The following is a 57,305-nucleotide window of genomic DNA, read 5'->3' as shown; positions in this document are numbered from 1 at the left end:
CGCTGCTCTGGTGCCGGCCGGCGAGTCAAAACGTCGAGCATGATCGCCTGCTGGAAAAACTCGATGGCCTGGGCTGGAACATCCTGCGCATCGCCGTCGGTGGACAGGCCGATGGACTGGCCGGGTTGCGCCGTTGCTATCGACGGGTCGGCGATTTGCTCGCCTATGGCCGCGAAGTACTACCGCACTCACGATTGCTGACCCTCAATCGCTATCGCTTGCCGGTGATGCTCTGGCGTCATCGCAATGATGATGCGCTGGACGAATTGCTCAAACCATTGCGCAAGGTCATCGCCAAGGACAGCAACGGCCAGTTGCTCGCGACTCTGCGCACTTGGTGCGATCACGACGGGCAGAGCCAGGCCTGCGCCGATGCATTGGGCATTCACCGCAACAGCCTGCGTTACCGGATGGAGCGGATTGCCGAGCTGAGCGGGGTCGATCCGTTGAAGCTCGACGGCATGTTGGCGCTGTATCTCGGGGTGCAATTGCTACCGCAGACCGACGATTTGTCGAAATGAACAATAAACGCCTGCGCCACTTGTGCAGCGGACAGGCGTCAACGGGCAAGGCGACTGGCAGCATGAGGGGCATTGGAACTGGAGAATTCGCATGAAAATCGTCATCGCCCCCGATTCGTTCAAGGACAGCCTGAGTGCCCAAGGCGTTGCAGCAGCCATCGCGCTGGGCCTGGCGCAGATCTGGCCGCAGGCGACGCTGGTCAAATGCCCGATGGCCGACGGTGGCGAAGGGACGGTGGAGTCGATTCTCGATGCCTGCGAAGGCGAACTGCGCCGCACTCGTGTGCGTGGCCCGTTGGGCGCGGCGGTCGAAGCCGCGTGGGGGTGGTTGCCGCACAACCACACCGCAATCATCGAAATGGCCGAGGCCAGCGGCCTGCAACTGGTGCCGCCGGGGCAGCGTGACGCGTGTATCAGCAGCACGTTCGGCACCGGAGAATTGATCCGAGCGGCGCTCGATGCCGGCGCACAGCGCGTGATTCTGGCCATCGGCGGCAGCGCCACCAACGACGGCGGCGCCGGCGCGATGCAGGCGCTGGGCTTGAAACTGCTGGATGCTCAAGGGCAATCACTGGTGCCGGGTGGTCTGGCGCTGGCGCAACTCGCACGACTGGACCTCAGCGAACTCGACCCGCGTCTGGCACAGGTGCGTTTCGACATCGCCGCCGACGTCAACAATCCGCTGTGCGGCCCTCATGGCGCCTCGGCGATTTTCGGCCCGCAGAAAGGCGCATCACCGGCGCAGGTGCAGCAACTGGATCAAGCCCTCGGTCACTTTGCCGAACTCTGCGCGCAAGCGTTGGGCAAGGATGTTCGGGACGAGCCGGGCAGCGGTGCGGCGGGTGGACTGGGCTTTGCGGCCAAGGCATTTCTCGGCGCACGGTTCCAGGCCGGGGTTGAAGTGGTCGCCGAATTGGTCGGGCTGGCCGATGCAGTGAAAGGCGCAGATCTGGTGATCACCGGGGAAGGGCGCTTCGATGCCCAGACCCTGCGCGGCAAAACCCCGTTCGGCGTGGCGCGGATCGCCAAGCAATACGGCGTACCGGTGATCGTCATTGCCGGGACTTTGGGCGAGGGCTATCAGGCTCTTTACGATCACGGTATCGATGCAGCATTCGCTGTCACCAGCGGCCCGATGACCCTCGAACAAGCCTGCGCCGAAGCACCACGCCTGTTGCGTGAACGCGCCACCGATATTGCCCGCGTCTGGCGCATGGCGACTCCGGCCTGACCTGTCACCCATCATCCAAAACGCCGGGTGTTTCAATCGCGAAACACTCGCAATCATTTGAAAAATATTTACTCTTGACCTGAAAAAATCCTCAAGCCTGGCCGATATAAGGATCAGGCGCGCACAAGACTTCAACAAACTGTGGCGCCGGACTGTAGCCCGCCCTCGCGGGCCAGTGATTACGGCATGGATGCTCTTAGCTTCGACTTTCCGAGAGCCTTCCTATGTCCTTGCGTAATCTGAATATCGCGCCCCGTGCCTTCCTCGGTTTTGCCTTTATTGCCCTGTTGGTGATCGTGCTCGGCGTGTTCGCCGTCAACCGCATGTCGGTCATCCGCCAAGCGTCCGTCGAAATGCAGACCAACCAGTTGCCCAGCGTCGCTTACCTTGGCGTGGTGACGGAAAACGTCTTGCGTATGCGGATCCTGTCGTTCCGCGTTCTGGTTAACCGTGAGGCGGCCGGTCTGCAAGAGGCGCAAACCCGCATTGGCGTGTTAGTGGACAAGGTGCGCAGTGCTCAGGCCGCCTACGCCGCGTTGCCGGCAGAGAGCGAAGAGCGTGCGCAATATCAAGCGTTCGCCACGACGCTGGACAACTACCTGCAAGCCCAGAACCAGATGATGGAGCTGTCCCGTCAGGACAAGCTCGATGAAATGCGTACCCTGATCAACACAAAGATCAAGGACGGCACCGACCAGATGGGCGAACAGCTCAACAAACTGATTGCGATCAACGCCGCCGGTGCAAAGGAAGCCTCCATTCAGGCCGGTGAACATTACGACAGCGCCATCACCGGCGTCGTCATCGTGTCGATCATCGCTGCGGTGGCCACGGTGCTGCTGGCCTTGATGCTGACCCGCAGCATCGTTACCCCGTTGAATCGCGCCGTGACAGCGGCACAAACCATTGCCGGCGGCAATCTGACCAAAACCATCGAAGTCGACGGCAAGGACGAACCGGCGCGCCTGCTCGAAGCGCTGGCCGAGATGCAGGCCAACCTGCGCAAGACCATCGAACAGATTGCCGGCTCCGCCACGCAACTGGGCGCCGCCGCCGAAGAACTCAGCGCCGTGACCGAAGAAGCGTCCCGTGGCCTGCAACAACAGAACGATGAAATCGAACAGGCCGCCACCGCCGTCAACGAAATGACCGCTGCGGTGGAAGAGGTGGCACGCAATGCGGTGTCGACCTCCGAAGCTTCGAACCAGTCGTCCCACGCCGCCCGAGAAGGTCGCGACCAAGTGGTGAAAACCGTTGACGCGATCCAGACCATGACCCACGACGTGCAGAACACCGCGCAAATGATCGAAGGCCTGGCTGCTCAGGGCCGTGACATCGGCAAGGTGCTGGACGTGATTCGCGCCATCGCCGAACAGACCAACCTGCTGGCGCTCAACGCCGCCATCGAAGCGGCCCGTGCCGGTGAAGCCGGGCGTGGTTTCGCCGTGGTGGCGGACGAAGTTCGTGCCCTGGCACATCGCACCGCGCAATCGACCCAGGAAATCGAAAAAATGGTTGCCGGTATTCAGAACGGTACTGGCGAAGCGGTGGAGTCGATGCAGCAAAGCAACCAGCGCACCCACACAACGCTGGAAATGGCCCGTGCCGCCGGCATCGCGCTGGAGCAAATCACGCAATCGATTCACCAGATCAACGAGCGCAATCTGGTGATTGCCAGCGCATCTGAAGAGCAGGCGCAGGTGTCTCGTGAGGTGGATCGTAATCTGGTGAACATCCGCGATCTGGCCACACAATCGGCCGCCGGCGCCAACCAGACCAGCGCCGCGACTCACGAACTGTCGCGTCTGGCGGTGGATTTGAATGCGATGGTGGCGCGGTTTGTGATTTGACCTAGGGTGAAGGCTGGAGACCGCGCAATCAGGAGACGTACATGCGCTATTCAGCCTTGACCCAACGAATCGCCGGGGAGGGAGCAGCGGCCTGGCGGATTCACGACCGAGCGCTGGAGTTACGCGCCGAGGGCATTGATGTCTTGCTGCTGTCCGTGGGTGATCCTGATTTCGATACGCCGCTGCCGATCATCCACGGCGCCATCGACAGCCTGCTGGCGGGCGATACCCATTATTCCGAAGTGCGCGGCCGGCTGGAGCTGCGCAAAGGGATCGCCGAGCGCCATCGGCGAAAAAGCGGCCAGGACGTGGACGCTGACCATGTGATTGTTCTGCCCGGCGCGCAATGCGCCGTGTATTCGGTGGCGCAATGTCTGCTGGATCCGGGCGATGAAGTCATCGTCGCCGAGCCGATGTACGTGACTTATGAAGGCGTGTTCGGTGCTTGCGGCGCAACCGTGGTGCCGGTGCCGGTTCGCCCGGAAAACGGTTTTCGTGTCGACCCGGCAGATGTCGCAGCGCGAATCACCCCGAAGACCCGGGCCATGCTGCTCAACAGCCCCAACAATCCTTCCGGCGCCAGTCTGTCGCTGCTGATCTGGCAGGAGCTGGCGGCGTTGTGCATCCGTCATGACCTGTGGCTGATCAGCGATGAGGTCTACAGCGAATTGTTATACGAAGGCGAGCATGTCAGCCCGGCCAGCCTGCCGGGCATGGCCGAACGTACCGCGACTATCAACAGCCTGTCCAAATCCCACGCCATGACCGGTTGGCGAATCGGCTGGATGATCGGGCCCAAACCCTTGGCCGAACATTTGGTGAACCTGTCGCTGAGCATGTTGTTCGGCCTGCCGGATTTTGTGCAGAAAGCCGCGCAGGTGGCGCTGGAGAAGGATTTGCCGGAAGTGACGCAGATGCGCGAGGAATACCGTTTGCGCCGGGATCTGGTGTGCGAGCGGTTGCGCAGCTGTCCGGGGTTGTACCCGATCAAGCCGGATGGCGGGATGTTCGTGATGGTCGATGTGCGTCAGACCGGGATCGGCGCGCAGGACTTTGCCGAGCGGCTGCTGGAAGGGTATGGGGTTTCGGTGCTGGCCGGTGAGGCGTTCGGGCCCAGTGCGGCGGGGCATATTCGCATCGGACTGGTGCTGGATCGGGTGAAACTGGCTGATGCGTGTTCAAGGATCGCGTTGTGCGCTGCGCAGCTTTTGCAAGTGCGCAGCGCCTGACCTCGATCAGCGTGGGGGATTTACCAGGTTGGCGGGCCTTTCACCAGCCAACGCCGCCAACAGATTCTCCACCGCACACCGCGCCATCGCTTCGCGCGTTTCATGGGTTGCCGAGCCCATGTGCGGCGTCGCCACGACGTTATTCAACTGCAGCAACGGCGAATCGTGATTCAGCGGCTCGCGCTCGAACACATCCAGCCCCGCCGCGCGAATCCGGTTATGGCGCAAGGTTTCGATCATTGCCGCTTCGTCTACTACTTTGCCTCGGGAAATGTTGATGAAGATGCTTTCCGGGCGCATCAACGCGAACTGTTCTGCGCCGATCAAACCTTCAGTCTGTGCGGTCAGCGGCAGGGTCAGGCAGACGAAGTCCGCCTGCTGCAACAAATCCTCAAGGCTGCGGTACTGCGCATCGAAACGTTCTTCGACCACAGGTTTGCGCGATTGGCTGTGATAGATCACCGGCATCCCGAACCCGAAATGCCCGCGCTGCGCCAGCGCCTCGCCGATCCGACCCATGCCGATGATGCCCAACGTCTTGCCGTGCACATCGGTGCCGAAATGCGCCGGGCCGATGCTGCGATGCCAGTGGCCGCCGCGCACCATGTTCGCCAGTTCAACCACGCGCCGGGCGGTGGCCAGAATCAGCGCGAATCCGGTGTCGGCCGTGGTTTCGGTGAGCACGTCCGGAGTGTTGGTCAGCAGGATCCGGCGCCGGGTCAGGTAGTCGATGTCATAGTTGTCGACGCCCACCGAGACGCTGGAAATCGCTTCGAGTTTCGGCGCCAGATCGAGCAGCGCCGCGTCCAGTTTCAGACTCGCGCCGAGCAATCCGTGGGCACTTGGCAAAGCGTCGCGCAGTTTCATCAGACCGTCGGCGTCGAGACTGTCGATCAGCGTTACGTCGACCTTTTCCTCAAGTCGCGCCATCAACGCCGGCGAAAGCTTTTTGTACAACACAACCTGCTTTTTCATCGCAGTCATCTCTCTATCAATTCAGGAATGAGCCGGCAGCGGAGGCGGTGCGACACGCTTGGCCGTCACCCGGTCGCTCGCGCCGGGCTTGAGAAAAATCGTCAGCACCACCGAGAGCATCAGTGCGCCGCTCATCAACAGGTACGAAGCGCCGGGCGAACCGGTTGAGCTGTTCAGGTAACCGACCAGATACGAACCACCGAAAGAACCGAGGGCGCCCATGCTGTTGATCAGAGCCATGGCGCCACCGGCAACGTTGGCCGGCAGGATCTCCGGCACGATGGCGAAGAACGGGCCGTAAGGTGCGTACATGCAGGCGCCGGCGATCACCAGCAACGTGTACGACCACCAGAAGTGTTCCGCGCCCAAGGCGTAGGAGCCATAGAAAGCCACCGAAGCAATCAACAGCGGCGGCCAGACGAAGCGTTTGCGCTTTTGCAGTTTGTCCGAGCCCCAGGACACCAGCAGCATGCCGATCACTGCCGCGAGATAAGGCAACGCCGACAGCCAGCCGGCCTCGATCATGTCCATTTGCGCGCCGGCCTTGAGGATCGACGGCAGCCACAGCACGAAGCCGTAGACGCCGATGCTCCAGCAGAAGAATTGCAGCGCCAGAATGATCACCTTCGGCGAACGGAAGGCTTCGGCGTAGTTCTTCACCGCTTTGATCCCGACCTGTTCGGCGGCGAGAACGCTCTCAAGATCATGCTTTTCCTGGTCGCTGAGCCACTTGGCCTGGGCCGGACGATCATCGGCGAGCTTCCACCAGATGAATGCCCAGAGCACCGCCGGCAAGCCTTCGATGATGAACATCCAGCGCCAGCTGAAATGCTGCACCAGATAACCCGAAACCACCGACATCCAGAGCATGGTCACCGGGTTGCCGAGGATCAGAAACGTGTTGGCCCTTGAGCGTTCGGCGCGTGTGAACCAGTGGCACAGGTACACCAGCATCGCCGGCATTACCGCCGCTTCGACCACGCCGAGCATGAAGCGGATCACGATCAGCCAATAGGCGTTGGAGACCACACCGGTCAGCGTGGCGAGCCCGCCCCAGAGGATCAGGCTGACGAAGATCAGTTTCTTCACGCTGTGCTTTTGCGCGTAGATCGCTCCGGGCACCTGGAAGAAAAAGTACCCGAGGAAGAACAGCGCGCCGAGCAGCGAGGACAGGCCCGGCGTGATCATCAGGTCTGCGGCCATTCCGGAGGCGGCGGCGAAACCGTAATTGGCGCGGTCCAGGTACGCCAGGCTGTAGGTGATGAACACGATCGGCATGATGTACCACCAGCGGCGGGTGGCGAGGGTTGCGGTTTTCATGGTCTTGCTCCTGAGCTTGTTGTTTTTGTCGCAGCAGGTTCAATGAATCGGTTGTTGCGTGTGCTCACGCGGCAGCGTGGGATGAATCAGCAGAAAGTTCGGATCGGGTCGGCAAACCCTCCATGTCACCACGGCTCTGCACCGCCCGGCTGCCGATCCAGTTGGCGCGTCTGACCGCCTCGGGAAAACTCTGATGCTCCAGCAGGGCGCTGATCATCCCCACCGCAAATCCATCGCCGGCGCCGACCGTATCGACCACGGTTTCGACCGGCACCCCGGCGACAAAACCCTGATCCAGATGTGTGCGGTAATACGCGCCTTGCGGCCCGAGCTTGATCGCCACGGCTTCGGCACCCTGATCGAGATAGAACGCAGCGATATCCGCCGGGTCTTCAAACCCGGTCAGCAAGCGGCCTTCGCTCAACCCCGGCAACACCCAGTGGGCGAGGGCGGCGAGGCGGTTGATCTCGGTGATCATCTCCCGCTCGCTGGCCCACAGGCTCGGGCGCAGGTTCGGGTCGAACGACACGCTGCGCCCGGCGTTGCGCATGCGGGTCATCAGTTCACGGGACATTTCCCGGGCCGATGCGGACAGCGCCGGGGGAATGCCGGTGGCGTGCAGATGTCGGGCGCTGAGCAGCGTCGGGGTGATCGACTGCGGCGACAGGTGACTCGCCGCCGAGCCGCGACGGAAATACTCGACCGTCGGGTCGCTGCCGTCATCGTTGCGCGACTTGAGCTGGAAACCGGTCGGGTGCGCGTTGTCGACTTCGACATGGCTGCAGTCCAGTCCTTCGCGAACCAGGGTCTCGACTACAAATTGTCCCAGCGAATCGGCACCGACCCGACTCAGCCACGCAACGTTGAAACCCAACCGGGACAAACCGATGGCGACATTGCTGTCCGCCCCGGCAATGCGCCTGTGGAACTGATCGACGAAGGCCAGATCACCGCTCTGTTCGGCGACAAACATGGCCATGGTTTCGCCGAACGACAGAATATCGATCTCAGACATGGGCAGGCTCCAGACGGGATTGGCCGAGGCGGGCGAGGGCGGCGACGTGTTCGGTGGTCAACTGCACCAGGTCCTCGCCCTGCAACGGGTATTCGGCGGCGCGCATAACGCCTTGGGCCATGTGCCGCAGCAGTTGTTCCCACAGATGCAGGTCGGTTGCGGCGGGCGGCACCGCTACCAGTTTGCCGTCGGCGCGACGGGCCACGGCTTTGCAATGCACGTAGCCGACATGCCGGCCCAGCAAGCGTGCGGCACTGGTGGCGGACTGGTCTTGCCACTGCCAGTTGCCGATGTCGAAGGTCATCTTGATCGGCAGGTTGTGCTGCTCGACGGCGGCGAAGAAGCGCTGGAACGGCTCGATGCGACCGCCGTGCAGGGTCTGGTCGTTTTCTACCAAAAGCTGAACAGGACTTTGTGCAAGGATTTGCGCCAAGGCTTGCAGATCACCGTTGTCGGTGAAGAATCCAAGGGAAACCTTCAGCCACTTCGAACCGAACGCTTCGGCGTTTTGCAGCGCGGTGATGAGTTCGGGATTGGGCCGCGACTGACCGGCCAGCCACAGCTCGGTGGGCGAGGAATAGATGCTTTGCAGGCCTTGAGCGTGGGCGGCGGCAGCAAGTTGTGCGGGTACTTCGTTGGTCAGCAGTTCTTCGCGCCATTCGATGCGATTGGCGCCGGCGGCGGCCAGCACTTCGATGAATGAGCCTTGGCCGCGACGACGAACAAGGTCGGCGCCGTAGCTGGAGAGGCTGATGGAAATGGCAGGTTTATTCATTGTTATCTACCTCTGAAACCGGTTTCATTTTTGTTCAAAAAAATTTTTGGGTGGCCCCGTAGGGCCTTATTCCGCCTTATTGCGCGTTGAGCCGCGCTCGATCAGCACCGGCGCAAAATCCAGCGTCCGCGTCACCTCGGTATCCCCACGCAACCGCTTGAGCAAACACTCAAACGCCCGCGCCCCAATCTCCTCTGTAGGCTGTGCAAGGGCAGTAATCCCGCTGCCCACCAATGGATACCAATCCAGGTCATCCAGCGCGATCAACCCGACATCCTCGAACAACCGGCAGCCAATCTCACGTAAAGCCAGGGTGCAGGCCAGCGCCGCCACGCCATTGGCGCAGAACAGGGCCTTCGGGCCGTTTTCAGGTGTGTTCAAAAAGGTTTGAAGATCGTTCGCAAGACTCGAGCCGGTTGCCAACACTGCGCCACGCATGTCTTCTCGCTGGCCAATCTGCTGCTGAAAGCTGCTGACCCGCTCGATCCGCGAACTGGTCCCGTCATAGGGTTCAGTCACCAGCAGCACATCGCGATAGCCGCGCTGCTGAAGATGTTCCAGCGCCATCTCGATGGCTTGCGGGTTGTTCAATCCGACCATGTCGCTGTCCAGCCCGTCGACCTTGCGATCCACCAGCACCAGCGGCATTTCCCGCTTCAACTCATCCAGTTCATCCCGGTGATGGCCGAGGGTGTTCACGATCAGCCCTTCGATGTTGTACGAGCGCAGCAGCGCCAGATGCTGGCGTTCCTGTTCGTCATCGCGGTCGGTGTTGCACACCACCAGGCTGTAGCCGTGCCGGCGGCAGGCAGTTTCCACCCCGTGCATCACGGCAATCGAATAAGGGTTGCGGATATCGGCCAGCAGCATGCCGATCAGGCGCGTGCGGCCGCGTTTCAAACCACGGGCCATCTGATTGGGGCGATAGCCGAGTTCGGCGATCGCCTGCTCGATGCGTTGGGCGATGGCATCGGAGAGCAGGGCGCGGTCGTCGCCGATGAAGCGCGAGACGCTGGCCTTGGACACGCCCGCGTGTTCGGCGACGTCGAGCATAGTCACGCGGCTGCGCTGGGCGGCGGAGAAGTCGTTCACGGTCTGAAACCTTGTTATTGGATTTGTCAGGTCAGATCGCTGTATCTGGATCTGAAACCGGTTTCAGGAAACACCAGAAGAGAATCGATCGTCAAGAGAATGATCGGGAGAAATTCGTAAGTCGCCGACAAATGGCGTTTCGCAGGGAGCCGCTGACGTCAGCCGAACAACCCGGCGGCGATGTTGATCGAAAACCCGAGGATGGCGGTGTTGAATACAAACCCGATCAACGACTGCGCCAGCACAATCTTGCGTATCTCACGAGTCGCAACGCCCACATCCGCCGTCTGCACAGCCACGCCGATGGTGAACGAGAAGTACAGAAAGTCCCAGTAGTTGGGTGTCGTCAGGCCTTCGGCAAAACGCAGTGCCGGTTCCTTGCCATCCCAGGTGTAAAACAGCCGGGCGTAGTGGACGCAGAAAATCACCCCGATCAGCAGCCACGAACCGATGACGGTCAGTGCGGTAAAACCGTAGTGCAAGAGTTTGCGGGTGGTTTCCAGGTCCTTGCTGCCAGCCAGCTCGACGGTAATGGTCGCCAGGCTCGCCAACGCCGCGATGCAGACGACAAACAGCACCAGCCCGGCATTTTCATCCTCGACTTCGGCAATGCGTTTGACGTCCGGCGCTTTGGCGCGGATGGTCAGCCAAAGCATCAGGATCAGGTAAGTCCAGACCCCGGCATTCCAGCCGATGAGGATCTTGCTGATGACGGAATCGACGGGTGCCAGCAGGCCGACGGCAAGGCCGAACAGGGCGGCGGCGGAGAGGCGAGGATGGGTGCGAGCGAGGAAACGCATGGGAACTCGATGGGCCAGGGTATGCAGACACCTTAGCCCAGCGCGGCGACCCGTGGCCACCGCGCCGAAAGCGGTCAATCAATCAGGCTTGGCAAACCTGCGCACAAGCTTGATCACGACAACGAAAAACACCGGCACAAAGATCACCGCGAGCGTCGCCGTAATCATCCCGCCAATCACCCCGGTACCAATCGCCTGCTGACTCGCCGAACTCGCGCCCGTGGCAATCGCCAGCGGTACCACGCCCAGAATGAACGCTAGCGAAGTCATGACAATCGGCCGCAACCGCAGACGCGCAGCTTGCAGTGTGGCGTCAATCAGATCGTGACCTTCGTCATACAGGCTCTTGGCAAACTCGATGATCAGGATCGCGTTTTTCGCCGACAATCCGATGATGGTGATCAGGCCGACCTTGAAGAACACGTCGTTGGGCATCCCACGCAAGGTCACTGCCAGCACTGCACCGAGTACACCCAGCGGCACAACGAGCAGCACCGAAGTCGGAATCGACCAGCTCTCGTACAAAGCCGCCAGACACAGGAACACGATCAACAGCGACAACCCGAGCAGGATTGGCGCCTGACTGCCGGACAAACGCTCCTGCAACGACAGCCCTGTCCATTCCTGACCCAGCCCTTTCGGCCCTTGGGCCACCAGCCGTTCGATCTCCGCCATGGCTTCGCCGGTGCTGTGACCGGGTTTCGGTTCGCCGGAAATCGAGATCGCCGGATAGCCGTTGTAGCGGGTCAGTTGTGCCGGGCCCTGAGTCCAGGTGGCTCTCACAAAAGCCGACAGCGGCACCATTTTTCCGGCGTCATTGCGCACGTGCATTTTCAGCAAGTCATCGACCTGACTGCGACGGTCGCCCTCAGCCTGTACAACCACCCGTTGCATCCGACCCTGATTGGGGAAGTCGTTGACGTACGAGGAGCCGATGGCGGTGGACAGCACGTTACCGACGTCGGCGAACGAAACTCCCAGGGCGTTGGCCTGCTTGCGGTCCACTTCCAGTTGCACTTGCGGTGCTTCGGCCAGGGCGCTTTCACGCACGTTCATCAGGATCGGGCTTTTTTCGGCGGCTTCCAGAAGTTGGGTGCGTGCCTCCATCAAAGTCGCATGACCGAGGCCACCGCGATCCTGCAGGCGGAACTCGAAACCGCTGGACGTACCGAGACCGTCCACCGGCGGCGGCAGCACGGCGAAAGCCACGGCATCCTTGATCTGACTCAGGGCGATGTTCGCACGGTCGGCAATCGAGCTCGCTGAATCGTCGCCGCCACGTTGCGACCAATCCTTGAGTGTGGTGAAGGCCAGCGCAGCGTTCTGCCCGCTGCCGGAGAAGCTGAAGCCGAGTATCACGGTGCTGTCGCCCACACCCGGTTCGCCGGCGTTGTGCGCTTCGATCTGCTCGACCACCTGCACCGTACGGTTCTTGCTCGCACCGGGTGGCAATTGAATGTCGGTGATGGTGTAACCCTGATCCTCGACCGGCAGGAACGAAGAGGGCAGGCGCGCGAAGCACAGGCCCAGACCCACCAGCAACACAACGTAGATCAGCAGATAACGACCGGTGCGTTTCAGCGCATAGCCGACCCAGTCCTGATAGCGATTCGTCAGCCGCTCGAAGCGGCGGTTGAACCAGCCGAAGAACCCGTTTTTCTCGTGATGCTCACCTTTGGCGATTGGCTTGAGCAGCGTTGCGCACAACGCCGGGGTCAGGGTCAGGGCGAGGAACGCCGAGAACAGGATCGAAGTCGCCATCGACAGCGAGAACTGGCGATAGATGACGCCCACCGAGCCCTGCATGAATGCCATCGGAATGAACACGGCCACCAGCACCAGCGTGATGCCGATGATCGCGCCGGTAATCTGCCGCATCGCTTTGCGAGTCGCCTCTTTGGGCGACAGGCCTTCGGTGGCCATGATCCGTTCGACGTTCTCCACCACCACAATGGCGTCGTCCACCAGAATGCCGATGGCCAATACCATGCCGAACATGGTCAGCACGTTGATCGAGAACCCCAGCGCGAGCATGGTCGCGAAGGTGCCCATCAACGCCACCGGCACCACCAGCGTCGGGATCAGTGTGTAGCGGATGTTCTGCAGGAACAGGAACATCACCGCGAACACCAGCAACATGGCTTCGCCGAGGGTGTAGACCACTTTGGTGATCGAGACCTTCACGAATGGCGAAGTGTCGTAGGGAATCTTGTATTCCACGCCCGCCGGGAAATAACGCGACAGCTCATCCATCTTCGCCCGGATCAAAGTCGCGGTACTGAGGGCATTGGCGCCCGGTGCCAGTTGCACGCCGACGGCGGTGGACGGCTTGCCGTTCAGACGGGTGCCGAACTGGTATTCCTGGCTGCCGATCTCGACCCGCGCCACATCCTTGATGCGCACGGTGGAGCCGTCCGGGTTGGCCTTGAGCACGATGTCGGCGAACTCTTCCGGCGTCGACAGTTGTCCCTTGACCAGTATCGTCGCGGTGATTTCCTGAGTGTTCGGGCTCGGCAGGTCACCAATGCTGCCTGCGGAAACCTGAGCGTTCTGCGCAACGATGGCGGCGTTGACGTCGGCCGGTGTGAGGTTGAAACCGATCAGCTTCTGCGGATCGATCCAGATCCGCATCGCCCGCTCGGCGCCATACAGCTGAGCCTTGCCGACGCCGTCGATGCGCTTGATCTCGTTCATCACGTTACGCGCCAGGTAATCGCTGAGCGCCACGTCGTCGAGCTTGCCGTCGCTGGAGGTCAGGGTGATCAGCAACAGGAAACCGGCGGAGACTTTCTCCACCTGCAAGCCTTGCTGATTGACCGCTTGCGGCAGGCGCGACTCGACCACTTTCAAGCGGTTTTGCACGTCAACCTGCGCCAGTTCCGGGTTGGTGCCGGGCTGGAACGTCGCCTTGATCGTGGCGCTGCCGAGGCTGCTCTGCGATTCGAAATACAGCAGGTGATCGGCGCCGTTGAGCTCTTCCTCGATCAGGCTGACCACGCTCTCGTCGACGGTCTGCGCCGAGGCACCCGGGTACACGGCATAGATTTCGATCTGCGGCGGTGCGACATCGGGGTATTGCGCCACCGGCAATTGCGGGATGGCCAGCGCACCGGCCAACAGGATGAACAACGCGACGACCCAGGCGAACACCGGGCGGTCGATAAAGAACTGCGGCATAGAAGAGCGTCCTGCTTACTGACCAGAGGTCTGGGCAAGTGGAAGAGGGGTGTCGTCGATCTGCACCACTTCGCCCGGACGGGCGTGCTGCAGGCCTTCGATGACAATGCGGTCGCCGGGCTTGAGACCGCCGGTGACGATCCAGCGGTCGTTCTGCACTGCGCCGAGTTGCACTGGCTGCTGGGCGACGCGCATCTGATCGTCGACGGTCAGCACCTGCGCCACACCGGCGCTGTCACGCTGTACCGCGCGTTGCGGCACGGTCAGACCGTGCTGGATCACGCCTTGCTCCAGACGCACGCGAACGTAGCTGCCGGGCAGCAGATCGAGATCCGGGTTGGGGAATTCGCTGCGCAGAATGATCTGCCCGGTGCCCGGATCGACCGTGATGTCGCTGAACAGCAATTTGCCCGGCAGCGGATAGAGGCTGCCGTCGTCCTGGATCAACGTGGCCTTGACCTGATCCTGGCCGACTTGTTGCAACTGGCCGGAACGGAAGGCCCGGCGCAGCTCATTCAGTTCACGGGTCGACTGGCTGAGGTCGGCATGGATCGGGTTCAGTTGCTGGATCAGCGCCATGGGCGTGGTTTCGTTCTGGCCGACCAGCGCGCCTTCGGTGACCAGCGCACGGCCGACTCGCCCGGAAATCGGCGCAGTGACGGTTGCGTAACCTAAGTTCAGTTTCGCCCGTTCGACGGCAGCCTTGTTGGCGGCGACGTCGGCGGCGGTCTGCCGGGCGTTGGCGCGGGCGTTGTCGTAGTCCTGAGCGCTGATGGCCTTGTCATCGATCAACTGGGCGTAGCGCTGTTCCTGCAGTTTTGCCTGGAACGCGTTGGCTTCGGCCTTGCGCAGGGCGGCTTCGGCGCTGTCCAGGTCAGCCTTGAACGGTGCCGGATCAATGCGGAACAACACGTCGCCCTTTTTCACGTCGCTGCCTTCGCGATAGGTGCGTTGCAGCACCACGCCGGCGACCCGGGCGCGGACTTCGGCGATGCGCGGTGCGGCAATGCGCCCGCTCAGCTCGCTGCTGATCGACAGGGGACGCGCCTCAAGGGTTTCGACCCGCACGGTGGCCGGTGGCGCCTGTTCCTCAGTGCTCGAGGATTTACCACAGGCACTCAGCGTCAGCGCCAATGCGATCAGGCCGAGCCCGGCCAGCAGATTCTTCGACATGTACGACCCCCAATATTGATGTGCGCATCCTACGGACAGGCACCGAAGGTAGCGGTGAAGCTTTGTAGGTGCTGTGTGAAATTGTGTAAGGGTTTTGCTCTGGGACGAGTGAGGGCGTATATCCTTTACGCCTTGAAATTTATTGCGACATGACTGTCGCCACCGCTCGCTCTGGATCACCTCAATGCCCAACATCCTCCTGGTCGAAGACGACACCGCTCTCGCCGAACTGATTTCCAGCTATCTGGAACGCAACGGTTACTCCGTCAGCGTGATCGGTCGTGGCGACCATGTGCGCGAACGGGCGCGTCTAAACCCGCCGGACCTGGTGATTCTCGACCTGATGCTGCCGGGCCTCGACGGATTGCAGGTGTGTCGCCTGTTGCGCGCCGACTCGGCGACGCTGCCGATCCTGATGCTCACTGCCCGTGATGACAGCCACGATCAGGTGCTGGGCCTGGAAATGGGCGCCGACGATTACGTCACCAAACCTTGCGAGCCGCGAGTCCTGCTGGCGCGGGTGCGCACCTTGCTGCGGCGCAGCAGCCTCGGCGAGCCGATGACTGCCAACGACCGCATCCTGATGGGCAATCTGTGCATCGACCTGTCGGAACGCACTGTGACCTGGCGCGAACAACCGGTCGAGCTGTCCAGTGGCGAATACAACCTGCTGGTGGTGTTGGCCCGTCATGCCGGTGAAGTGTTGAGCCGCGACCAGATCCTGCAACGCCTGCGCGGTATAGAGTTCAATGGCACCGACCGTTCGGTGGATGTGGCGATTTCCAAACTGCGACGCAAGTTCGACGACCACGCGGGCGAAGCGCGCAAGATCAAGACCGTGTGGGGCAAGGGTTATCTGTTCAGCCGTTCCGAGTGGGAATGCTGAGTCGATGTTCAGAATCCTGTTTCGCCTGTATCTGGTGACGATCGTTTCCTACAGTGCGGCGATCTATCTGGTGCCGGATCTGGTGGTGATGGCGTTCAGGGATCGGTTCGTCACCTACAACCTCGATTATTCCCGTGGCCTGCAATCGCTGATCACCAAGCAGTTTCGCGCGGTGCCGCAGGATCAATGGCCGGCGGTTGCGGCGTCGATGGACAAGGATTTTCAGCCGCTGCACATCGTCCTCGCCCGCATCGATAACGCCGACTTCACCCCGATCGAACAAGAGCGCCTGCGTCGCGGCGAAAACGTGGTACGCATCGGTGACTGGGGCTGGCGCACGCTGGCGGTGACGCCGCTGAACGACCAGGTGGCCGTACAAATGGTGGTGCCACCGGATCCGATGGACGTGAATTTGCTGTACTGGAGCATCAACGTCCTGATCGGTGCGAGTTTGCTGGCGTGCCTGCTGCTCTGGCTGCGGCCGCACTGGCGTGATCTTGAGCGCCTGAAAGGCACCGCCGAGCGCTTCGGCAAAGGCCATTTGAGCGAACGTACGCAAATCGGCTCGAGTTCGAACATCGGCAGTCTGGCCACTGTGTTCGACACCATGGCCGGCGACATTGAAAACCTGCTCAATCAGCAGCGTGATCTGCTCAACGCGGTGTCCCACGAACTGCGTACGCCACTGACCCGACTGGATTTCGGCCTGGCGCTGGCGCTGTCCGATGATCTGCCGCAAACCAGTCGTGAACGCCTGCAAGGTCTGGTGGCGCACATTCGTGAACTGGATGAGCTGGTGCTGGAGTTGCTGTCCTACAGCCGCCTGCAAAATCCGGCGCGTTTGCCGGAACAGGTAGAAGTGTCGCTGGACGAGTTCATCGACAGTATTCTGGGCAGCGTCGACGAAGAGCTGGAATCCCCGGAAATCGTCATCGATGTATTGCTGCACAACCAACTGGAACGCTTCTCGCTGGACCCGCGCCTGACGGCCCGCGCAATTCAGAACCTGTTACGCAACGCCATGCGCTACTGTGAAAGGCGCATTCAGATCGGCGTGCAGGTTTGCCCGAAGGGCTGCGAGATCTGGGTGGATGACGATGGCATCGGTATTCCGGAAGATGAGCGGGAGCGGATTTTCGAACCGTTCTATCGACTGGACCGCAGCCGCGATCGGGCTACGGGCGGGTTTGGCCTGGGGCTGGCGATCAGTCGTCGTGCGCTGGAGGCGCAGGGCGGGACGTTGACCGTGGAAGGTTCGCCGCTGGGCGGGGCACGATTCAGACTCTGGCTACCAACCCCGACCTGATGATCGCTGAGTTCCCACCCAGAGCGCTGAGCTCTGATCGTTCCCACGCGGAGCGTGGGAACGATCATCAAGTCGGTCAGAGCAGCTCAGTCGACTGGATCAGTCCAACCCTGGCCACCTGCATCCGCTCGATAGCCGCCGCCAGCGAGCCATTCAAGTCAATCGCCCGGCAAGCATCCAGCACCACAAACGCATTGAACCCCGCCGCCCGTGCATCCAGCGCGGAGAACATCACGCAGAAATCCAGCGCCAGACCAACCATGTACACCGTGTCGATCCCGCGTTCCTTCAGATAACCGGCCAGTCCTGTGGTCGTGACGCGATCCGCTTCCAGAAACGCCGAATAGCTGTCGATGTCTGGGTTGCAGCCCTTGCGGATGATCAATTGTGCGTGGGGCAGATCGAGTCCCGAGTGAAACTCGGCACCGCGTGAACCCTGAATGCAATGGTCCGGCCACAGAGTCTGCTCGCCATACGGCAGTTGAATCACGTCATAAGGCTGACGGCCGGGATGGCTGGAGGCAAACGAAGCATGCCCCGCCGGGTGCCAGTCCTGGGCGATGACCACTTGCTTGAACTGCCCGGCGAGCCGGTTGATCGACGGAACGATCAGGTCACCTTCGGGCACAGCCAGTTGGCCGCCGGGAATGAAATCGTTCTGTACGTCGATGACCAGCAAAGCAGTACGGATTGAGCTCGGCATTAGAGTCCCTCTTTGGAAAATCACCAACCCAGCATAGTGCAGCGCGTTTTCAGAGATTAAACGGCGGTTCAACAATTTCGCTTCGTCATCAGAGTGTCGGGAATTCGGATGGACGGTAGCAATCCCTGTCAGATATGACAGTTGTGGCCTTCAGTGCTCGGGGGTTTGATATCAAGAAAGTGATGCTGGCTTTTTAATTCGATAAAAAACACCTGCCAAGGGCTGACGACGATGACTGCTCCGACACTCGCATCACCTCGCATTCCCGGGATGAAACAACCGGTATCTGCGCCGCACCCTGTCGATGCGGGTTTACCGCTGGCACTGACCCATCTCCATCCCGACGGCGTCAAGGTTTTCATTGAACCTCCGTCGGGTATGGCCGTGGACGATACGCTTGTCCTGCGCCTGAACAATGACCTGGTTGCCAGGAAATTGATTGCTAACGGCGAGGAAGACCAGCGGGCGGTCCTGTATGTGCAGGCAAAGCCTTGGAGCGATGGGCTCAATGTGTTGGAGTACAGCCAGGAACGGGCCGGGATCGATATCGAAACCTCACTCCCGCTGCGTGTCTGGTTCCACAGCAAGCGTCCAGGACTATTGGACCGATTTCCTGAGCAGGAGGGGCATTCGGAGCTGGAACTGAAGGTCGAGCAAACGGTGCTCGATGAAGGCGTGAGCCCAGAGTGGGCGCGCAAAGGCGTTGATGTCCGTCTGTTTTATCCACTGATGAGAGTGTTCGACACCATCCTGCTCGATTGCAATGGCGTAGTCCTCCGTCATCTCGTGAGTCAGACCGAGGTGGATAGCGGACAACCTGTGGTGATGACGATTGTTGAGGCAACTTTTATTGCGGCGGGTGATGCCGCAAGCTTTCCGCTCAGGTTCACGGTGCTCGATTGCCTTGACAATAGCCCGGATACCAACAGTCCTTATTCGGCACACCTGTCTCTTTACGTAAACCTTCGCGGTGAATGGTACGACCCGCCGATTGTCAGTGAAGACCCCAATGACGCGGAGGATGACCCCGATACGATCGACCTTGAAAAACTTTCGGGCGAGCCTGCGACCGCGCAGGTGTATGTATCGGGCAGTTGGTCAAGAGATGACGAAATTCATTTGCTCTGCCGGTTCCGTGATGCGAATGACCACGAAGAGTCTTTGCTGCTCATTGAAACGGTCAAGAACAAGCCGTTCCTGTATTCGTTCCCCCTGGCGAACAAGTATTTCGCTTCTGCCGCAGGCGGCAAAGCGTCATTTCAGTACACGCGAGTCAGTAATGGCGTCTCGTTGGATCGTTCGGAAACGTTGAGAGTCAGCATCATTGGCACCCCCGCCAGCGACCTGCTGCCACCGACGCTGGTTGGCAGTGGCAGAAATATCGATCCGCTGGGCTTCCCCGAGGGGCTGACTGCTCGTGTCGAGTTTAAGGAGGCTCGCGAGGGCGACCGGGCGCGTCTGGTCATTGAAGGCGCCCCCCGACTCGGTTCGCCGGAGTTTGCACCGATCGGCTTCAACAAAAACAACCGTGCCAACTTTGTCCTCGAGCCCAAAGTGCTGGCTGCCAATCACGGTAAAACAATAAAGTTGTCTTGGAACCTGCTTCGCGATGGAAGTAGCCGGTCGTCGGGCGTAAACGAGATTATTGTTCAACGAATCGAGAGCACCGACCGGCGTTTGCCGATACCGCAAGTACCTCAGGCGCTTGATGAAGTGCTCGATATGGGCGCGTTCCACGGTCCCGGCCAGGTCACATGTGCACCGTGGCCGGCAATCGGCGTGGGGCAACTGCGCTGGTTCCATATGCGCGGTGTCGGACACGACGACAAGGCCTATGAGATCACGATTGCCGTAGGCGCTCCGGTGACGGGACCGGAAACAACTGCTGGCCTCGACAATGCACTGATGCGTGACCTGCTATTGAAATTCAAGCCGGGAACCACGGCGACGCTGAAACTCACAGTGTCCTTTGACGGGAGCAACGATGAACTGAACGCCGTGGCTTTCCAGACCCGCGAGTATCAAATCCTGAATTTGCCTGCCACGCTTCTGGAGGACTTCACACAGACACCTGCACAAACGGTGAAAAAGGGTGGTGTGATGGAGTCCTCCCATCTGAAATTCACCTTCCTGTCGGGTTCCGGCGAGTGCGCTTTCATGCCGCGTGCCGACATTGGACAGTCGTTCCCCGGACGGGTTGACGGTCAGGTGTTGAGCATCGGTCGCGACAGTTCTCCTCCGGAACCCGTGGTGGTCGAGCTGGAACTGAAGAAAGCCTGTACCCGGTGCAGTTTCTGGCACATCAGCAGCAACTACAACGATGCTAAGGTGGAGTATTTGTCTGCTGACAGAACATTGCTTGGAAGCGAGACGATCGGAATGTCCTACAGCACGCCACAAAGCGTACTGCACGCAGCGGCCGGGATAAAAATACTCAGGATCACTTGCCCGAAGGCTGACTGGTTCTCTCTGGACCGGATCAAAGTTGATTACTGATCAGCGTCTTGGCGAGGTGTTGAAGGTCGGATGGAGGGTTATAACCGATCAACATCCAGGCGTGTTCGCGTTCGGTCCAGTACACCACGTTCATCCCATGCCGGCGTTCATGGGCCAGCGGTTGGCTGCCGCTGTTGGTGCGCGTGACGCACAGTGCCAGCGGGCCGTGGGTGGCGTCGAGCCAGGTCATCTGGGCGATGGGCACGCCGTCATATTCAAGTAACTGCGCGCGTTTGAACTGCGAGCCGGGCAGTTTCAGTTTCGCCGGCGACAGGCTCACGCCCAGCCGCGCATCAACGGTTCGCAACTGCGCCATTTGCGAGGCCTCGTCGGTGGGCAGATGTTCGAGGGTCTGCGGCACATACAGCGCCATGTAGTCGCCCACCCGCGCGCGCCAGTTGTGCGCTTGCTGGGTCTGCCAAGTCAGGAACAACCGGTCTGCCGCCACCCCGGCGAGCGCCGCGCCGGCAGCGGCTGCACCGAGGAACCAGCGTCGGCTGAAACCGGGCTTCTGCGGTGATGGCGCGGCATCGAGCCGGGCCTGCAAGCGATCGAGCGGTGCCTGTTGCGCCAGTTCGTCGTAGGCAGCCTTGAACGGCAGGTTGCTGCGGCTCAGCCATTGCACCCGCAAACTCAGTAGCGGATCGTCGGCGATGAGGCTATCGAGCTGGCTGCTTTGTTCGCGGTCCAGTTCATCGTCCAGATACGCCACCAGTTGCTCGTCGGAAGGCGTATTCATTGCCGGTCTCCTGCAGGGGTGTTCGGTACCGCTTGCAGCGGTGGGTATTCGGCCAGTTTCAGGCGCGCGGTGGCGAGGCGACTCATGACCGTGCCGATCGGCACTTGCAGGATCTCGGCCACTTCGCGATAGGACAGGCCTTCGACATAGGCGAGGTACACCGTTTCGCGCTGGGTTTCCGGCAGTGCATCGACGCGCCGGATCACCTGCGCCGCCATAACGTGGGTCTGCGCGGCGTATTCACCGTCGAACGTCAGTTGGCTGTCGGCGTCCACCACGCCCTGGCCCTGGCGCACCCGGCGGGCGCGCACTTCATTGAGCCAGATCGAATGCAGAATGCTCAGCAGCCAGCGATCCATGCGCGTGCCGGCCACGTACTGGCTCGAACGTTCAAGCGCCCGCACGCAAGTGGCTTGCACCAGATCCTCGGCCACATGCCGATTGCGCGACAGCAGCAGGCCGTAGCGCCACAGGCGCGCCAGATGTTGTCCTAGTTCGGCTCTGAAGGCCTGATCGCTGAAAATGTTCGCCTCCGCGTGTCGTGTCAGGTTTTCGATGAATCGTTGATGGCTTCGGCCAGGTCCCGGTATTCCTCGCAGGTCGTGCCGCAAATCTTCTGGATGTACTGCAACTGCTCCTGCGCCAGATCCACGCGACCCTTGATGACATAAGCTTCGCCCAGGTATTCGCGGACTTGCGCGTACTGCGGATCAAGCTTCACCGATTGCAGGTAATAACCGATGCCTTCGTCGGTGCGCCCCAGTTTGCGCGTGGCATAACCGCGATAGTTGAGGGCCTTGGCGGTGTTCGGCTGTTTCAGGGTGTCGAGCAAGGCGAGGGCTTCTTCATAGCGACCGTCCTTGGCCAGGCGATAGGCGTAGTCGGTACGGTCGGCATCCGGCACCAGACTGCTGGTCTGCCGAACACATTTCTGCGACTTGCTGTCTAGCACCTGACCTTTCGGGCAGTTGGGTTTCTGCACCGGCTCGTCTTCATCGCCGTGAGCCAGGGCCAAAGGGCTGGAAAACATTGCGGCCATCAGCAATGGGGCGGCGAACATAACGGAACGGAAAGTCATGGGCAAGGCTCCATAGTGGGTCATGTCTGATGTTGAACACCGCAAGGTGAAGTTTTATTCATTGCTTTGTCAGGTGCCATTCAAGGAAAGCTCAAACACGAGAGCTATGCTCGTGGCGTCTGTCGTCAATCCGCCGTTCTACCCTGGGAGTTGCGCCATGAAAGATCAGGTTCACCACTCCGCTGCCGCCGGTTACAAGACCGCTGCCGAAACCTACGTCAAAGGACGGCCGGACTATCCGCCGGCGGTGACCGAATGGCTGACGACAACCCTGGAGCTGAACGCCCGCAAGACCGTTATCGACCTCGGAGCCGGCACCGGCAAGTTCACCGGACGATTGGTGGCGACCGGTGCCCAGGTGATTGCCGTGGAGCCGGTGGCGCAGATGCTGGAGAAACTGTCTGCCAACTGGCCCGATGTCTTGGCCGTCAGCGCCATGGCGACGGATCTGCCGCTGCCCGACGCCTCGGTTGATGCGGTGGTCTGCGCTCAGGCCTTTCACTGGTTCGCCAGCACCGAGGCGCTGGACGAAATCGCCCGGGTGCTCAAGCCCGGCGGCAAACTCGGGCTGATCTGGAACCTGCGCGATACCAAGGTTGGCTGGGTGCCCAAGCTCGATGCGATCGTCAACGCTCTGGAAGGCGATACGCCGCGTTACTACACAGGCGCGTGGCGCAAGGTGTTCCCGCACCCGGCGTTCGGGCCGTTGCAGGCCGAGCATTTTTATCACGGCCATACGGGCTCGCCGGAAGATGTGATTTTCAATCGGGTGCGTTCCACCAGTTTCATCGCAGCGCTGCCAGATGCAGAGCGTGCACGGGTCGATGAACAGTTGCGGGCTTTGATCGCGTCCGATCCCGAACTGCGAGGCCGGGATGTGATGACCGTGCCCTACGAGACTGCCGCGTTTGTGGCGGTGAAGGGCGGCTAGAGTCCTGCATTTGGCCGAACCGCCGTTCTGAGGCCTTGATATAGTTCAGGCCTCATTTTCAGACCGGTAAAGGATTTCTGCCATGACTCAATACACCGCCTTCAGCGTCGAACTGGCCGACAACATCGCCCATGTGCAGATCAATCGTCCGGAAAAGATCAACTCGATGAACGCCGCGTTCTGGAGCGAAATTGTCGAGGTGTTCCAGTGGATCGACGAGACCGACGAAGTTCGGGTGGTGGTGCTCAGCGGTGCCGGCAAACACTTTTCCTCGGGTATCGACCTGATGATGCTGGCCGGCGTGGCCAATGAGCTGGGCAAGGACGTCGGCCGCAATGCGCGCCTGCTGCGCAAAAAGATTCTGACCCTGCAAGCCTCTTTCAATGCCGTCGACAATTGCCGCAAACCGGTGCTCGCCGCGATTCAGGGTTATTGCCTGGGCGGTGCCATCGACCTGATCGCCGCCTGCGACATGCGCTACGCTGCGGAGGATGCGCAATTCTCCATTAAAGAAATCGATATTGGCATGGCGGCTGACGTAGGCACTTTGCAACGGTTGCCACGGATCATCGGTGACGGCATGCTGCGGGAACTGGCTTACACCGGTCGTACCTTTGGCGCCGACGAAGCCCGCAGCATTGGGCTGGTCAACCGCGTCTACAGCGACAAGGACAGCCTGATCGAAGGTGTGATGGACATTGCCCGGGACATCGCCGGCAAGTCGCCGATCGCGGTCACCGGCACCAAGGAAATGATCAGCTACATGCGCGACCACCGTATCGACGATGGTCTGGAGTACGTTGCCACCTGGAACGCCGCCATGTTGCAATCCACCGACTTGCGTGTGGCCATGGCCGCCCATATGAGCAAACAGAAACCCGAATTTCTGGATTGAGAAACCATGACATCTCGCTGGACCACCGCAGTACTGGACACCGATCAACCGGGCGGCTGGGCCGTCGCGCGCAGCCCCGAAGGTTTTCTGTTCGATGACAACGGCGCGCTGTTCCCCCGGGAATGGCTCAAGCGCCAGGACTTGTCGATTCTCGCTGAACACGGCATTGGTCATCTTGATGGCGAGCCGGTCTACCTGTTGGAACTGCGCAGTACCAGCGAGGTGCCGGGTTGCAACTGGAAAGGTCTGCGGGCGTTCATGCTCGATGGCGATCACACCGTCTACAAAGTGCTGGGGTACGCTGCACAAATCGGCACCTGGGCCCGTGAACATCGGTTCTGCGGCAACTGCGGTCAGGCCATGACCCAGGTGCCACGGGAGCGGGCGATGTATTGCCAGCCGTGCGACTTGCGCAGTTATCCGCGGATTTCGCCAAGCATGATCGTGCTGGTGACCCGTGGAGATGAAGTGCTGCTGGCGCGCTCACCGCGTTTCGTCACTGGGGTCTACAGCACACTGGCCGGGTTTGCCGAGCCTGGAGAGTCGGCCGAGGATTGCCTGATTCGCGAAGTGCGCGAAGAAGTCAGCATCGAAGTGAAGAACATCCAGTACATGGGCAGCCAGTGCTGGCCGTTCCCGCACTCGATGATGCTGGGTTTTCATGCCGAATACGCCGGTGGCGAGATTGTCTGTCAGGAGGACGAGATCGAAGACGCCCAGTGGTTCAACGTGCACGATCTGCCGCCCTTGCCGGCGTCCAAATCGATTGCACGTTACCTGATCGACGTCTACGTGGCGCGGCGCTTAGGCCACGCTGAACCAGTGCTGCCAGGCTAGACGCACGGTCAACCCCAGCACCACGGTGATGAACACCGGACGAATGAACTTGGCGCCGCCGCTGATCGCGGTGCGCGCCCCGAAGAAGGCGCCGACCATCACCGACAGGCCCATGCTCAGGCCGATGATCCAGTCCACCTGCCCGGAAAACACGAACACCGACAGCGCCGCAATGTTGCTGACGAAGTTCATGCTGCGCGCTACGCCGCTGGCCTTTACCAGATCGATCGGGTAGAGCAGCAGGCTGCTGACGGTCCAGAACGCGCCAGTGCCCGGGCCTGCCACACCGTCATAGAAACCGAGGCCGAAGCCCTGGGTCGATTGCCACTTCTTCTTGATCGGTGCGTCGCTGTCCAACGGGGCCTTCGGCGTGCCGCCAAACAACAGGTACAAGCCACAGGCGAAGACGATCACCGGCAGCATCTTGTTCAGCCACTCGGCTGGCAGATAGTGGGCGACGATGGCGCCGGTCAGCGCGCCGACCAGCGTGCCGACGATGGCGTGCATCCACTGCCTGGGATGAAACAGCTTGCGCCGGTAGAAGGTGAAGCTGGCGGTGGCCGAACCGAAGGTCGAACTCAACTTGTTGGTGCCCAGCACCAGATGCGGCGGCAAACCGGCGGTGAGCAGCGCAGGCGTGGTCAACAGACCGCCACCGCCGGCGATGGCATCGATGAATCCGGCAATGAAAGCGACAAGGGCCAGAACGGCCAGGGTGGTGAGGTCAACGCTGAGTTCGAAAGGCATGGAATCGGCTTATTCGGCAGGTTGCAGAGCTGGGCTGCGGGGAGGGCAGTCATGTTACTCATTTCCAGGCGTTGCGGCGACCCATAAGGCCCGGCCACCGACTGCCCAACTGTTGCCCAGCCAACACGCACCCAACAAATCACCCTCGCACTGTGCATCCCGATTACCTGAAACCCTAATAAAACCGGGCTTCAGAGGCTGGCACGCTTGCTGCTCTAGCTCTCTCACCTTCATCAACTGTCCCGAGGACACGCCAATGAGTCAGCAAGCCGTGAAATTTGCCTACTGGGTGCCGAACGTCAGCGGTGGGCTGGTGGTCAGCAAGATCGAGCAACGCACCGACTGGGGCATCGACTACAACCGCAAACTGGCACAACTGGCCGAGGCGGCGGGCTTCGAATACGCCCTGACCCAGATCCGCTTCACCGCCGGCTACGGTGCCGAGTTCCAGCATGAGTCGGTTGCCTTCAGCCACGCGCTGCTCGCCGCCACCAGCAAACTCAAAGTCATTGCCGCCATTCTGCCCGGCCCGTGGCAACCGGCGCTGGCGGCCAAACAGTTGGCGACCATCGATCAACTCACCAACGGCCGGATCGCGGTGAACATCGTCAGCGGCTGGTTCAAGGGTGAATTCCAGGCCATCGGCGAACATTGGCTGGAGCACGACGAGCGCTATCGTCGCTCGGAAGAGTTCATCCGTTCGCTGCGAGGGATCTGGAGTCAGGACAACTTTACCTTCCGGGGCGATTTTTATCGTTTCGACAACTACAGCCTCAAGCCGAAACCGCTGGGCCGCCCGGAAATCTTCCAGGGCGGCAGCTCCCGTGCGGCGCGGGACATGGCGGCACGGGTGTCGGACTGGTATTTCACCAATGGCAACAGCGTCGAAGGCATCAAGGCCCAGGTCGATGACATTCGCGCCAAAGCGGCGGCGAACCATCATTCGGTGAAAATCGGGGTGAATGCGTTTGTCATTGCCCGTGATACCGAAGAGGAAGCCAAAGCGGTGCTGGCGCAGATCATCGATCAGGCTGACCCCGAGGCAGTGAACGCTTTTGGGGATGCGGCGAAACAGGCGGGCAGGGCATCGCCGGAGGGCGAGGGCAACTGGGCGAAATCGACCTTTGAAGATCTGGTGCAGTACAACGATGGCTTCAAGACCAATCTGATCGGCACGCCGCAGCAGATTGCAGAGCGGATCGTGGCGTTGAAAGCGGTGGGTGTGGATCTGGTGTTGGCGGGGTTCCTGCACTTTCAGGAAGAGGTGGAGTATTTCGGCAAGCGAGTGTTGCCGTTGGTGCGGGAGCTGGAAGCCAAAACGCAATTGGTCCCGACTGCCGAAGTTGCCTGAGAATCCCTCCTGCACTTTGTGCAGGAGGGATCGGTTGAATTACAGACCCAGTTCAGACAACCCCGGATGATCATCCGGGCGCCGGCCCAGCGGCCAGTGGAACTTGCGTTCGCTCTCCTTGATCGGCATGTCGTTGATGCAGGCATAACGCTGGAACATCAGGCCATGCTCGTCGAACTCCCAGTTTTCGTTGCCGTAGGAACGGAACCAGTTGCCCGAGTCGTCGTGCCATTCGTAGGCGTAGCGCACGGCGATGCGGGTGTCGGAGTAAGCCCAGAGTTCCTTGATCAGACGGTAATCCAGTTCCTTGGCCCATTTGCGGGTCAGGAAGGCCTTGGCTTCCTCGCGGTTGTTAGCGAATTCGGCGCGGTTGCGCCATTTAGTGTCCAGGGTGTAGGCCAGCGACACGCGCTGCGGGTCGCGAGAGTTCCAGCCATCCTCGGCCAGGCGAACTTTTTCAATCGCCGATTCACGGTTGAAGGGTGGCAATGGCGGACGCACTTCGGCTGCAGTAGACATGTTTGTCTCCCGATCAAATTAACGATTTAACAACTTGTCGCTTATTGAGGCTTTACAGGTCCAATAACTTTCGCGCCATGCATTGCGCATTATCGGCGGCACTGTGATCACCCATCACAAGCGCTACGGTAATGGCGCCGTCAATCAGGATCAGCAACTGTCTGGCCAGCAGTTGCGGGTCCTCGGCACCATGTTCGGTACACAGCTCGCACACGTAGTCGAGCAGCTTCTGTTTGTGGTCTTTGGCGACCTGGCGCACCGGATCCTGCGGATCGCCGGTCTCGCCGCTGGTATTGATGAAGGCACAGCCCCGGAAGCCTTCCGAGGCGAACCAGCCCTTGAGCACGGTAAACAGATTGAGCAGGCGATCAGCCGGGGTTTCGGCCTGATCGACGGCGCTTCTGTACCAGTGCATCCAGCGCACGTCGCGGCGTTGCAGGGCGGCGACGGTCAATTCCTCCTTGCTGGCGAAGTAGCGGTAGATACTCTTTCTGGAAACACCGGCGGTTTTCACCAGAAGATCCATCCCGGTGGCAGCGATGCCACTTTTGTAGATCAACTTTTCGGTGACATCCAGAATGATGTCGCGGGTCGTGTCGTTGCTAGTGATTTCGTTCATGTGGCAAACAGTAGAACGATCGTTCTCCTTGGTCAAGCACTTATTTTGAAATGGCTTTCGCGAGCATGCTCGCTCCCACATTTGTAAGGCGATCCACTGTGAGAGCGACCCTGGGGGCGATGAAGTTATTACAGACACTCACAAGACCCGAAGGAGTTGATGGTGTAAGCTCTCGGGTTCTTCGGATTCGACCCATTGCGAGCCCTATGCCGTTGCTTTTCAAACGCTCTCTGCTGCCCAAGTTGCGCAGCTTTCCGCTGACCGCCGAGGCCGTGACCATTCTGTCCGGCGCCGCCGAGTTCCGTCGTTGCCTGCTGGAGAAAATCGCCCAGGCGACCCAGCGCATCTACCTCGTCGCGCTCTATCTGCAAAACGACGAAGCCGGTCAGGAAATCCTCGATGCCTTGCACGCCGCCAAGCTCAAGCGCCCGGAGCTTGAAATCGTTGTGGTCGTCGACTGGTTGCGCGCCCAGCGCGGTTTGATCGGTGCCGGCAAGCAACCGGGCAACGCCGCCTGGTATCAGGAAATGACCCGCACCCACCAGAGCGTGGTGCCGGTCTACGGCGTGCCGGTGCAGACCCGTGAGCTGTTTGGTGTGCTGCACCTGAAAGGCTTCGTAATCGACGATTGCGTGGTCTACAGCGGCGCCAGCCTGAACAACGTCTACCTGCACAAGTTCGACAAGTACCGTTTCGACCGTTATCACGTGTTGCAGAGCCGTGAACTGGCGGACTCGATGCACCATCTGGTCAAGCACGGCCTGATCGAATCCAAAGCGGTACATCGCCTCGACCTGCCGAACCTGCCGACCACCCGCAGCCTGCGCAACGACATCGGCGATCTGCGCAGCCGTCTCAAATACGCGGCGTATGACACCAGCGCCGGCAGCACGGCGCATACCGGCCTGTCGGTCAGCCCGTTGCTCGGCGTGGGCAAGAACAATCCGCTGAACCGGGTGATTCTGGAGCTGATCGCCAGCGCCCAGAAGCAACTGACCATCTGCACGCCGTACTTCAACCTGCCGCTGGGGGTGATCCGCGAGATCAACCGAGCGCTGGCACGCGGCGTGAAGATCGACATAGTGGTCGGCGACAAGACCGCCAACGACTTCTACATTCCGCCGACCGAGCCGTTCAAGGTAATCGCCGCGCTGCCGTACCTGTACGAGATCAGCCTGCGCCGTTTCGCCAAGCGGCATCAGCGCAATATCGACAGCGGTCAGTTGAACCTGCACCTGTGGCGTGAAGGCGACAACAGCTATCACCTCAAGGGCATGTGGATCGACCAGCGCTACACCTTGCTGACCGGCAACAACCTTAATCCGCGGGCGTTCCGTCTCGATCTGGAAAACGCCCTGCTGATCGACGACCCGAAAGGCGAGTGGCTGGAGCCGCGTCGTCTGGAGCTGGAAAACATCTTCGAACACACCACGCGGATCGGGCGATTCCAGGACTTGGAAGCCTTGCCGGATTACCCGGCCGGGGTGGCCAAGTTCCTCAAGCGCGTGAGCCGGGTGCGGGTCGAAAGGTTGCTGTACCGGATTCTGTAACGGCGGAAAACAAATATCCCCCGAACGCGCCAAACGCGTCCGGGGGATTTTTATGCGCAGAACTCAGTTCAGGCCGAGCTTGCCACGCAAGGTCGACAGGTCTTCTGCCAGTGTATTGACTGGCCCAACCAGCGCCTTGCGGTCGTTTTCCTTCACTTTGTCATAGGTCTCGAAACCACCGTCCTTGGTCTTGTACTTGGCCAGGATCTTGTCCACGGTGGCGAAGTTCTTGTCGACTTTGGCAACGAAGGCCTTGTCCTGCTTCTCGATCTGCGGACGGAACAGGTCGACGATTTTCTTCGCGCCATCGATGTTGCCCTGGAAGTCATAGAGATCGGTGTGGCTGTAGCGGTCTTCTTCACCGGAAATCTTGGTGGCGGCGACTTCTTCCAGCAGTGCGGCAGCACCGCCCACGACTTTCTCGGGCGGGAAGGTCAGGCCGGCGACGCGGGTCTGCAGGTCCTGCACGTCTTTATCCAGTTTGTCGGCCAGATCGTTCAGACCCTGGGTGCTCTTCTCCGAGAACAGCGAGTACTCGAGGCGGTGGAAACCGGTGAAGTCTTCAGCCTTCACGCCTTTTTCGTGGTCGTCGACGCGGGAGTCGATGGACGCATCGAGGTCACTGAACAGCTCGGCAATCGGCTCGATCGACTCGTAGTAGACGCGGGTTGGTGCATAGAGCTTCTGCGCGGTCGACAGGTCGCCTTTTTTCACGGCGTCGGTGAATTGTTTGGTGTGGGTGCCCAGTTGGTCCAGTTGCTCGGTGACGTAGATCTTGTAGTCCGAAACCGGCCCGACCAGATCCAGCGGTGCAGTCGCCGCGAACGCCGACAGCGGGGTGTTGAGTAGACCAAGGGTCAGCAATAACGCGATGGGCGTCTTTTTCATGGGGGCGGCTCCTGTTGAATGCTATGCAGTTGTTTTTGGTTGGGTAGCGTTGAGCAGCGAGCGACCGATGAAATCCTTGTCGCCCGTAACACCCGGCAGGGTGAAGAAGTAACCGCCGCCGACCGGCTTGAGGTATTCCTCCAGCGGCTCGCCATTGAGGCGGGTTTGCACGGTGATGAAGCCTTTTTCCAGGTCGGCCTGGTAGCAGATGAACAGCAGGCCCATGTCGAGTTGGCCGTTCTTGTTCACGCCGTTGGAATAGTTGAACGGCCGGCGCAGGATCAAGTTGGCCTGGCTTTCAGCGGTGCGCGGGTTGGCCAGGCGGATGTGCGCGTCGAGCTTGGTCAGCTTGCCTTCCGGGTCCTTGCTGTAGTCCGGGACTTCGGTCTCATGGCTGGCGCCCATCGGTGCGCCGGTGGTTTTGACCCGGCCGATGATGCTCTCCTGTTCCTGCAATGGCGTGCGGTCCCAGCGTTCGACGAAGTTGCGGATGATCCGCACCGCCTGATAGCTGCCGTGTGCCGCCCAGGCCGGCTCGTCGCTGCCCGGTTGCACCCAGACGATGCGATCCATGGCTTTGCCGTCGTTGGAATCCGGGTTGGCCGATCCGTCACGGAAACCCAGGAAGTTACGCGCCGATTGCGCCGGCACACCGGGTTTGGCCGGGGCTTGCGGCGGCACGCTGCCTTCCTGCTTCCAGCGCACCAGCAGCAGGTCCGGCAGGTTCTTCACGATATCGCGCAGGGCGTGGATGTTGGTGTCGGCGGTGTTGGAGCAGAACTGCAGGCTCAAGTCGCCGTGGCAGCAGTCGGCTTCCAGCGCATCGTTGGGGAAGCCGACCATGCGGATCAGGCGCTTGGGCTTGGCGGCGGCGAGGCCGAAGCGCTCGTCGAACAGCGACTCGCCCACGGACACCGTGATAGTGAGGTTGTCCGGGGTGACCACCGGGCCGAGGATGCCGGAATCCGGCGGTGGCAATTTCGGGTCGATCTGCGCCACCGGGCCGCCCTTCATCAGGAACGCGATGCGCTCGTTGAGGGTGCGGAACAGGCGTTCGAGATCTTCACGATCGCTGGCCAGCACATCGAACGACACCAGCATGCCGGACGCCGGGCGCGGGGTGACGATGCCGGTCTGGTGCACACCATGAAAATCATGGTGATCCTGGGTCTTGTCACTGCTCGGCGCTTCGGTCACCTGCGCAGGGGCGGCTGCCATGGCCGGGCAGCTCAGGGCGGTACCGGCCAGAGCGACGCCGGCGGCGCCCATGCCCATCAGTACGCGACGGCGTTGCAGGTTGAAGTGTTCGGAATCGTTCATCGGTATTCGTCTTCTACTTACAGGCCGGAGAGGCCGAGGGCGGGATCGATGGCGTCGAGGGCATCGGCCAGAGCCTTGGCCTTGTCGGCGATCTGTTTGCGTGGTTCACCGCTGACGGTGTCGTAACTCGCGTAGCCGTCCTTGACCTTGAAACCGTTCAGCGTGGTATCGAAATCAGTCAGCGTGCTGTCGATTTTCGGCAGCAGGTCGGCGGCGGATTTCGTCAGCAGTGGCCGCAGCAGCTCGACGACTTTGTGCGTCGTCTCCAGGTTCGCCGCAAAACCGTTGAGGTCGCCGTGGCTGTAGCGTTCCTCTTCGCCGCTGGCAGCGCGCACGTCGGCCAGGGTGTTGAGGTTGCGCACGAGGATTTCCACCAGTTGCTCCGGCGGCAGCGATTGGGCCAGCAACTGTTGTTTCAGCGTGGTGACGTCGCCCAGCAGGCGTTCGGCAATCGGCGACAAACCGTCGAGATTGCGTTGCTGGAACAGCGCGTACTCGATGCGATGGAAGCCGACGAAGGCCGGGTCCTGTTCGCGTTTTTCAAAGTAATCGGCGCGGGCGTTGATGCTGTTGTCCAGTTCCGCCAGGCGTTGTGCGGCCGGGGCCAGACGCTGATACGCCGCGCGGGCCGGCAGGTACGCCGCTTGGGCCTGAGCCAGATCACCGCTGGTGATTGCCTGATTCAGCGCCGTGACGGCTCTGATCAGCGCGCTGCTCTGGGTGGCCAGATACACGCGGAATTCCGACAGCGGCCCGACGAAAGCGACCATCGATGGCTTGGCCTTGGCGGCGGCATCCGAGGCAGCGGTTGGCGTTACATGCAGCACGCCGCGCGGGTTGCTCAGCAGGCCGCAGGTGATGGCGTAGTCGCCGGGTTGCAGGTTGGCGTTGATTACCTGGCTAAGGCCCGGCGCGATGTTTTCGCGTTCTTCGATCACCAGCACGCCGTCGAGAATTTCCCATTCAACCGCCCGGTCGGAGCGGTTGACGATGCGGAAACTGGCGCGGCCCGCAGGTACGCTCAGCTCGTTCGGTTCGCAACTGCCGGGGTGGATGTTGACCACCACTTCGTCATGGTTGTGCTGACGCTTGGCCGCAGCCATTTTCGAGGCGTAGTAGAACAGGCCACCGGCGGCGATCATCACGACCACCGAACCGGCCACCGCCCAGCGCAAGGCGCGGGGAGGGGAGGCCTGAGGGATATTAGGCTTTGACATGGAGGCCCTTATTGGCTGGAAACGGAATTCGAGGCGGCGGCTTTGGGCGCCGGGGCGGAGGACGGATAGAAGAACATCACCAGCGCCACCACCAGATAGATCAGGTACGCGCCGAGGGTGCTGACGGTCGGTGCATCCTGATAACCGAACATGCCGGCCAGCACCGAGCCCAGCGGGCCGTCCATCGGCAGCGTCGCGCTGAAGTCGAAGAGCACGGTTTGCAGGTGATTCCAGACGCCGGCTTCATGCAGTGCCTGCACCGAGTTGGAGAGGATGCCGGCGGCGACCACTAGGATGAACAGCCCGGTCCAGCGGAAGAACGCCGACAGATTCAGGCGCATGCTGCCGCTGTAGATCAGGAAGCCGACGACGATGGCCAGGATCAGGCCGAGCAGGGCGCCGATCGGCGCGCCCGGTCCTTCGCTTTGCTGGAACACGGCGAGCAGGAAGAACACCGTTTCCAGGCCTTCCCGGGCAACGGCGAAAAACACCATGGCGATCAGTGCGATGACCTGATGCTTCGATGCGGTCAGCGCATGATCGAGGGACGCCTGCAGCGAATGCTTGATTGAACGCGCGACCTTGCGCATCCAGAACACCATGGAACTGAGAATCCCCACGGCCACAAGGCCGACCACGCCTTCGAACAGTTCCTGCTGTTTCTGCGGGAATTCGGCGCTGACCAGTTCCAGGCCACCACCGACCAGCAACGCCAGCGCAGCAGCGAGAAACACGCCGATCCACACGGCCGGCATCCATTGGCCACGGCCGGTCTGTTGCAGGTAGCTGGCGATAATGCCAACGATCAGCGCGGCTTCAATGCCTTCACGCAGCATGATCAGAAAGGGAACGAGCATTCGGCATCCACTGTGTAACGAAATGAGGTTACAAGTTGTAACATAATGAAAGTCATTCTCACATGCTACTCATTGACATTTACCTGAACGGTAGCTGAACAGGCTTGAAGATCAACCATTCTCAAATACGCAACGGACATTCCTGGATGGAGCGAGCCGTGCCAGGGCAGCTGCGTTAAGATGCCTGCCACCCGAACAACAACAGGATTTGCCTCGATCCATGTCGGAAAAAGACACCATCGCCATTCAACTGGTGCGTGAAGCACTGCAGCAAAGTTGTGCCCCGGGCGTGGCCACGGAAGAAGTCTTGAACAAGGTCGGCATCGATCCGGTGCTGCTGCTCACCGATGACGCCCGCGTCCCGGCCGGCCAGTACGCACGGTTGTGGCGACTGCTGGCGCGGCGCGGCGATGACGAGTTCTTTGGCATGGACCCGCGCAAGCTGAAGTCCGGCAGCCTGGAATTCCTCTGCCGCAGTGCGATGGCCCAGCCGAATCTGGCGGCGGGGCTGAGCGCGGGGTTGAGTTTCCTGTCGTTGATGCTCGAACGCATGCCGGCGCAACTGGTGCACCAGCAGAGTCTGGCGGAGATCGTGCTTCTGGAAGAAGATCCGGAACCGCGCCGCGCCTTCACCTATTTCACTTACTGGATGATCGTCCACGGCGTGGCGTGCTGGCTGGCGGGGCGGCGGATTCCGATTCTCGCCATCGAACTGCGCTGCCCGGCGCCGGACTTCTGTGATGACTATCGGGTGATGTTTTCGGAGAACCTGCGCTTCGACCGGCCGCGTACGCGGATGATCTTCGCCGCCGATGTGCTGGATCTGCCGATCAAGCGCAGCGCCGAGGAGCTGAAACGCTTTCTGGCCCATGCGCCGGCCAACATTCTGGTGAAGTACCGCGATCCGGAAAGCCTCGCCAGCCGGATCAAGCAGGATCTGCGTCAGTTGCCCGCCGATCAATGGCCGGAAACCGAAGCCCTGGCCCAGCAACTGTGCATGTCGGCCTCGACCCTGCGCCGGCGTCTGTCCGAAGAAGGGCAGACCTATCAGGGTTTGAAGGACAGCGTACGCAAGGAACTGGCGATCACCTGGCTGGCGGAACCCTCGATCAGCTTCGTCGAGATCGCCACGCGCCTGGGATTTGCCGATGCGAGCTCGTTCTACAAGGCGTTTCGCAAGTGGTCCGGGACCAATCCGGGGCATTACCGCAGCCTGATCCTCAACGAAGCGGTCTGATCCTCGATTCGACGCAAACCTTGGCCAAACCAGTCATCCATCTTGATGGCTTTGACCATTGCCCCGCACCCCGCATGGCGCGAGTATTCCTCTGTTGTTTACGGTTCCCCAACCTAATAAAAACGCAGAGGGATTCTGGCAATGCGCGATTACTTGTCTGCCACCCAGCAGTTTGATTATCAGCATACCGTGGACGCCGCACTCAGCGGCTCGCTCGAGGCGCTCAACGCTTGCGTCGAATGTTGTGACCGTCACGCCTTGCCGGGGCGCATCGCGCTGTTCTGGGAGGGGCGCGATGGCGCCAGTGCGACTTACACCTTCAGTGATCTGCAGGACAAGGCCGCGCGTTTCGCCAATTTCCTGCTTGCCCAAGGCGTGAATAGGGGCGACAAAGTCGCCGGCCTGTTGCCGCGCAATATCGAATTGCTCATCACCGTATTCGCCACTTGGCGCATCGGTGCGGTGTATCAACCACTGTTCACCGCGTTCGGCCCCAAAGCCCTCGAACATCGCCTGAACAGCTCCGGTGCCAAAGTCGTGGTGACCGACGCTGTCAACCGGCCGAAGCTCAGCGAAGTCGCCGATTGCCCGACACTGGTTACCGTCGGTGGCCCGAAAGGCCAGGGCATCGTCCGTGGCGACTTCAGTTTCTGGGCCGAGCTACCCAACCATTCCAATGTCTGCGAACCGGTGATGCTGACCGGCGAAGACCCGTTCCTGCTGATGTTCACCTCGGGCACCACCGGCCCGTCGAAAGCGCTGTCGGTGCCGCTCAAGGCAGTCGTGGCGTTTCAGAGCTACACCCGTGATGCCGTGGATCTGCGCCCGGAAGATGCGTTCTGGAACGTCGCCGATCCAGGCTGGGCCTACGGCATTTATTTCGGTGTCACCGGCCCGTTGTCGATGGGCCACCCGATCACCTTCTACGATGGCCCGTTCACCCTCGAAAGCACGTGCCGGGTGATCAACAAGTACGGCATCACCAACCTCACCGGTTCGCCCACGGCGTATCGCCTGCTGATTGCCGGCGGCGACGAGTTCGCCAAGTCGATCAAGGGCAAGCTGCGGATCGTCAGCAGCGCCGGCGAGCCGTTGAACCCGGAAGTGATCCGTTGGTTCGCCGACAACCTCGACGTGGTCATTCACGATCACTACGGCCAGACCGAACTGGGTATGGTCCTGTGCAACCACCACGGCCTCGAACACCCGATCCACCTCGGCGCCGCCGGGTTTGCTTCGCCGGGCCATCGCATCGTGGTGCTCGACGATCAGTACAACGAACTCGGCGTCGGTCAGCCCGGCATCCTCGCCATCGACCGCACACAGTCGCCGATGTGCTGGTTCGCCGGTTACGAAGGCGCGCCGACCAAGGCCTTCGTCGGCGATTACTACCTGAGCGGCGACACCGTCGAGTGGAACCCGGACGGCAGCATCAGCTTCGTCGGTCGCAGCGATGATGTCATCACCACGTCCGGCTACCGGGTCGGCCCGTTCGACGTGGAAAGCGCCTTGATCGAACACCCGGCAGTGGTCGAAGCGGCGGTTGTCGGCAAACCCGATCCTGAGCGCACCGAATTGGTCAAAGCCTTCGTCGTGCTCAACCCGCAATACCGCGCCGAGCCGGCGTTGGCCGAAGAACTGCGCCAACACGTGCGCAAGCGTCTGGCCGCGCATTCGTACCCCCGTGAAATCGAATTTGTCAGCGAGTTGCCGAAAACCCCGAGCGGCAAATTGCAGCGCTTTATCTTGCGCAACCAGGAAATCGCCAAGGCTCAAGAGGCCGCGGCGCACAACGTTTCAGCTTGAATCCAAGGAAACAGTCATGCAGATCGAGAACAAGGTTTTTATCGTCACCGGCGGCGCATCCGGCCTGGGAGCCGCCACCGCTGAGTTGCTGGTGAGCGCCGGCGCCAAAGTGATGCTGGTGGACATGAACGCCGAAGCGGTTGCCGCCCAGGCCCAGCGCCTTGGCGCGCAGAGTGTGGTGGCCGACATCAGCAACGAAGCTGCCGCTGAAGCCGCCGTGCAGGCGACCGTTAAAGCCTTTGGCAGCCTCAACGGGCTGGTGAACTGTGCCGGAATCGTTCGCGGCGAGAAGATCCTCGGCAAAAACGGCCCGCACACCTTGTCCAGTTTCGCTCAGGTGATCAACGTCAACCTGATCGGCAGCTTCAACATGCTGCGCCTCGCAGCGGCAGCGATTGCCGAAAGCGAGGCCAACGCTGACGGCGAGCGTGGCGTGATTATCAACACTGCATCGGTCGCTGCGTTCGACGGCCAGATCGGCCAGGCCGCGTATTCCGCGTCCAAAGGGGCCATCGCCAGCCTGACTCTGCCTGCCGCCCGGGAACTGGCGCGCTTCGGCATCCGCGTGATGACCATTGCCCCGGGCATTTTCGAAACCCCGATGATGGCCGGCATGACCCCGGAAGTGCGCGATTCGCTGGCCGCCGGTGTACCGTTCCCGCCGCGTCTGGGCAAGCCTGCCGAGTACGCTGCGCTGGTGCGGCATATCATTGAAAACAGCATGCTTAACGGCGAGGTGATCCGTCTCGACGGCGCCTTGCGCATGGCCGCCAAGTAAGGAGGATTTCTCATGACCATCTCCAACGATCCGATTGTCATCGTCAGCGCCGTCCGCACCCCGATGGGCGGTTTTCAGGGCGAACTGAAAAGCCTGACCGCGCCGCAACTAGGTGCCGCTGCAATCAAGGCTGCGGTCGAACGCGCCGGTGTCGCCTCCGATGCAGTCGATGAAGTGTTGTTCGGCTGCGTGCTGCCGGCCGGTCTCGGCCAGGCGCCTGCGCGTCAGGCCGCACTGGGCGCCGGGCTGGACAAATCCACTCGCTGCACCACCGTCAACAAGATGTGCGGCTCGGGCATGGAAACCACCATCCTGGCCCACGACATGCTGCTGGCCGGCAGCGCCGATGTGGTGATCGCCGGCGGCATGGAAAGCATGTCCAATGCGCCGTACCTGCTGGACCGCGCCCGCGCCGGTTACCGCATGGGCCACGGCCGGGTGCTGGACTCTATGTTCCTCGACGGCCTCGAAGACGCTTACGACAAAGGCCGGCTGATGGGCACCTTCGCCGAGGATTGCGCTGAAACCAACGACTTCAGTCGTGAGGCTCAAGACGCTTTCGCCATCGCCTCGACCACCCGCGCCCAACAGGCGATCAAGGACGGCAGCTTCAAGGACGAAATCATTCCGCTGACCGTGACCGTCGGCAAAGAACAAGTGGTCATCAGCAACGACGAGCAGCCGCCAAAAGCCAAACTGGACAAGATCGCTTCGCTGAAACCGGCGTTCCGCGACGGCGGCACCGTAACCGCAGCCAACTCCAGCTCGATCTCCGACGGCGCCGCCGCGCTAGTGCTGATGCGCCAGTCGCAAGCGCAGAAACAGGGTCTGAAACCGCTGGCGGTGATTCATGGTCACGCGGCCTTCGCTGACACCCCGGGCCTGTTCCCGGTGGCACCGATTGGCGCGATCAAGAAACTGATGAAGAAAACCGGCTGGTCGCTGGATCAGGTCGACTTGTTCGAAGTCAACGAAGCCTTCGCCGTGGTCGGCATGGCGGCGATGAAGCACCTGGACATTCCACACGACAAACTCAACATCCACGGCGGTGCCTGCGCCCTGGGCCACCCGATCGGGGCCTCCGGCGCACGGATTCTCGTGACCTTGCTCTCGGCCCTGCGCCAGAAAGGCCTGAAGCGCGGCGTCGCGGCGATCTGCATCGGCGGCGGCGAAGCCACGGCGATGGCTGTCGAGTGCGTCTGAACCCGAGTTAAGGATTTGCCATGATTCCCAATGACGACCAACAACAAATCCGCGACATGGCTCGGCAATTTGCCGAGGAACGGCTGAAACCGTTCGCCGCCGAGTGGGATCGCGAACACCGCTTTCCGAAAGAAGCCATCGGCGAAATGGCCGGGCTGGGCTTCTTCGGCATGCTGGTGCCGGAGCAGTGGGGCGGTTGCGACACCGGTTACCTGGCCTACGCCATGGCCCTGGAAGAGATCGCCGCCGGCGACGGCGCCTGCTCGACGATCATGAGCGTGCACAACTCGGTGGGTTGTGTGCCGATCCTCAAGTTTGGCAACGACGACCAGCGCGAACGTTTCCTCAAACCACTGGCCAGCGGCGAGATGCTCGGTGCATTTGCCCTGACCGAACCGCAGGCCGGTTCCGACGCCAGCAGCCTGAAAACCCGCGCACGCCTTGAAGGCGATCACTACGTGCTCAACGGCTGCAAACAGTTCATCACCTCCGGGCAGAACGCCGGAATCGTGATCGTGTTTGCGGTCACCGATCCAAGTGCCGGCAAGCGCGGGATCAGCGCGTTCATCGTGCCGACCGACTCGCCGGGCTACAAAGTCGCCCGGGTTGAAGACAAGCTCGGCCAGCACGCTTCGGACACCTGTCAGATTCTGTTCGAAGACGTGAAAGTGCCAGTGGCCAACCGTTTGGGCGAGGAGGGCGAGGGTTACAAGATCGCCCTGGCCAACCTTGAAGGCGGCCGTGTCGGCATCGCTTCGCAATCGGTGGGCATGGCCCGTGCCGCGTTCGAAGCAGCTCGTGATTACGCCCGTGAACGTGACACCTTCGGCAAGCCGATCATCGAGCATCAGGCCGTGGCTTTCCGCCTCGCGGACATGGCCACTCAGATCGCCGTGGCGCGGCAGATGGTGCATTACGCCGCCGCTCTGCGCGACAGCGGCCAGCCGGCGCTGGTCGAGGCGTCGATGGCCAAATTGTTCGCCTCGGAAATGGCCGAGAAGGTCTGCTCCATGGCCTTGCAAACCCTCGGCGGTTACGGTTACCTCAACGACTTCCCGCTGGAGCGCATCTACCGCGACGTGCGGGTCTGCCAGATCTACGAAGGCACCAGCGACATTCAGCGCATGGTCATTTCGCGCAATCTTTGAGAAGGAATCTGCACATGAGTTACGAAACGATTTTGCTGGAAACCCATGGCCGCGTCGGCGTCATCACCTTGAACCGTCCGCAGGCGCTGAATGCCCTCAACGCGCAACTGGTCAGCGAAGTGAACCGCGCCCTCGACGGCCTGGAAGCCGACGCGAACATCGGCTGCATCGTCATCACCGGTTCCAAGAAAGCCTTCGCCGCCGGCGCTGACATCAAGGAAATGGCTGATCTGACCTACCCGCAGATCTACATGGACGACCTGTTCAGCGACAGCGACCGCGTGGCCAACCGCCGCAAGCCGATCATCGCTGCCGTCAACGGCTTTGCCCTCGGCGGCGGCTGTGAACTGGCGCTGATGTGCGACTTCATCCTGGCCGGTGACAACGCCAAATTCGGCCAACCGGAAATCAACCTTGGCGTGCTGCCGGGCATGGGCGGCACCCAGCGCCTGACCCGCGCCGTGGGCAAGGCCAAGGCCATGGAAATGTGCCTGAGCGGGCGTTTGATCGACGCGGTGGAGGCCGAGCGTTGTGGCATCGTTGCGCGGATCGTGCCGAGCGACGAGTTGCTGGATGAGGCGCTGAAAGTCGCGGCGGTGATCGCCAGCAAGTCGCTGCCGATTGCGATGATGGTCAAGGAAAGCGTCAATCGCGCGTTCGAAGTGAACCTGACTGAAGGCGTGCGTTTCGAGCGCCGGGTGTTCCATGCGGCGTTTGCGACGCAGGATCAGAAGGAAGGGATGGCAGCGTTTGTGGCCAAGCGTTCGCCGGAGTTCCAAGGCAAGTAATGGCGTTCGCCCCCACGCATTGCGTGGGGGCGCCCAATCAGAGTTGGTAGTTCTTCAACTCCCGAGCAATCACCATCCGCTGTATCTCGCTCGACCCCTCATAGATCTGGGTAATCCGCGCATCCCGGTAGTATTTCTCCACCGGGTAATCCTCCAGATACCCATACCCGCCATGAATCTGAATCGCTGACGAGCACACCTTTTCAGCCATCTCCGAAGCAAACAGCTTGGCCTGCGAAGCCTCCGACAGACACGGTTTGCCCGCCGTGCGAAGCCGCGCCGCATGCAGGATCATCAGGCGCGCGGCGTTGATCTGCATCTGCATGTCGGCCAGCAGGTTGGCGATGCTCTGGTGCTCGACAATCGCCTTGCCGAACTGCACCCGATCACGGGCATAACCCAGCGCTGCTTCAAACGCCGCACGGGCGATGCCCAATGCTTGCGCCGCGATGCCGATGCGTCCGCCTTCAAGGTTGGAAAGGGCAATCGCCAAACCTTTACCGCGTTCACCCAACAGATTCGCTTCAGGAATGCTGCAATTGTTCAGCGTCACCGCGCAGGTGTCGGAGGCGCGAATGCCCATCTTGTGTTCGGTGCGGTCGACGATGAAACCCGGCGTATCGGTCGGCACCAGAAACGCCGAGATGCCGCGCTTGCCGAGATCCGGATCAGTCACCGCAAACACAATCGCCAGTTTCGCCCGCTTGCCGTTGCTGACAAATTGCTTGGCGCCGTTGATTACCCATTGCCCGTCGCGCAGTTCGGCGCGGGTGCGCAAGTTGTGCGCTTCGGAGCCGGCCTGGGGCTCGGTCAGGCAGAAGCAGCCGATCACCGCGCCACTGGCCAGATCCGCCAACCAGGTCTGTTTCTGTTCTTCGTTGCCGTAGTTGAGCACCGGCCCGCAGCCCACCGAGTTGTGGATGCTCATGAACGCGCCGGTAGCGCCGTCACCGGCGGAAATCTCTTCCACCGCCAGCGCATAGGCCACGTAGTCGACGTAAGTGCCACCCCATTCTTCCGGCACCACCATGCCCAGCAGGCCGAGTTCGCCCATTTTCGCCACCAGACCGTCATCAATCCAGCCGGCCTTTTCCCAGGCCTGGGCGTGAGGGGCGATTTCGCCACGGGCAAAATCCCGGGCCATGTCGCGGATCATTACCTGGTCTTCAGTCAATTCGAGATCGTGCATGGCTCAGCTCCCGCTCTCTGCGAAACCGTGGAAGAAACTCGCGACGTGCTCGGCGTGCAACGCGGCAAGGGTCGGCGGGTTCCAGCGTGGTGATTTGTCTTTGTCGATCAGCAGGGCGCGCACGCCTTCGATCAGGTCGCCGCGTTCGAACCACTGGCGATCCAGATGCAGTTCGAGGGCGAAGCACTGTTCCAGGCTCAGGTGCCGGCCGCGACGCAGCATTTCCAGGGTCACGCCCATGGCCAGCGGCGAACGGGTTTCCAGCAGGTCGGCAGTGGTGGTTGCCCATTCATGGCTCTCGGCGACGGTCACGGCGCGCAGTTGCTCGACGATGCTCGGCACGTCAGGCAAGGCGAAGAAGTGGTCGATGGCCGGGCGCAAGGCTTCAAGCGGCGCATCCGGCAGGGTTTGCACGGCGTGGCGGGCCAGCAGGTTTTGCAGATCCTTCAACGGCGTATCGTGCCACTCCAGGTGATCGAGCTGTTCGTCGAGGATGCCGAGTTTGCTGCTGTCCAGATACCAGTCGGCGAGGCCGCAATACAGCGCATCCGCCGCACGGATCTGCACGCCGCTGACACCCAGGTAAATGCCCAGTTCGCCGGGAATGCGCGGAAGGAAATAACTGCCGCCGACATCCGGGAAATAGCCGATCGCCACTTCCGGCATCGCCAGACGACTCTTCTCGGTGACTACCCGCAGATCGGCGCCTTGTACCAGGCCCATGCCGCCGCCGAGGACAAAACCGTCCATCAGCGCCAGCACGGGTTTGCGGTAGTGGTGGATCGTCAGGTCGAGGGCGTATTCCTCGACGAAGAAATCTTCGTGCAGCGTGTCGCCGCTTTTGTGGCTGTCGTACAGGGATCGAATGTCGCCACCGGCACAGAAGGCTTTTTCGCCGGCACCGCGCAGTACCACGGCGTGAACATGGGCGTCGGAGGCCCAGGCATCCAGGTGTTGCTGGAGCTGGCGCACCATGTCGAGGGTCAGGGCATTGAGGCCGGCGGGGCGGTTGAGGGTGAGGTGACCGATGTGATTGCGAACCTCGGCCAGCACTTCGTTTTGTGTGGCATCCATGGACGAAGTCCGCGGGGATGAAGCCTGAGCAGTCATCACTAACTCCCTGCTTTTATTGTCTTTATTCGAGAAGCCCGCGCGCGGGCGTTAGCGGATCGTAACAGTGCAAATTTGCCGTGTACAACGGGGATATGTGCATGGGGTGTCTGCATTTTTGCCTTGGGCTGAATGCATGGGATCGCGGCTTCTTTTCAATCGACAACGCTGACAGGGAGTGGCTCTGGACTCAGCGGAACACCTGGCCAATGCTCCGCCGCCGGGCGTGCAATTCACTGGCGTGAATCAACTGTTCCAGATCCTCCGGCGTCACATCGATGAACGCCTCCATATCGACCAGCGCCAATTTCAGATCCTCGGCCGTGATGGCCTGAGAGTCGACCGGCGCCACGGCCGGCGCAGGTTCGGCGGGGCGCTTCGGGTAGCGGATGCGGGTCAGGTTGTTGTAGGCCAAAGCGGCCAGCAGCATGCACGCGGCGCTGAGCATCACCGGTTCCAGGGCTTTCCAGTCCATGGCGATGGTCATCGGATCGGCCAGCACCATCGTCAATGCCACCGCGCCGGCCGGTGGATGCAGGCAGCGCAGCCAGCACATCAGGATCAGCGCCATGCCTGCCGCGAGGCACGCGCTGCCCAAGGTTCGTCCGAGGACGTGGGCCACCAGCAACGCGACGACGCCCGCACACAGGTAGCCGCCGATGATCGACCACGGCTGGGCGAGGGCGCCGGAGGACACCGCGAACAACAGCACCGCCGAAGCACCCAGCGGACCGATCAGGTGGTAGGCCACTTCAATGCCGAACACCTGACTGCATGCCCACACACTGAACAACGTGCCCAGGGCCATGCCGATCGCGGCGCGGCTCCATTCGGTGGGGCGGGTGTTGATGGCAGCGGGCAACCAGCGAGCGAGCATGAAGAACCGATCCTCTTGGGGAAACCGAAGGCAAAAAAAAGGACTTGTCCGTCAACCCGGAAAGTCCTTCGAAGCGTTCCAACTATTGGGGGAGGAACGTGCACAGTGTGCCAAGCAATCACGATGCTGACAAATTCATATAAATGCATCTTCAGTGCATTATTTGTGAAGTAAAGCCACCCGCTGCCCGCTCATGAAGCACAGAAACCCGCCCATCGCGGTCAGCGCGCTGAGCGCGTAGAACATGGTAGGCGCCGGCGTGTGCATCAACAGGAAGCCGCAAATCACCGGGCTCAACGCGCCGCCAAGCGCTGCGAGGTTCTGCGCGCCGTAATAGCTACCACGCAGTTCTTCCGGGGCCAGGGTGTCGACGAACAGGAACTCCGACGGATAAATGATCATTTCGCCAAGGGTGAAGATGAACATCGCGATGCACCATGTCACCAGGCTGTCGGCCAGGCTGAAGCCGATCAAGCCGAGGATGAACAGACTGGTGCCGGCGGCGATCCAGTAGCGCAGTTTTTCCCGGTTGAGAAAGCGGCCGATCTGGTATTGCAACAGGATTACCGCGATGGCGTTGCAGGCGAGCAGGGCGGCCATGGTTTGCAACGCGCGTTGCGAGTCTTCGACCACCAGCAGGTATTGCGACAGGTACAGCGTGAAACGCCCGTGAACCACGGTGCTGAGCAAACAACCGAAGGTGAACATGATCAGCGTGCGGTCGTTTTTCAGGGTAATCAGGGTTTTCAGGAAGCTTTGCGGCTGGCTGATGGCGGCAACCGGGCCGGCGTCCCTGGGAATACCGATCATCAGGAAGATGCTGCCGAAGGCTATGCCGGCGGCAATCAGGAACGGCGCAATCGGGTATACACCGGCGATCACCACACCCAGCATCGGGCCGGTGGCGTAGCCGATGTTGGTCAGGGTGTAGCGCAGGGAAAACGCCTTGGCCCGCTGACCCATGGGCAGGTTTTCACTGAGGATCGCCTTGGACCCGATCAGGAACAGCGCCGAAGCGGTTTCGGTGATGACCAGGGTGGCGGTCGTCAGGTACAGGTCTTTGGCGAAGGTCAGCAGCACGAAGCCGATGGCGCTGGAGAGCATCGCCAGAATCAGCAACCGACGCTTCTCGAGTCGGTCGATGATGTAGCCGCCGTACAGCGCAAGCAGGGTGGCGATGAACACCGCGATGCCCAACAACAACCCGACGTCCTGTTGGTTGAGGCCGAGCTTGTTGCTCAAAAACAGCGTGAGCAAAGGGCTGGTGATGGCACGGCTGACGACGATGGTCAACGAAACGATCATCAGACGGCGGATAACGAGCGAGTAGGTGGCCACGGAAAATCAAATGTCCTTATTCGGTTAACAGGTGCTCGAGATCGCGCACGGAATCCAGCGTTTGCAGTTGCCACAGCTGCGCCAAAAGCGGTTCGGCCTTGACCGGTGAAATCACTCGCAACGCCAGACTGAAAAACTTTTCCTCCAGCGCCGCCTCGCTCAGCGGATTGCCCGGCGCACCCAGCGGCACCTCGACGCACAGGCTCGCCTCACGCCCGTCGCGGGTTCGAACAATGACCACCGGCTCGCCATCCTCCGACAGTCGCTCATCCACTTCAAGGCGAATGCGCGTCAGCCATTGAGCAATGCGCGGATCGTTGCGCGGCTGCTCATCGTAAGCCTCGAGTCGACAGTGCCCGTGCACCAGTCGCGCAGCGAGGGCGTAGGGCAGACTCATCTGCGCGGCGGCCAGGCTGCGGGTATCGCGACCGCCGCACATGTCGAGCAGAAACCCGCACAGGTTCACCTGGACGTCTTCCACCTGATCGGCGCCGATCTGCAATTGCTCCAACATCAAACCGAGCGCATCGATCGCCGAATGGGTGCCACGGCAGGCGGCGTAGGGTTTGATCGAACAGCGCGCGAGTTTCCATGCCTGTCCCAACTCGGCGTCCAATGCATCCGGTTGCGCGCTACCCGGCGCGAGAGTCTTGAGAAATCCCCCCCAGACATCATCGAACAACACCGACGGCCCGCTGACGCCTTCGCGAGCAAAACGCGCCGCGAGCAGACCACCTTCGGCAGCGCGTCCGCTGTGCAGTTTCTTGCTTTGCGAACCGTCGTGGATGAACGCCCACAACCCGCCGCTGAAACTGCCGGCGATGCCCAGCGCCGACACCGTTTGCCCGACATCCAGCGCAAAGATCCGCGCACAGGCCGCGGCCGCGCCGAACACGCCGCAGGTGGCGGTGGAGTGCCAACCGGCGCTGTTGTGCGCCGCATAACTGCCGCAGGCTTCCAGCACTCGCCGGCCGATTTCATAGCCGATCACCACAGCAGTGATGAACTCGCGACCGTCCACCGGGCGATCCACCAGTGACAGCGCCGCCATCACCGCCGGCAGCACCACCGCGCCGGAATGATCGCAACCGCCGGTGTCGTCCAGTTCCAGCGCATGGGCGGCGATACCGTTGAGCAATGCGGCGTGCCCCGCACCGACGCCCAGTGTTGTACCCCAGACCAGTGCGGTGCCCGGTTCGGCGCCGAACACCTGCCGAGCCTGGAGCGCCACCGCACTGTCGGCCCCGGCCAGCGCTGCGCCGAAGGTGTCGAGAATGTGTCGCTTGGCCTGTTCCACCAACGCTGGGGGCAGATCTTCAAACCGGGTCTCGGCGCAAAACTGTGCCAGCCGCTGCATGCGTTCGGTCATACGAGGTAGTCCCGATAGTGGCGTTCATACACTGACGCTGGGTGATCCTGCGCGACCGGCGCCGCCGTTTGCGCCCACCACTGCGCGACTTCGGCGCCGGTGGCGATCCACACGTCGTCATGCTGCTGAATGCCTTGCAGCAATTCGCGCAGCACGCCGATGCGCCCCGGCGTGGCAATGATTTCCGGGTGCAGGCGCAGCACGTAGCACAGTCCGAAGCGGTGAAATCCGGCGAAGTCCATTTGCAGGTTGCCCAGGGTGTGGCTGTAGGAGGCGATCCGCGATTGCGCCGGCGGCACGGCCGGGCTCAGGTTGAAGGCGAAATAGGGTTCGTCTTCCAGTTCGTAATGCAGCGGCAACTCGACGACTTCAGGCGCGGTTGGATGAAGGAACGGCAGGTCATCGCCGCGCCATGAGGACGACCAGTGGATGCCGTGATCCTTCAAGGCTTCGATGAATCCCGGTGCGCCGTTACCCGCAGGAATCCGGAAACCGGTCGGACGCACGCCGGTCATTGCTTTCAGCGCTGCGCAGCCTTTGGCGATTTCCGCGCTTTGGGCTGCCAGATCCAGCGTGTCGTAATCCTGATGGCGGTAGCCGGCGCAGGCGATTTCATGGCCGTCAGCCTGGATCGCGGCCATATGCTGCGGGTTTTCCTCGGCGACGATGCCGGGCACGAACCAGCTGCTGCGCACCCCGAGTTCCCTGAACAGGCCGAGCAATCGCTCTACACCCCGTTGTGTGCCGTAGCGCCACACCGACAACGTCTTGTCGCGCCCGGCAACTTCCGGGGCCTGGGTGAGAATGCCGTGGATGTCGTTGTAATCGACGGTCAGCACCACCGCGCAGCGTTTGCGGGCGGGCCAGAGATTGTCAGCGTCAGCCATGGTGATGCTCCTTCAGCCACCAGCGTGCTACGTCGCGACAGGTGGCGAACCACACGTCATCGCGCTGGCGCATGTGTTCGAAGAGTTTCTCCAACAACAGGATGCGTCCCGGTTTGCCGGTGATTTTCGGGTGGAACAGGGTGGTCAGGCACAGGCCTTCGTCCATCGCGCCGTCGTACTCGCGCTGCCAGTTGTCGAGGGTCAGCTCGTAGCTGGCGGTGCGGTCGAGCCCGGAAGGAAAGTTCGGTGCGCGGGTGTAGGCGAGGGAGGCGTAGTCGTCCATTTCCCAGCGGCCGGGGATTTCCACCAAGGGCGTGTCGTGGCCGGGGACGTTGACCAGATACGGGCGATCATCGCCGCGCATGCTGCTGGAATAGATGACGCCGTTGTCCGCCAGCATCGCTGGCGTCTCGGCACGCCAGTCGCCGGACGGAGTGCGAAAGCCCTCGGCGCGGATGTGCAGGTATTGCCAGAAGACGTCGCGGGACTTGTTCATCACGGCCTGCTGCTGGTCCAGCGTCAGGGCGTAGAAGGATTCGTGTTTGTAGCCGTGGTAGGCGACCTCATGGCCGCGCTCGACGATGGCCTGGCACTGTTTCGGCCAGTTTTCCACGACCCACGCGGGGACGAAGAAGGTGGTCGGGATCTTGAAGGTGTCGAGCAGATCCAGCAGGCGTGGCAATGCGCGGTAGGGTCCGTAGCCGCCGAAGCCGAAATACTCGGGTTTGTGCCAGATCGAGTTGTTGAGCATGGCATCGCCGGTCGGGCCGTCGAGGTCGAAGGCCAGGGCCAGGCAGGCTTTGTGCTGGTCGGGCCAGGTGGGTTGCAGGGAGGACATCAAAGGCGCTCCGGCTGTTCATGAAAAAGGCGCCGACCGGTTGGGTCGGCGCAGACCGGTTTACTTGCCGGCGTTAATGGTCACTTCCTTGATCGCACCCAGTTCCAGATCCCACTTTTTCAGGATCGCGTTATAGCTGCCGTCATCCACCATGCTCTGCAGCGCGACTTTCACGGCTTCACTCAGCTCAGGCTTCTTCTTGCTCACACCCAGCCCGGTGAACTGCACGGAGATCGGCTGGCCGACCGTTTTGTACATGTCCTTTTCCTGGGTCTTGAGGTACGACAGGGTTTCGCTGCCCTGCATCGCCGCATCGATCCGGCTCTGACGCAGTTGGGCGCGGGCGTCGGCCGAGCCTTCGGTGCCAATCACGTTGATCGCAGGTTTGCCTGCGGCCTCACAGTGTTCCTTGCTCCACGCGGCGATTTCTGCCGGGAACGTGGTGCGGCGGCTGGTGCCGACTTTCTTGCCGCACAGGTCGATGATCTCGTTGGTCGCGGTGTTTTTCTGCAAGGTGTAGAACTGCGGGCCGCTGGTGAAGTAGTCGACGAAGGTCACGCTGGCCTGACGCTCGGCGGTGTCGGTCATGCCCGACAGGACCATGTCCACGCGGTCGGTGGTCAGGGCGTTGATCATTTGCTCGAAGCCGGTTTCCTGCCACTTGATCTTGATCCCGAGGCGCTCTGCCAGGGCGTTGCCCAGGTCGTAGTCCAGACCGGTGAGCTTGTTGGTGGCCGGGTCCTTGAAATCCATCGGCGGGTAGTTGGGCATGATCGCGACGACGATCTCGCCTTTCTCCTTGATGCTGGCCGGCAAGTCGGCGGCCACGGCGAAACCGCAAGACATGAGGGAGGTGAGTACTGCTGGGATAACGAAGTTCTTCATGGACGTTCTCTTATGAGTGTTGTGAAGGCCAAAGGGGCCTCAGGTTCGAACGGCAGAAATGAAGCTTTGGGTGCGCGGGTTTTGCGGACTTATTAGTATTTCTTCGGGGCTTCCAGCCTCCACGATCTGCCCGCCGTCCATGAACACCATGCGGTTGGAAACCTCACGGGCGAAGCCCAGTTCATGGGTGACGACGATCATGGTCATGCCGGTCTGCGCCAGGTCGCGCATCACCGACAGCACCTCACCGACCAGTTCCGGGTCGAGTGCCGAAGTGGGTTCATCGAACAGCATCAGCTTGGGTCGCATAGCCAGGGCGCGGGCAATCGCCACCCGTTGCTGCTGACCGCCCGACAGTTCAATCGGGTAGCTGTCGCGTTTGTCGGCCAGGCCGACCCGGGCCAGCAGTTCCAGGGCTTCTTCGTGCGCCTCCTTGGGCGAACGCTTGAGGACCTGACACGGGCCTTCGATGATGTTTTGCAGCACGGTCATGTGCGGAAACAGGTTGAAACGCTGGAACACCATGCCGGTGGCCAGGCGCTGGCGGGCGATCTGCGACTCGTTGAGTTCGTGCAGCTTGTGCCCGACGACGCGGTAGCCGACCAGTTCGCCGTCGACCCAGAGGCCGCCCTTGTCGATCTTTTCCAGCTGATTGACGCAGCGCAGCAGGGTGCTCTTGCCCGAGCCGGACGGGCCTATGATGCACAGCACTTCGCCTTGCTCGACCTCGATGTTGATGTCCTTGAGCGCGTGGTACTGGTCGTAATATTTGTTCAGGCTCACGGCCTTGACGATGCTTCTCATGACGGATTCCTCAAGAACGCTTGCCGGCGCCGCGAGCGAAACGACGCTCCAGACGGCTTTGACCAAAGGACAGGACGGTGACGGTGGCCAGGTACCAGATACCGGCGACGATCAGCAACTCCATGACTCGGGCGTTGGCGTAGTAGATGTTCTGGGCGTTGTAGAGCAGTTCCGAGTACTGGATGACGCTCGCCAGCGAGGTCATTTTCACCATGCCGATGAATTCGTTGCCGACCGGCGGAATGATGATCCGCATGGCCTGGGGCAAGATGATCCGGCGCAGCGCTTGCAGGCGCGGCATGCCGATCGACTTGGCCGCTTCGTACTGACCGGTGTCCACCGACAGCAGACCGGCACGCACCACTTCTGCGGTGTAGGCACCCTGGTTGATGCTCAAGCCGAGCAGGGCGGCCACGAAGGGCGTCATCAGGCTCACCGTGTCGAGTTGGAACAGGCCGGGAATGCCGATGGTGGGGAAGATCAGCGCCAGGTTGAACCACAACAGCAGTTGCAGAATCAGCGGCGTACCGCGAAACAGCCAGGTGTAGGTCAGCGCCACGTAGCGCAGGATCGGGTTGGCCGACATGCGCATGATCGCGGTGATGACCCCGAACACGATGCCCAGCGCCATGGCCAGCACAGCCATGATGATCGTGTTGAACAGGCCCCACATGATTGCTTCGGAGGTGAGGAACTGGCCGATGTACGACCATTCGATCTTGCCTTCGGCGAAGGCCCGCACCAGGCCGATGATGGCGATGACGATCACGGTGGCGAAGAAAATCCGCCCGTAATAGCGCCGTGGCACGTGCTGGTACTGGGTAATGTCGAACTGGTTTTCCGCCAGTTTACGCTCCGCCTGGAGTCGTTCTGCCTGAGTCTGGCTCATGGTGTTTCTCCGTACACTGTACTTTTCGATCACCCCCCTCCCGGTGGGAGGGGGACCCGGCTCAGAGGCGGAAGCCCTGGTAGTTTTCGGTCCACTGTTGCTGTGCGGCGAGGGCGGTTTTCAAGCGGCCGATCTGCTCGCGCACCTGTTGTGGCGCGGTGCCGCCCCAACCGCTGCGGGCAGCGATGGCGGCTTCCAGGGTCAGGCTGTCACGCACGTCTGCCGTGAGGCGCGGGTCGATCTCGGCCAGCAATGCCGGCGAGGCTTCCCACAATTCGAGGTCGTGTTTTTCGCAGGCTTGCACCAGCGCTCCGGTGATTTCGTGGGCTTCCTTGAACGGCACACCGCGCACCGCCAGCCAGTCGGCGACTTCGGTGGCGAGGGTGAAACCCAGCGGCGCCTGACGCCGCAGTTCCTCGACGTTGACGGTCATGGTCGCAACCATTCCGGCCATGGCCGGCAGCACCAGCAGCAGGGTGTCGACGCTGTCGAGCACGCCGTTCTTGTCTTCGCTCAGGTCGCGGTTGTACGACAGCGGCAGGGATTTGAGCGTCGAGAGCAGGCCGGTCAGGTTGCCGATCAGGCGGCCAGCCTTGCCCCGCGCCAGTTCGGCGATGTCGGGGTTTTTCTTCTGCGGCATGATCGAACTGCCGGTAGCGTAGGCGTCGTCGAGATCCACCCAGCGGAACTGGCGCGACGACCACAGGCAGAACTCTTCGGCCAGACGCGAGATGTTGATCCCGAGCATGCTGGCGATAAACAGGAACTCGGCGACGTGATCACGGCTGGCCACGGCGTCGATGGAGTTTTCGCAAACCCCGGCGTAGCCCATTTCCTTGGCCGATTGCTGCGGCTGGCGAGCGATGGCGGAACCGGCCATGGCCGCAGCACCGAGGGGCGACAGCGAAGTGCGAGCGTCCCAGTCCACCAGGCGCTGCACGTCGCGCAACATCGATTGCGCGTGGGCCAGCAGGTGATGGGCGAACACGATCGGTTGCGCCTGCTGCAAGTGGGTGAAGCCCGGGCAGATGCTTTCGACGTGCTGCTCGGCCTGATCCACCAGCGCCGTTTGCAGGGCCAGCACTTCCACAGCCAGGGTGCGCACGTGATCGCGCAGGAACAGGCGCAGGTCGTTGGCGGTCTGGTCGTTGCGCGAGCGGCCGGCGCGCAGCTTGCCACCCAGTGCGCCGAGGCGCTCGGTCAGCAGGCGCTCGATGAAGGTGTGAACGTCTTCGTCGTCCATCGTCGGGGCGATGCGCCCGGCAGCGAAATCGGCACCGATGCCGTCCAGGGCTTCGATCATCGTGCGGGTTTCCTGCTCATCGAGCAGGCCGGCACGTTGCAGTTCCCCGGCGTGGGCTTTGGAACCGGCCAGGTCGTACGGCGTCAGGCGGAAATAGCGCTCGGGGCAACGGGACAGGGCCGCCAGGGCTGCGGAAGGGCCGCTTTTGAAACGGGCACCCCAGAGACGGTCGGTGGTTTGAGACATTTGTTGTTTTCCTCGTCGGTAACGCGAACTGAAATCGGTGTGCTGGGCCCTGAAAATCGCGCTGACTATTTAGCGGACAGCAGCGGACAGAATCAGGCCAAAGCAGTTTTCAAGAGGGCAGTTGCAAAGAGACAAGAGCTGATCGAAGTGTCAGCTTTTAATGTTTTGCGATCAGTGAGTTGGCACTGATGTTCGGGATTTTTTGGCGGTTGCCAAGGCCTGTTTTCTGTGGTCATTATTATTAGTCGGCGATGTTTTTGTTGTTGGACACAGATTGTTGAACATTGCGCCAGAGGTAAATCAGCATTATGGAAACCCCACTTTCCAATTCCGGAAACCCGCCGCTGAAAACGGCTCACCGAGCGCCACTGGCCCTCAGCGGACTGGATTTCAAACTGCTCAAGGTGTTCAAGGCCGTGGTCGAGGCGGGAGGCTTCAGCGCCGCGCAAAACGAGCTGAACGTGGGCCTTGCGGCCATCAGCAAGCAGATCTCCGACCTGGAAATCCGCATCGGCATGCGCCTGTGTACCCGGGGGCGCGAGGGGTTTCACCTGACCGAGGAAGGGCGTCTGGTGTATCAGGCGTCGATTGATCTTTTCGCGTCGGTTGACAACTTTCGGGATCGGCTTAGTTCAGCGCAGAATGAACTTATCGGTGACCTTGGAGTGGGCGTTATTGATAATACGATCAGCGACCTTAATTCGCCGTTAGTTGCTGCGCTTAAAAAGATAAATGAAGAATCTCCGAAAGTAAGATTTCAACTTCAGGCCACCCAGCTGGATGAAGTGGAAAGAGGTGTGGTAGAAGGGCGCCTGGTAGCGGGAATAGTGCCGGTCTATCAAAAGCGCGAAGAGTTTGATTATTACCCGTTATATGAAGAACGTTCGGAGGTTTACTGCGCTGTGGGCCATCCGTTGTTCGACATGCCGGAAGCACAAATGAACAGCGACGTGCTGCAGGATTACGAGTGCATCAACCACCGCTACGCAATCCATCGCGACAAGCTCAACTTTGCCCGCTACGACAGCTTTTCCGCCTCGGCGACCCAGGTCGAAGCTGTGGCGCTGCTGATCAAGACTGGGCGCTTCGTAGGTTTCCTGCCCCAGCATTACGCAGCCACACTGGTGGCGGCGGGGCAGTTTCGTGCGGTGCTGCCGGAGCGAATCAACATCGCCACGCCGTTCAATCTGATCCTGCGTCACAACACCGTGCGCAGTCCGTTGGTGAAGGCATTCGCTCAGGCGTTGGGCGTTGATCTGAAGGCGCCGCTGTAATTCAGCCGAGCATCAATCGCATCGCGCAACGTCGCTCACCGGGCAAACCGTAGGCGATTTCGTCGTTGAGTACTTCGATCAAACGCGGTCCGGCGTCCACTTCGTTCAATGGGATAAAACCCATGCGTTGATAGAACGGCGCATTCCACGGCAGGTCGCGGAAAGTGGTCAGGGTGATTGCCTCAAGTTGCTGCCATCGCGCACGTTCAATCACGCCCAACAGCAACTTGCGACCGATGCCCCGGCCCTGAAAGTCTTGACTGACGGACAGTTCCTCGACGTGTAACTGGTTGTCGATTTCGACTGCCCTTAAAAAACCTGCAAGTTGTCCGACAGTAGTGTCTGCAACCCATACATGTCCCTGCTCGATGGCCTGTAAATGCTGCGCGGCGTCGGGTACATCGCTGTCGGCCAGCCAGGCCAGGTTCGGGTCGAGACGAAACAGTTCGGCGGCCGAACGTTCGATGGCGGGGAGGGCGGCCGCGTCAGCGGGCCGGGCGAGGCGAATAATGAATGTCATGCGGGAACTGCCGAAGGCTGTGATCCTGGGAAAATCCGCAAGATCGCAGCCTTCAACGAGGTCTACAAGGGTTTCAGGTACAACAGTACGTAATCATTCTTGTCGAAACGCCCGCTCAAGACCGGTTGCAGGCTGGCCAGCGGCGTACCTTGCAGCGATTGCAGGTCTTTGCTGTCCATGATCAGCCAGGCCGGGCCATCGAGCGCTTCCAGTTGCTGAACAGTTTCGGTGAACTGCGGTTGCAGGTCCTGTTCGACGTTGACCATGAACTTGATCGCCTTGGCGTCCTTGCCCATGCCGTGCAGCACCAGTGGCGCCGGGTTCTGTTGAATCTGAGCGAACGCAGCACGACTGAAAGAACGGGTGTCATAAAGCGCGCGTTCCACCGGCTCGAATACGGCGGCATAGACCGTCCACAACGCCAGTACCGCGCTCAGGGCCAGCACCTCGGCGCGCCCGCGTGGCTTCCACAGTCGTGACAACGCCAGCAGTTGCAGCAGGCCCAGCACGATCAGCACCGGCATGACACCGGTCAACAGCTCCGGGAACTTGCGTCGCGCAACCAGCAGGGCAACGATCAACAACAGTGGCGTCAGCAGCCACAGGGCCTGAATGATCCCGCGCAGCCAAGCGAATATCCGTCCGTGAGCCACCTGGAACGGATACGCGGCGATGATCGCTGCCATCGGCAACATCGGCAGCAGGTAACGCGCCTTCTTCGCCTGTGGAATCGACAGGCCGACCATGACGATCAACCCGGCTGCCGCGCAATATTGCACCAGCCGCAAGGCCGGCCCGCGCTGATGCGGTTTGCTCAGCCATGCCGCCGCCAGCACCAGCAGCGCCAGTGGATAGGCCAGCGCGTAGTTGCCCAGTGAACTGGTGAAGTAATACAGCGAACCGCTGACGCCCTCACTGCCATCCATGCGCCCCATGAACTGCATGCGGATCACGTCTTGCAGAAAGGCCTCTCCACCGCTGAGCTTGGCCAGCAACAACAGTAGACCGACGCAGGCGGCGAGCAGTATCGACGCCAGTGCACCGAACACCAACAGCCGTGTCCACTGACGGTTGAGCAGGTAGTAGCTGCAGAGCATGCCGGTCGGCACCACAAGGCCGATCGGCCCGCGAATACCGAAACCCAGTAACAACAGGGCAAAGATCAACGGCCAGCGTCGGCCGGAACCGAAATGGTCGTGGGCATAGCCCAGGTAGAACACCGACAGCGCCACGGCGGCCAGCATCAGGTCTTGCGACACCGCGCGGACTTCAGTGATGAAGGTGCTGGTGAGCATCAGCAGCGCAATGCTGATCAATGCCCATCGCTGCGAATGCACCGCCAGCAAGCGGTACATCAAAGTCACGATCACCCCGCCGGCGATGGCGCTGGGCAGCCACGCGGTCAGGGTATTGATCGCGCCGAAGGGCAGCGACAACAGCCAGATGAACAGCGTCGAAACGGCTGAGTAATCGGCGTACGGCTGGCCATACGTGGTCGGGAAAACCGTCGGCCCGTGTCTCAACATCTCCTGGGCAAACAGTACAAAGCGTGAATCAAAGCCAATGGGTGCCTGTCCGTAAACCCCGGCGACAAACAACAGCAGTGCCAGCAGCCCTGCGATCAGGGACTGCCGGCGGATGGCAGGCGACAACGTAATCAAGCGACGTCCGCGGAGTTAGGCCATTGTTGCAGCGGGATCGGCAGCTTGCGCGAATCCCCACGGCCGATCGGGAAGTACTTGAAGCCATTGCGCGCCAGACGTTCGGCGTCGTAAAGGTTACGGCCGTCGAAGATCACCGGATCCTTGAGGCGTTGCTGGATCAGGTCGAAATCCGGCGCCTTGAACTGCTGCCATTCGGTGCAGATGATCAGCGCGTCGGAACCGGACAGCACCGATTCAGGGGTGCCCATCAGCATCAGTTTTTCTTCGTTCGGGTACAGATGCTGGGTTTCCTGCATCGCTTCCGGGTCGAAGGCACGAACGCTGGCGCCGGCGGCGAACAGCGAATCAAGCAGAACGCGGCTTGGCGCATCGCGCATGTCGTCGGTGTTCGGCTTGAACGCCAGGCCCCACAGGGCGAAGGTCTTGCCGCGCAGATCACCTTTGTAGAACGCATTGATGCGGTCGAACAGTTTGTGCTTCTGGCGTTCGTTGATCGCTTCGACCGCTTGCAGCAGGTCGCTGGAGCAATGGGCCTGTTCGGCACTGTGGATCAGCGCGCGCATGTCTTTGGGGAAGCACGAGCCGCCGTAGCCGCAGCCCGGGTAGATGAAGTGGTAACCGATGCGCGTGTCGGCGCCGATGCCCTGGCGTACCGACTCGATGTCGGCGCCCAGGTGTTCGGCCAGTTCGGCGATCTGGTTGATGAAGCTGATCTTGGTCGCCAGCATGCAGTTGGCGGCGTACTTGGTCAGCTCGGCACTGCGCAGGTCCATGAACATGATGCGGTCATGGTTACGGTTGAACGGCGAGTACAGGTCGCGCATCACGTCGCGCACTTCATCGCCTTCACAGCCGATGACGATGCGGTCCGGACGACGGCAGTCGGAGACCGCCGAACCTTCCTTGAGAAATTCCGGGTTGGAGACGATATCGAACTGCAGCGTGCGACCGGTCTTGTCCAGCGCGGCCTGAATATGGGCGCGCAGGGTGTCGCCGGTGCCGACCGGTACGGTGGATTTTTCCACCAGGATCAGCGGTTGCTCGCGATGACGGGCAACGGCGTCGCCTACCGACAGCACGTATTTCAGGTCGGCCGAGCCATCCTCGCTGGACGG

The 57,305-nt window shown here is 61.2% G+C and carries 52 protein-coding genes (2 of these 52 cut by a window edge); 19 read left to right on the top strand and 33 right to left on the bottom strand.

Translation table 11 applies throughout. From position 1 onward, the window contains the following. From CAF87_RS05945 to CAF87_RS05930, 4 genes are all read left to right on the top strand, one after another. Nucleotides 1-521: the 3' portion of a sugar diacid recognition domain-containing protein gene (locus CAF87_RS05945; RefSeq protein WP_085730819.1), read on the top strand. Its footprint begins 604 nt before the window's first position; the window shows 521 of its 1,125 coding nt (coding positions 605-1,125); the start codon falls outside the window, past its left edge; the stop codon is at nucleotides 519-521. Between the two features lie 91 nt (nucleotides 522-612). Then, entirely contained in the window at nucleotides 613-1,752 is a 1,140-nt protein-coding gene (locus CAF87_RS05940; RefSeq protein WP_085730820.1) for a glycerate kinase, read from the top strand. Nucleotides 1,753-1,976: 224 nt separating this feature from the next. Then, the gene (locus CAF87_RS05935) at nucleotides 1,977-3,602 is read left to right on the top strand and encodes a methyl-accepting chemotaxis protein (RefSeq protein WP_085730821.1); all 1,626 of its coding nucleotides are present in this window, start codon (nucleotides 1,977-1,979) and stop codon (nucleotides 3,600-3,602) included. A 41-nt stretch (nucleotides 3,603-3,643) separates the two neighbouring features. Beyond that, a complete protein-coding gene (locus CAF87_RS05930) occupies nucleotides 3,644-4,831 on the top strand; it encodes a pyridoxal phosphate-dependent aminotransferase (RefSeq protein WP_085730822.1) in 1,188 nt (395 codons plus the stop codon). 6 nt (nucleotides 4,832-4,837) lie between these two features. Here the strand turns inward: CAF87_RS05930 and CAF87_RS05925 are convergent, their stop codons facing one another. The 8 genes from CAF87_RS05925 to CAF87_RS05890 all read right to left on the bottom strand — a co-directional run bounded on the left by CAF87_RS05925 (nucleotide 4,838) and on the right by CAF87_RS05890 (nucleotide 15,158). Continuing rightward, nucleotides 4,838-5,806 carry a D-glycerate dehydrogenase gene (locus CAF87_RS05925; protein WP_085731259.1) on the bottom strand — a complete coding sequence of 323 codons (969 nt, stop codon included), beginning with the start codon at nucleotides 5,804-5,806 and terminating at the stop codon, nucleotides 4,838-4,840. A gap of 21 nt (nucleotides 5,807-5,827) precedes the next feature. Further along, entirely contained in the window at nucleotides 5,828-7,126 is a 1,299-nt protein-coding gene (locus CAF87_RS05920; RefSeq protein WP_085730823.1) for an MFS transporter, read from the bottom strand. Between the two features lie 64 nt (nucleotides 7,127-7,190). Further along, entirely contained in the window at nucleotides 7,191-8,141 is a 951-nt protein-coding gene (locus tag CAF87_RS05915) for a sugar kinase (RefSeq protein WP_085730824.1), read from the bottom strand. Further along, nucleotides 8,134-8,916 (bottom strand): TIM barrel protein, encoded by a 783-nt coding sequence (locus tag CAF87_RS05910; protein ID WP_085730825.1) that lies wholly within the window; start codon nucleotides 8,914-8,916, stop codon nucleotides 8,134-8,136. Before CAF87_RS05910 ends, CAF87_RS05915 begins: the two co-directional genes overlap by 8 nt. Before the next feature lie 66 nt (nucleotides 8,917-8,982). Beyond that, nucleotides 8,983-10,008, bottom strand: coding sequence for a LacI family DNA-binding transcriptional regulator (locus CAF87_RS05905; RefSeq protein ID WP_085730826.1), 1,026 nt, complete (start codon nucleotides 10,006-10,008; stop codon nucleotides 8,983-8,985). A gap of 158 nt (nucleotides 10,009-10,166) precedes the next feature. After that, entirely contained in the window at nucleotides 10,167-10,808 is a 642-nt protein-coding gene (locus CAF87_RS05900; RefSeq protein WP_085730827.1) for a DUF1345 domain-containing protein, read from the bottom strand. Between the two features lie 78 nt (nucleotides 10,809-10,886). After that, a complete protein-coding gene (locus tag CAF87_RS05895) occupies nucleotides 10,887-13,985 on the bottom strand; it encodes an efflux RND transporter permease subunit (RefSeq protein ID WP_085730828.1) in 3,099 nt (1,032 codons plus the stop codon). A gap of 15 nt (nucleotides 13,986-14,000) precedes the next feature. Beyond that, complete coding sequence (locus tag CAF87_RS05890; RefSeq protein ID WP_085730829.1) at nucleotides 14,001-15,158, bottom strand: efflux RND transporter periplasmic adaptor subunit; 1,158 nt, start codon at nucleotides 15,156-15,158, stop codon at nucleotides 14,001-14,003. A gap of 184 nt (nucleotides 15,159-15,342) precedes the next feature. On the opposite strand from CAF87_RS05890, the gene CAF87_RS05885 reads away from it, so the two are divergent. Further along, complete coding sequence (locus CAF87_RS05885) at nucleotides 15,343-16,044, top strand: response regulator transcription factor (protein ID WP_007960391.1); 702 nt, start codon at nucleotides 15,343-15,345, stop codon at nucleotides 16,042-16,044. A gap of 4 nt (nucleotides 16,045-16,048) precedes the next feature. Beyond that, nucleotides 16,049-17,350 (top strand): ATP-binding protein, encoded by a 1,302-nt coding sequence (locus tag CAF87_RS05880; protein WP_085730830.1) that lies wholly within the window; start codon nucleotides 16,049-16,051, stop codon nucleotides 17,348-17,350. A 76-nt stretch (nucleotides 17,351-17,426) separates the two neighbouring features. Here the strand turns inward: CAF87_RS05880 and pncA are convergent, their stop codons facing one another. Beyond that, a complete protein-coding gene (gene pncA, locus CAF87_RS05875) occupies nucleotides 17,427-18,053 on the bottom strand; it encodes a bifunctional nicotinamidase/pyrazinamidase (RefSeq protein WP_085730831.1) in 627 nt (208 codons plus the stop codon). A gap of 231 nt (nucleotides 18,054-18,284) precedes the next feature. Between pncA and CAF87_RS05870 the strand changes: the two genes are divergently transcribed. After that, on the top strand, nucleotides 18,285-20,549 hold the full coding sequence (locus CAF87_RS05870) for a hypothetical protein (protein WP_139831702.1): 2,265 nt from the start codon (nucleotides 18,285-18,287) through the stop codon (nucleotides 20,547-20,549). On the opposite strand, the gene CAF87_RS05865 is transcribed toward CAF87_RS05870, so the two are convergent. The 3 genes from CAF87_RS05865 to CAF87_RS05855 form a co-directional block, all read right to left on the bottom strand. Then, nucleotides 20,533-21,288: an anti-sigma factor gene (locus CAF87_RS05865; RefSeq protein ID WP_085730833.1), complete on the bottom strand. Its 756-nt coding sequence runs from the start codon at nucleotides 21,286-21,288 to the stop codon at nucleotides 20,533-20,535. The two genes, CAF87_RS05870 and CAF87_RS05865, sit on opposite strands and share 17 nt — an antisense overlap. After that, complete coding sequence (locus CAF87_RS05860) at nucleotides 21,285-21,743, bottom strand: RNA polymerase sigma factor (RefSeq protein ID WP_256575995.1); 459 nt, start codon at nucleotides 21,741-21,743, stop codon at nucleotides 21,285-21,287. The genes CAF87_RS05865 and CAF87_RS05860 overlap by 4 nt, the downstream gene beginning before the upstream one ends. A gap of 89 nt (nucleotides 21,744-21,832) precedes the next feature. Further along, a complete protein-coding gene (locus tag CAF87_RS05855) occupies nucleotides 21,833-22,366 on the bottom strand; it encodes a tetratricopeptide repeat protein (RefSeq protein ID WP_085730834.1) in 534 nt (177 codons plus the stop codon). Between the two features lie 157 nt (nucleotides 22,367-22,523). On the opposite strand from CAF87_RS05855, the gene CAF87_RS05850 reads away from it, so the two are divergent. The 3 genes from CAF87_RS05850 to nudC all read left to right on the top strand — a co-directional run bounded on the left by CAF87_RS05850 (nucleotide 22,524) and on the right by nudC (nucleotide 25,029). Then, the gene (locus CAF87_RS05850) at nucleotides 22,524-23,297 is read left to right on the top strand and encodes a class I SAM-dependent methyltransferase (protein WP_085730835.1); all 774 of its coding nucleotides are present in this window, start codon (nucleotides 22,524-22,526) and stop codon (nucleotides 23,295-23,297) included. 82 nt (nucleotides 23,298-23,379) lie between these two features. Further along, nucleotides 23,380-24,192 carry a crotonase/enoyl-CoA hydratase family protein gene (locus tag CAF87_RS05845; protein WP_085730836.1) on the top strand — a complete coding sequence of 271 codons (813 nt, stop codon included), beginning with the start codon at nucleotides 23,380-23,382 and terminating at the stop codon, nucleotides 24,190-24,192. A 6-nt stretch (nucleotides 24,193-24,198) separates the two neighbouring features. Further along, nucleotides 24,199-25,029: an NAD(+) diphosphatase gene (nudC, locus tag CAF87_RS05840; protein ID WP_085730837.1), complete on the top strand. Its 831-nt coding sequence runs from the start codon at nucleotides 24,199-24,201 to the stop codon at nucleotides 25,027-25,029. Here nudC and CAF87_RS05835 read toward each other — a convergent pair. Then, nucleotides 24,997-25,776 carry a TSUP family transporter gene (locus CAF87_RS05835; RefSeq protein ID WP_085730838.1) on the bottom strand — a complete coding sequence of 260 codons (780 nt, stop codon included), beginning with the start codon at nucleotides 25,774-25,776 and terminating at the stop codon, nucleotides 24,997-24,999. The two genes, nudC and CAF87_RS05835, sit on opposite strands and share 33 nt — an antisense overlap. A gap of 256 nt (nucleotides 25,777-26,032) precedes the next feature. Between CAF87_RS05835 and sfnG the strand changes: the two genes are divergently transcribed. Beyond that, on the top strand, nucleotides 26,033-27,127 hold the full coding sequence (sfnG, locus tag CAF87_RS05830) for a dimethylsulfone monooxygenase SfnG (protein ID WP_085730839.1): 1,095 nt from the start codon (nucleotides 26,033-26,035) through the stop codon (nucleotides 27,125-27,127). 39 nt (nucleotides 27,128-27,166) lie between these two features. Here the strand turns inward: sfnG and CAF87_RS05825 are convergent, their stop codons facing one another. Beyond that, nucleotides 27,167-27,646: a nuclear transport factor 2 family protein gene (locus CAF87_RS05825; protein ID WP_085709991.1), complete on the bottom strand. Its 480-nt coding sequence runs from the start codon at nucleotides 27,644-27,646 to the stop codon at nucleotides 27,167-27,169. 52 nt (nucleotides 27,647-27,698) lie between these two features. Beyond that, the gene (locus CAF87_RS05820; RefSeq protein ID WP_085730840.1) at nucleotides 27,699-28,265 is read right to left on the bottom strand and encodes a TetR/AcrR family transcriptional regulator; all 567 of its coding nucleotides are present in this window, start codon (nucleotides 28,263-28,265) and stop codon (nucleotides 27,699-27,701) included. A gap of 206 nt (nucleotides 28,266-28,471) precedes the next feature. Here CAF87_RS05820 and pssA point away from each other — a divergent pair, with 206 nt between their 5' ends. Then, nucleotides 28,472-29,815, top strand: a complete 1,344-nt coding sequence (gene pssA / locus CAF87_RS05815; protein WP_085730841.1) for a CDP-diacylglycerol--serine O-phosphatidyltransferase — start codon at nucleotides 28,472-28,474, stop codon at nucleotides 29,813-29,815. Between the two features lie 63 nt (nucleotides 29,816-29,878). Here the strand turns inward: pssA and efeO (CAF87_RS05810) are convergent, their stop codons facing one another. The 4 genes from efeO (CAF87_RS05810) to efeU are packed head-to-tail and all read right to left on the bottom strand — an operon-like array spanning nucleotide 29,879 to nucleotide 34,097. Further along, complete coding sequence (efeO, locus tag CAF87_RS05810) at nucleotides 29,879-30,703, bottom strand: iron uptake system protein EfeO (protein ID WP_085730842.1); 825 nt, start codon at nucleotides 30,701-30,703, stop codon at nucleotides 29,879-29,881. A 21-nt stretch (nucleotides 30,704-30,724) separates the two neighbouring features. Then, the gene (efeB, locus tag CAF87_RS05805; protein WP_085730843.1) at nucleotides 30,725-32,023 is read right to left on the bottom strand and encodes an iron uptake transporter deferrochelatase/peroxidase subunit; all 1,299 of its coding nucleotides are present in this window, start codon (nucleotides 32,021-32,023) and stop codon (nucleotides 30,725-30,727) included. Between the two features lie 17 nt (nucleotides 32,024-32,040). Further along, complete coding sequence (gene efeO / locus CAF87_RS05800) at nucleotides 32,041-33,240, bottom strand: iron uptake system protein EfeO (RefSeq protein ID WP_085730844.1); 1,200 nt, start codon at nucleotides 33,238-33,240, stop codon at nucleotides 32,041-32,043. Nucleotides 33,241-33,248: 8 nt separating this feature from the next. Next, complete coding sequence (efeU, locus tag CAF87_RS05795; RefSeq protein ID WP_085730845.1) at nucleotides 33,249-34,097, bottom strand: iron uptake transporter permease EfeU; 849 nt, start codon at nucleotides 34,095-34,097, stop codon at nucleotides 33,249-33,251. A 220-nt stretch (nucleotides 34,098-34,317) separates the two neighbouring features. Between efeU and CAF87_RS05790 the strand changes: the two genes are divergently transcribed. The 6 genes from CAF87_RS05790 to CAF87_RS05765 all read left to right on the top strand — a co-directional run bounded on the left by CAF87_RS05790 (nucleotide 34,318) and on the right by CAF87_RS05765 (nucleotide 41,057). Then, a complete protein-coding gene (locus CAF87_RS05790; protein WP_085730846.1) occupies nucleotides 34,318-35,334 on the top strand; it encodes an AraC family transcriptional regulator in 1,017 nt (338 codons plus the stop codon). A gap of 141 nt (nucleotides 35,335-35,475) precedes the next feature. Continuing rightward, entirely contained in the window at nucleotides 35,476-37,140 is a 1,665-nt protein-coding gene (locus tag CAF87_RS05785; protein WP_085730847.1) for an AMP-binding protein, read from the top strand. Between the two features lie 16 nt (nucleotides 37,141-37,156). Beyond that, nucleotides 37,157-37,918 carry an SDR family NAD(P)-dependent oxidoreductase gene (locus tag CAF87_RS05780; protein ID WP_085730848.1) on the top strand — a complete coding sequence of 254 codons (762 nt, stop codon included), beginning with the start codon at nucleotides 37,157-37,159 and terminating at the stop codon, nucleotides 37,916-37,918. Between the two features lie 12 nt (nucleotides 37,919-37,930). Beyond that, entirely contained in the window at nucleotides 37,931-39,121 is a 1,191-nt protein-coding gene (locus CAF87_RS05775; RefSeq protein ID WP_085730849.1) for an acetyl-CoA C-acyltransferase, read from the top strand. Nucleotides 39,122-39,141: 20 nt separating this feature from the next. Next, nucleotides 39,142-40,269, top strand: coding sequence for an acyl-CoA dehydrogenase (locus tag CAF87_RS05770; RefSeq protein WP_011334278.1), 1,128 nt, complete (start codon nucleotides 39,142-39,144; stop codon nucleotides 40,267-40,269). Between the two features lie 14 nt (nucleotides 40,270-40,283). After that, nucleotides 40,284-41,057, top strand: coding sequence for an enoyl-CoA hydratase (locus CAF87_RS05765; RefSeq protein WP_085730850.1), 774 nt, complete (start codon nucleotides 40,284-40,286; stop codon nucleotides 41,055-41,057). Between the two features lie 37 nt (nucleotides 41,058-41,094). On the opposite strand, the gene CAF87_RS05760 is transcribed toward CAF87_RS05765, so the two are convergent. From CAF87_RS05760 to argH, 11 genes are all read right to left on the bottom strand, one after another. After that, complete coding sequence (locus CAF87_RS05760; RefSeq protein WP_085730851.1) at nucleotides 41,095-42,246, bottom strand: acyl-CoA dehydrogenase family protein; 1,152 nt, start codon at nucleotides 42,244-42,246, stop codon at nucleotides 41,095-41,097. A gap of 3 nt (nucleotides 42,247-42,249) precedes the next feature. Continuing rightward, nucleotides 42,250-43,356 (bottom strand): enoyl-CoA hydratase/isomerase family protein, encoded by a 1,107-nt coding sequence (locus CAF87_RS05755; RefSeq protein WP_085730852.1) that lies wholly within the window; start codon nucleotides 43,354-43,356, stop codon nucleotides 42,250-42,252. A 190-nt stretch (nucleotides 43,357-43,546) separates the two neighbouring features. Next, complete coding sequence (locus CAF87_RS05750; RefSeq protein WP_085730853.1) at nucleotides 43,547-44,233, bottom strand: HPP family protein; 687 nt, start codon at nucleotides 44,231-44,233, stop codon at nucleotides 43,547-43,549. 159 nt (nucleotides 44,234-44,392) lie between these two features. Beyond that, on the bottom strand, nucleotides 44,393-45,571 hold the full coding sequence (locus CAF87_RS05745; protein WP_085730854.1) for an MFS transporter: 1,179 nt from the start codon (nucleotides 45,569-45,571) through the stop codon (nucleotides 44,393-44,395). 16 nt (nucleotides 45,572-45,587) lie between these two features. Then, a complete protein-coding gene (locus tag CAF87_RS05740) occupies nucleotides 45,588-46,940 on the bottom strand; it encodes an MmgE/PrpD family protein (RefSeq protein ID WP_085730855.1) in 1,353 nt (450 codons plus the stop codon). After that, the gene (locus CAF87_RS05735; protein WP_085730856.1) at nucleotides 46,937-47,827 is read right to left on the bottom strand and encodes a polysaccharide deacetylase; all 891 of its coding nucleotides are present in this window, start codon (nucleotides 47,825-47,827) and stop codon (nucleotides 46,937-46,939) included. The genes CAF87_RS05740 and CAF87_RS05735 overlap by 4 nt, the downstream gene beginning before the upstream one ends. Then, on the bottom strand, nucleotides 47,820-48,668 hold the full coding sequence (locus CAF87_RS05730; RefSeq protein WP_170929564.1) for a polysaccharide deacetylase: 849 nt from the start codon (nucleotides 48,666-48,668) through the stop codon (nucleotides 47,820-47,822). Before CAF87_RS05730 ends, CAF87_RS05735 begins: the two co-directional genes overlap by 8 nt. A 57-nt stretch (nucleotides 48,669-48,725) precedes the next feature. Further along, nucleotides 48,726-49,550, bottom strand: coding sequence for an ABC transporter substrate-binding protein (locus tag CAF87_RS05725; RefSeq protein WP_085730858.1), 825 nt, complete (start codon nucleotides 49,548-49,550; stop codon nucleotides 48,726-48,728). A 39-nt stretch (nucleotides 49,551-49,589) separates the two neighbouring features. Beyond that, a complete protein-coding gene (locus tag CAF87_RS05720) occupies nucleotides 49,590-50,354 on the bottom strand; it encodes an amino acid ABC transporter ATP-binding protein (protein ID WP_064381510.1) in 765 nt (254 codons plus the stop codon). A gap of 10 nt (nucleotides 50,355-50,364) precedes the next feature. Next, a complete protein-coding gene (locus tag CAF87_RS05715; RefSeq protein ID WP_085730859.1) occupies nucleotides 50,365-51,243 on the bottom strand; it encodes an amino acid ABC transporter permease in 879 nt (292 codons plus the stop codon). A gap of 61 nt (nucleotides 51,244-51,304) precedes the next feature. After that, nucleotides 51,305-52,732 carry an argininosuccinate lyase gene (gene argH, locus CAF87_RS05710; RefSeq protein WP_085730860.1) on the bottom strand — a complete coding sequence of 476 codons (1,428 nt, stop codon included), beginning with the start codon at nucleotides 52,730-52,732 and terminating at the stop codon, nucleotides 51,305-51,307. A 308-nt stretch (nucleotides 52,733-53,040) separates the two neighbouring features. On the opposite strand from argH, the gene CAF87_RS05705 reads away from it, so the two are divergent. Next, entirely contained in the window at nucleotides 53,041-54,006 is a 966-nt protein-coding gene (locus tag CAF87_RS05705) for a LysR family transcriptional regulator (protein ID WP_085730861.1), read from the top strand. A gap of 1 nt (nucleotide 54,007) precedes the next feature. Here the strand turns inward: CAF87_RS05705 and CAF87_RS05700 are convergent, their stop codons facing one another. From CAF87_RS05700 to CAF87_RS05690, 3 genes are all read right to left on the bottom strand, one after another. Continuing rightward, nucleotides 54,008-54,526: a GNAT family N-acetyltransferase gene (locus tag CAF87_RS05700; RefSeq protein WP_085730862.1), complete on the bottom strand. Its 519-nt coding sequence runs from the start codon at nucleotides 54,524-54,526 to the stop codon at nucleotides 54,008-54,010. A gap of 62 nt (nucleotides 54,527-54,588) precedes the next feature. Beyond that, on the bottom strand, nucleotides 54,589-56,187 hold the full coding sequence (locus CAF87_RS05695) for a glycosyltransferase family 39 protein (RefSeq protein WP_085730863.1): 1,599 nt from the start codon (nucleotides 56,185-56,187) through the stop codon (nucleotides 54,589-54,591). Beyond that, nucleotides 56,184-57,305: the 3' portion of a UDP-glucose/GDP-mannose dehydrogenase family protein gene (locus CAF87_RS05690; RefSeq protein ID WP_085730864.1), read on the bottom strand. Its footprint extends 258 nt past the window's final position; 1,122 of the gene's 1,380 nt are visible here — the last part of the coding sequence; its start codon lies beyond the right edge, outside the window; its stop codon occupies nucleotides 56,184-56,186. Before CAF87_RS05690 ends, CAF87_RS05695 begins: the two co-directional genes overlap by 4 nt.

It is taken from the genome of Pseudomonas sp. R38(2017) (assembly GCF_002112395.1).
Taxonomy (GTDB): Bacteria; Pseudomonadota; Gammaproteobacteria; order Pseudomonadales; family Pseudomonadaceae; genus Aquipseudomonas.
Note: the sequence above shows the minus strand (reverse complement) of the source record. Positions and strands in the feature narration are given on the sequence as shown.

Coding starts and splice junctions, on each gene's coding strand:
- CAF87_RS05940 (WP_085730820.1), top strand. CDS start 613: ATGAAAATCGTCATCGCCCCCGATTCGTTCAAGGACAGCCTGAGTGCC.
- CAF87_RS05935 (WP_085730821.1), top strand. CDS start 1,977: ATGTCCTTGCGTAATCTGAATATCGCGCCCCGTGCCTTCCTCGGTTTT.
- CAF87_RS05930 (WP_085730822.1), top strand. CDS start 3,644: ATGCGCTATTCAGCCTTGACCCAACGAATCGCCGGGGAGGGAGCAGCG.
- CAF87_RS05925 (WP_085731259.1), bottom strand. CDS start 5,806: ATGAAAAAGCAGGTTGTGTTGTACAAAAAGCTTTCGCCGGCGTTGATG.
- CAF87_RS05920 (WP_085730823.1), bottom strand. CDS start 7,126: ATGAAAACCGCAACCCTCGCCACCCGCCGCTGGTGGTACATCATGCCG.
- CAF87_RS05915 (WP_085730824.1), bottom strand. CDS start 8,141: ATGTCTGAGATCGATATTCTGTCGTTCGGCGAAACCATGGCCATGTTT.
- CAF87_RS05910 (WP_085730825.1), bottom strand. CDS start 8,916: ATGAATAAACCTGCCATTTCCATCAGCCTCTCCAGCTACGGCGCCGAC.
- CAF87_RS05900 (WP_085730827.1), bottom strand. CDS start 10,808: ATGCGTTTCCTCGCTCGCACCCATCCTCGCCTCTCCGCCGCCGCCCTG.
- CAF87_RS05895 (WP_085730828.1), bottom strand. CDS start 13,985: ATGCCGCAGTTCTTTATCGACCGCCCGGTGTTCGCCTGGGTCGTCGCG.
- CAF87_RS05890 (WP_085730829.1), bottom strand. CDS start 15,158: ATGTCGAAGAATCTGCTGGCCGGGCTCGGCCTGATCGCATTGGCGCTG.
- CAF87_RS05885 (WP_007960391.1), top strand. CDS start 15,343: ATGCCCAACATCCTCCTGGTCGAAGACGACACCGCTCTCGCCGAACTG.
- CAF87_RS05880 (WP_085730830.1), top strand. CDS start 16,049: ATGTTCAGAATCCTGTTTCGCCTGTATCTGGTGACGATCGTTTCCTAC.
- pncA (WP_085730831.1), bottom strand. CDS start 18,053: ATGCCGAGCTCAATCCGTACTGCTTTGCTGGTCATCGACGTACAGAAC.
- CAF87_RS05870 (WP_139831702.1), top strand. CDS start 18,285: ATGACTGCTCCGACACTCGCATCACCTCGCATTCCCGGGATGAAACAA.
- CAF87_RS05865 (WP_085730833.1), bottom strand. CDS start 21,288: ATGAATACGCCTTCCGACGAGCAACTGGTGGCGTATCTGGACGATGAA.
- CAF87_RS05855 (WP_085730834.1), bottom strand. CDS start 22,366: ATGACTTTCCGTTCCGTTATGTTCGCCGCCCCATTGCTGATGGCCGCA.
- CAF87_RS05850 (WP_085730835.1), top strand. CDS start 22,524: ATGAAAGATCAGGTTCACCACTCCGCTGCCGCCGGTTACAAGACCGCT.
- CAF87_RS05845 (WP_085730836.1), top strand. CDS start 23,380: ATGACTCAATACACCGCCTTCAGCGTCGAACTGGCCGACAACATCGCC.
- nudC (WP_085730837.1), top strand. CDS start 24,199: ATGACATCTCGCTGGACCACCGCAGTACTGGACACCGATCAACCGGGC.
- CAF87_RS05835 (WP_085730838.1), bottom strand. CDS start 25,776: ATGCCTTTCGAACTCAGCGTTGACCTCACCACCCTGGCCGTTCTGGCC.
- sfnG (WP_085730839.1), top strand. CDS start 26,033: ATGAGTCAGCAAGCCGTGAAATTTGCCTACTGGGTGCCGAACGTCAGC.
- CAF87_RS05825 (WP_085709991.1), bottom strand. CDS start 27,646: ATGTCTACTGCAGCCGAAGTGCGTCCGCCATTGCCACCCTTCAACCGT.
- CAF87_RS05820 (WP_085730840.1), bottom strand. CDS start 28,265: ATGAACGAAATCACTAGCAACGACACGACCCGCGACATCATTCTGGAT.
- pssA (WP_085730841.1), top strand. CDS start 28,472: ATGCCGTTGCTTTTCAAACGCTCTCTGCTGCCCAAGTTGCGCAGCTTT.
- efeO (WP_085730842.1), bottom strand. CDS start 30,703: ATGAAAAAGACGCCCATCGCGTTATTGCTGACCCTTGGTCTACTCAAC.
- efeB (WP_085730843.1), bottom strand. CDS start 32,023: ATGAACGATTCCGAACACTTCAACCTGCAACGCCGTCGCGTACTGATG.
- efeO (WP_085730844.1), bottom strand. CDS start 33,240: ATGTCAAAGCCTAATATCCCTCAGGCCTCCCCTCCCCGCGCCTTGCGC.
- efeU (WP_085730845.1), bottom strand. CDS start 34,097: ATGCTCGTTCCCTTTCTGATCATGCTGCGTGAAGGCATTGAAGCCGCG.
- CAF87_RS05790 (WP_085730846.1), top strand. CDS start 34,318: ATGTCGGAAAAAGACACCATCGCCATTCAACTGGTGCGTGAAGCACTG.
- CAF87_RS05785 (WP_085730847.1), top strand. CDS start 35,476: ATGCGCGATTACTTGTCTGCCACCCAGCAGTTTGATTATCAGCATACC.
- CAF87_RS05780 (WP_085730848.1), top strand. CDS start 37,157: ATGCAGATCGAGAACAAGGTTTTTATCGTCACCGGCGGCGCATCCGGC.
- CAF87_RS05775 (WP_085730849.1), top strand. CDS start 37,931: ATGACCATCTCCAACGATCCGATTGTCATCGTCAGCGCCGTCCGCACC.
- CAF87_RS05770 (WP_011334278.1), top strand. CDS start 39,142: ATGATTCCCAATGACGACCAACAACAAATCCGCGACATGGCTCGGCAA.
- CAF87_RS05765 (WP_085730850.1), top strand. CDS start 40,284: ATGAGTTACGAAACGATTTTGCTGGAAACCCATGGCCGCGTCGGCGTC.
- CAF87_RS05760 (WP_085730851.1), bottom strand. CDS start 42,246: ATGCACGATCTCGAATTGACTGAAGACCAGGTAATGATCCGCGACATG.
- CAF87_RS05755 (WP_085730852.1), bottom strand. CDS start 43,356: ATGACTGCTCAGGCTTCATCCCCGCGGACTTCGTCCATGGATGCCACA.
- CAF87_RS05750 (WP_085730853.1), bottom strand. CDS start 44,233: ATGCTCGCTCGCTGGTTGCCCGCTGCCATCAACACCCGCCCCACCGAA.
- CAF87_RS05740 (WP_085730855.1), bottom strand. CDS start 46,940: ATGACCGAACGCATGCAGCGGCTGGCACAGTTTTGCGCCGAGACCCGG.
- CAF87_RS05735 (WP_085730856.1), bottom strand. CDS start 47,827: ATGGCTGACGCTGACAATCTCTGGCCCGCCCGCAAACGCTGCGCGGTG.
- CAF87_RS05725 (WP_085730858.1), bottom strand. CDS start 49,550: ATGAAGAACTTCGTTATCCCAGCAGTACTCACCTCCCTCATGTCTTGC.
- CAF87_RS05720 (WP_064381510.1), bottom strand. CDS start 50,354: ATGAGAAGCATCGTCAAGGCCGTGAGCCTGAACAAATATTACGACCAG.
- CAF87_RS05715 (WP_085730859.1), bottom strand. CDS start 51,243: ATGAGCCAGACTCAGGCAGAACGACTCCAGGCGGAGCGTAAACTGGCG.
- argH (WP_085730860.1), bottom strand. CDS start 52,732: ATGTCTCAAACCACCGACCGTCTCTGGGGTGCCCGTTTCAAAAGCGGC.
- CAF87_RS05705 (WP_085730861.1), top strand. CDS start 53,041: ATGGAAACCCCACTTTCCAATTCCGGAAACCCGCCGCTGAAAACGGCT.
- CAF87_RS05700 (WP_085730862.1), bottom strand. CDS start 54,526: ATGACATTCATTATTCGCCTCGCCCGGCCCGCTGACGCGGCCGCCCTC.